Here is a 57671-nt window from a genome sequence, read left to right as displayed (position 1 = left end):
CTCCATCGCGTCCGTCACGAGCGAGGCGTCCGGCCCCTGGTGCCACAAGGCCAACGGCAAGACCCGCATCAGGGAGCCATTGCCATTGTCCATCGTGTCGCTGGGGCCCGCGAGCAGCGCGGGCGTGCCGTCGCGAAGCCGTCGCAGCGCCGCGCTGGTCTGCACGCCCACGTCGAACACTTCGCCCTCCACCGCCAGGTAGCCCCAGTCCTGCCAGTTCACCAGCCGCCGGCCCAGGTCCTCGCAGTCGAGCCGCTTCTGGTACGTCAGCGAATCCAGGAGGCACAGCGCGTGGGCCCCGTCGTCCGACCAGGTGCCAGGAGGAACCCCTCCATGCGCGCGTTGAAAGCCCGGGGGCGGCGTGTATTCGATTGCCTCCAGGGCTGGAATTGTCTCGGGGCGATGAAATTCATAAGGGACGCCCAAGGCATCTCCGATGAGCAGGCCATACATCCCCCCTGCGATGCGCTCTTCACGACTCACCATTTCGCCCTCCGCCAACCCACTGTCGAGGCCCCAGGATAGACTGTGTTCGCAGTTCCCTTCCACCCTGGAGACAAGGTCATGGCATGGCGGACGCTCACGAAGTCGGTTGGAATGGGGGTCGGCGCGGGATTGCTGCTGCTCGCGTGCGGGCCCGAAACAACGGCGCAGGACACGGCGCCAGCGGACTCGAAGACAGACGACCGGGTGCACGCCATGGCGCCGCCCGACAGCTGTGACCCGTGGGAGGACCACGGCTGGTGTCTCGTTTCCGGCAGCAAGGTTACTTGCAACAATGGCATCCAGATGTACGCGTATCACACCCCGGATGGGTGGTGCATCAACGCGGACGTCTGCAAGAACGCCGGTGGTCCCATCATCTGCCCGGAGTGGTGATTCCCATGCGCATCCAGACCTTCATGAAGACTGTCGCTGTTGTGTTTGGCACGGGGATGCTGCTCGCGGGGTGCGGGACGGATGCAACGCCCCTGGAGGAAACGTCGACACCCGACGACACGGTCCACGCCATGGCGCCGCCCACCAGCTGTGACCGGGAAGCCGACGTCGGCTGGTGCCGGATCACGGCCGACAAGGTCCGCTGCGCCAATGGCCGCTACATCTATGCCTATTCCACGCCAGACGGCTGGTGCATCCAGTACGACGCCTGCAAGAACAACGGCGGCCCGTACATCTGCGGTCTGTAGAACAGGCCGGGCCCCCCTGCCCTCGCATGGGCAGGGAGGTCCGGACCCTCAAGTCACTTCACGCCGCGCTGCGCGGCCTCCAGCGTGTTCTTCATCAGCATGGCGATGGTCATCGGCCCCACGCCTCCGGGTACCGGAGTGATGAACGAGGCGCGCTCGGCCGCCGCGGCGAACTCCACGTCGCCCACCAGCTTGCCGTCCGCCTTGCGGTTCATCCCCACGTCAATCACCACCGCGCCGGGCTTGATCCACGCGCCCTTCACCAGCTCCGGCACGCCCACCGCCACCACCAGGATGTCCGCCTGCGCCACCTCCGCGGGCAGGTCGCTCTTGCGGTGGCACACCGTCACCGTCGCGTCCTTCTGGAGCAGCATCAGCGCCTGGGGCTTGCCCACGATGTTGCTGCGGCCCACCACCACCGCGCGCTTGCCCGCCGGATTGCACCCCACCTCTTCCAACAGCCGCATCACGCCGTAGGGCGTGCACGCGCGCGTCGCCGGCCGGCCCAGCAGCAGGTTGCCCGCGTTCATCGGGTGGAAGCCGTCCGCGTCCTTCTCCGGCCTCACCGCGGCGATGATGGCGTCCGCGTCCAGGTGCTTGGGAAGCGGCAACTGCACCAGGATGCCGTGGACCGCCGGGTCCTCGTTCAGTTGGTACACCAGCGCCAGGAGTTCCTCCTGGGTGATGTTCTCGTCCGGGTGGTGCTCCCAGGAGTTGAAGCCCACCTCCCCGGCGGCCTTCTTCTTCCCCGTCACGTAGATTTTCGACGCCGGGTCCTCACCCACGCGCACCACGGCGAGTCCAGGGGTGATGCCGCGCTCCGCCTTCAGGCGCGTCACCTCCTCCTTGATTTCCGCCCGAACGCGCGCCGCCACTTCCCTGCCGTCAATCAACTGGGCCGTCATGCGGCGCACCTTATGCAAAACTGGGCCGGAACAAGGGAGCGAAGCGACGGTATGGGCGCGGGAAAAGTTCTCGGGGCGATGTTGGGACTCATGGCCGGCCTCCTCATCGGTGGGCCCTGGGCCATCGTGCTCGCCCTCATCGCGGGCGTGGCCGTGGGGCATTATTTCGACGAACAGCACGCCGCGCCCCCGGACTTCCCGGAGTTGTTCAGCGACTTCCCCGCCCCCTTCGAGCCGCCCCCGCCCGCCCCCCTCACCCAGGGCCCAGGCGAGTTCCCCATCGTCCAGGCCCCCGAGGACGAACCGCTCGACCGGGACGTCGTCGCCCTCTTCGTGGACGTGGCCCGCGCCGACGGCGACATGCGCCGCGAGGAGGTCCGCGAGGTCCGCCGCTACTTCGAGGAGGTCCTCCACGCCGACGCCCACACCGTCCAGGCCGTCCGCCGCCACCTCAAGGACTTCCTCAGCCGCCCCGCCTCCCTGGACGCGCCCGCCGCCCTCGCCTCCTGCCTGGACACCCTGCCTTCTGGCGAACGGCTCCGCCTGCTGGACGCGCTCTACGAGATGGCGCTCGCGGACGGCCCCCTCCAGCGCTCCGAACGCGAGGCCCTGAAGCGCATGGCCGACGGCCTGGACCTCCCGGACGCCAAGGTCCAGGCCCTCGCCCAACAACACCTGGGCGACGCGACCTCCCACTACGAGGCCCTGGGCCTCACCGCTGAAGCCACCGACGCGGAGGTGAAGACCGCCTACCGCAAGCTCGCCGCCGCCCACCACCCGGACAAGGCCAGCCACCTGGGCCCCAAGGCCGCCGAGCAGGCCGCCCGCCGGTTCCAGGCCGTTCGCGACGCGTACGAGGAAATCCGCCGCCAGCGCGGCCTGTAGCCCGGGTTAGAAGACAGGTACCCCCATGAGCCAGCGTCCCCCGAAGAAGAAGGAAGCGGAGTTCCAGAACAACCCGTTCAAGTCCGCCATCAAGACGCTCCAGGACCACCAGAAGCAGGAGCAGCAGGCCGCCGCCGCCGCGGAGGCCGCGAAGAAGAAGGCCGTCTCCAAGCCGGTGAAGGCCCCCAAGGCCCGCCCCGACGACGACGACGTGGGCCTCTTCTTCTCCGCCATGGACGGCGTGCAGCAGATCACCAACCGAGGGGAAGCCCCCAAGACGAACCCGCGCCTGCCCGAGCTCATCGACGACAACGCGGAGGCGCTGGCGCAGCTGTCCGACCTGGTCGCGGGCGACGGGCCCCTCTCCATGACGGGCTCGGATGAGTCCTTCGAGGGCGCCTCCCCGGGCGTGGACCCGAACCTGCTGCGCTCGCTGCGCCGGGGCGACTTCTCCGTCCAGGACCGGTTGGACCTGCACGGCAAGACGCAGCGGGAGGCCCAGGCCCACGTCGAGCGCTTCCTGTCCGACAGCCGCCGCGCCAAGAAGCGCTGCGTGCTCATCGTCCACGGGCGCGGCCTGAATTCCAAGGATCAGGTCCCGGTGCTCAAGGACGCGGTCCGCGGGTGGCTGTCCCAGAAGCGCCTGGAGCGGATGGTGCTGGCGTTCGCCACCGCACGTCCGCAGGACGGCGGGGCCGGCGCCGTCTACGTGCTGCTGCGTCGATAGCTTTACGCGTGCCCGGGGCTGTGCATACATGCCGCCATGGTTCGCGACCTCATTGACCTCCACATCCACGTGGGTGGCGCGGTGGCCCCGCACATCCTGTGGTCCATTGCCCACCAGCAGGGCTTCAAGCTCCCCGTCAAGAACTACTTCGACTTCGTGGAGCTCATCACCTCCCGTCCGGGCAAGGTGGGCAGCCTCGACGACTACCTGAAGATCCTCCACACCTGGACGGAGAAGATCCAATCCTCTCCCAGCGCCATCGAGCGCTCCGTCTACGAGGTGATTGGCAAGGAGTACCGGGGCAGCCGCGTCACGCAGATCGAGCTGCGCTTCAACCCGATGAAGCGCAACCTCTCCAGCGAGCTGGACCTGGACCACATCATCCACGCCGCGCTCCGGGGCATGGACCGCGCGGTGCTGGAGTACGGCGTGAAGGTGGGCCTCATCTTCTGCCTGGCCCGCGAGTTCGACCACAAGCTCAACAGCATCATCGTGGAGAAGGCCATCAAGTACCGCACGCGCGGCGTGTACGGCATCGACCTGGCCGGCACGGAGCGCGACGCGATGGAGCACAAGCCCGCGCTCGCGCAGTACGAGGACCTCTACGCCCGCGCGCGCAAGGGCGGCCTCAAGTGCACGGTGCACACCGGCGAGACGGCCGGCACGGGCGCCGAGGGCCTGATGGCGGTGGTGGAGAAGCTCAAGCCGAACCGCATCGGCCATGGCATCCGCGCCGCCTACGACGAGTCCGCGATGAAGGTCCTGCGTGAGAACAACATCACGCTGGAGCTGTGCCCCACGTCCAACATCCACACCAAGGCCGTGGCGGACCTGGACGAGCTCAAGCACATCATGCGGACGTTCTGGGACCGCAAGGTGAAGTTCACCATCAACACGGACGGCCCCTACCTGCTGGAGACGGACATGCGGCGGGAGATTGAGATCGTCGAGTCCAACGGCCTGCTCACCACCGAACAGGTGGATCAGGCGCTCGCGTGGGCGCGCGAAGCGTCCTTCATCCCCGCCTGACCAACATGTACGGCCTGACCCGCGCACTGTTGTTCACGCTTCCCCCGGAGCCCGCGCACCGGCTGGGCATGTCCGGCCTCGCGGCCCTGGGGAAGTGGCCCTCCCGCTGCCGGGCCATGCGCGAGCGCACGCTGCGCCAGGCGCCCATGGATTTGTCCGTGGACCTGGCGGGGCTGAAGTTCGCCCACCCGGTGGCGCTCGCCGCCGGGCTGGACAAGGACGCGGAGGCCGTGGACGGCCTGTTCGCGTGCGGATTCTCCGCGGTGGAGATTGGCACCGTCACGCCCCTGGCCCAGCCGGGCAACCCGAAGCCGCGCCTGTTCCGGCTGCCTGAACACCGCGCGGTCATCAACCGCATGGGCTTCAACAACCACGGCGCGTCCACCGCGGCGGAGCGCCTGAAGGCCCGCGCGTGGAAGCCCGGGCCGCTGGGCGTGAACATCGGCAAGAACAAGGACACGCCGCTGGAGCGCGCGGTGGACGACTACGTGGCGTGCGTGGATTCGCTCGCGCCGCTGGGAGACTACGTCGTCGTCAACGCGTCCTCGCCCAACACGCCGGGCCTGCGCAAGCTGCAGGAGCCGGAGCAGCTCTCCGCGCTGCTGCTCGCAGTGCGGGAGCGGATGGAGCGGGTGGCCCCGGGCACGCCGCTGTTCCTGAAGATCGCCCCGGACCTGACGCCAGAGGCCGTGGACGAGGTCGTGGACGTGGCCCTGGCGCGCGGGCTGTCCGGCCTCATCGCCACCAACACCACCCTCACCCGCCCCCTGGAGCACGTGCACGCGAAGGAGGCCGGCGGCCTGTCCGGCGCCCCCGTGCGCGAGCTGTCCAACGCCGTCATCCGCCGTGCGTACCAGCGCAGCCGGGGCGCCCTGCCCCTCATCGGCGTGGGCGGCGTGTTCACCGCCCAGGACGTCTACGAGAAGCTGCGGGCAGGTGCCACCGTGGTGCAGGTGTACACGGGTTTCATCTATGAGGGTCCGGGGATGGTGGGGCGCATCCTCCAGGACCTGGGGGCCCTGCTGGCCCGCGACGGCTTCGCCTCCGTTCGCGACGTGATTGGCGTGGACGCGCGCGAGGGTGGGCCCGCGTCTCCGGCGTAGCGGCGCGCACGCCGCTTCGCTCGGGTCCAGGCGGTCCCCCTGCCCTCCAGGGCAGGACGCGGCGACGGTGCCCTCTGGCACCGGCTCCGTGTCTGTCTTGGAACACTGGAGACTCGGGATGGGCTCCGGGCGATGATGGCCAGTGCGGCTCACCGCCCGCGACGCATCCCCACCGCCGGAGCGCTTCCGCGCCCCGGTGCGGCCCACAACCGTGGAGGCGCCCCGGCCCGCGCTGTCATCCTGGCGCAAGTGGGTGGTCCTCTCCGTGGCGGGGAGCCTGCTCGCCGCGACGGCCTGGTGGTGGCGCTGAAGCGACCGCGCCGCTGGGCCTGCCCATGCCGTCAGCCCCGCGAGCGCTCGATCCCTGCCCTGGCGTCATCCGTCGAGACCCGCGGGCCTGCTCATATTCACCCGCGTCCTTCACACACGCGGGAGACGCGATGGCCAGGAAGATGAAAGCAGTGCAGGTGCGGCAGGCCGGAGGCCCGCTCGAACTCATCGAGCGCGATATCCCCGAGCCCGGTCCAGGGCAGGTACGCCTCGCGGTGGAGGCGTGTGGCGTCTGCCATAGCGACTCCCTCACCAAGGAAGGCGGGATGCCCATCCAATACCCGCGCGTGCCGGGCCATGAGGTGGTGGGTCGCATCGACCGGGTGGGCGCTGGAGTGACCGCCTGGAAGGAAGGGCAGCACGTCGGGGTGGGCTGGCACGGCGGACACTGCGGCCAGTGTGCCGCCTGCCGGGTGGGCGACTTCATCACCTGCGAGTTCGAGCAAGTGTGTGGCATCAGCTACGACGGTGGCTACGCCGAATACATGATCGCCCCCCAGGAAGCGCTCGCCCGAGTCCCTGACGGAATGAACTCGCAGGACGTCGCGCCCCTGCTCTGCGCGGGAGTGACGACGTTCAACTCCTTGCGGAACATGGACGTCCGACCTGGGGATCTGGTGGCGGTGCAAGGGATTGGCGGACTGGGCCATCTGGCGATCCAGTTCTCCCGAAAGCTTGGCTACCGCACCGTCGCCATCTCGCGTGGGGCGGACAAGCGACCTCTCGCGCTCGAACTCGGCGCGCACGAGTACGTCGACACGGAGCAGGGCCCCGTGGCCAAGGCGTTGCAGAAACTGGGTGGGGCGCGCGTCATCATGATGACCGCCTCGAGCAGCCGCCTCGCGGGAGAGCTGATTGGCGGCCTGGGACGCAACGGCACCCTCTTGCTGTTGGGAGCGGGCGCGGAGCCCATTCCCATCCAGAGCCCTCGGCTGATCATGAAGCGCCAGCGCGTCCAGGGCTGGCCCAGCGGCAACCCCCAGGACTCGCAGGACACCCTGGCGTTCAGCGCGCTCTCCGGGGTGCGCTCACGCAACGAGGTGTTTCCGCTCGACCGAGCGGCGGATGCCTATGAGCGGATGATGAGCAACCACGCTCGCTTCCGGGTGGTGCTCAAGATGCGCTGAACACAGCCCCCCTGCGCGCGGAGGGCCGCGCCGCCCTCCGCGCCTCGGCAATGGCACCGGGAGGTCTTCATCCACCCCAGCCTCCCCCGCCCTGGTCATTCCGAACTTGCGCACCTGCAAACCTGCTCAGTGGCGCACAGCCTCCGGATGCCTTTCGAGCGTCCCCGCCCTCCCCCCGGGCGGAAATCCTCGGGCCTGCGATCTCGCGGGAAGACAATCGCAGACACCGGCGCGCCGGGCCGGGCCCTGCGGCGCGGGCCTACACGGACCTGGGACCGTCGATTCGGCGCGTGCGCGGGCCCAGGCGCTTGGGTATAGCGGCGCCCATGCCCACCCTCCTCCTCAGTGCCAAGGACTTGCGCGGCCTCTACACCGTCGAACTCGGACTGGAAGCGGTTGAACGCGCCTTCCGGGCCCACGGTCGCGGCGACGCGCTGATGCCCCCCAAGGTGTACCTGTCCCTGCCCAAATATGACGGCGACTTCCGCGCCATGCCCGCGTTCCTCGACGGGGCGGCGGGCGTGAAGTGGGTCAACGCCCATCCGAACAACCCGCGCAAGCACGGCCTGCCCACGGTGCGCGCCGTCTACGTCCTCAGCGATCCGGACACCGCGTCCCCGCTGGCCATCCTGGACGGCACGCTGCTCACCGCGTGGCGCACCGGCGCCGCGGGCGGCATCGCGTCCAAGTACCTGGCCCGGAAGCAGCCCCGCACGCTGGGGCTGGTGGGCTGCGGCGTGCAGGCCCGTGTCCTCATCGACGCGCACCGCGCCCTCTTCGGCGACCTGGAGCTGCTGCTGGCGGACGTGTCCTCCCAGGCCGCGGAGGCCCTTCAGAAGGAGAAGGGCGGCCGCGTCGTCAGCCTCCAGGAGGCCTCTGGCGCCGACATCGTCTGCTCCGCCACGCCCGCACGCGCTCCGGTGGTCCGCCGCGAGTGGGTCCAGCCCGGCGCCCACCTCAACGCCATGGGCGCGGACGCCCCCGGCAAGCAGGAGCTGGATCCGCGCCTGCTCGTCGAAGGGCGCGTCTTCATCGACGACGCGGAGCAGGCGCTGCACTCCGGAGAGGTCAACGTGCCGCTGCACGACGGCCTGCTCCAGGCCGGGCAGCTCGCCGGCACCCTGGGCGAGGTCGTCGCGGGCCGCAAGCCGGGCCGCACCGGCGACGAAATCACCGTCTTCGACTCCACCGGTCTCGCCGTGCAGGACGTGGCGCTGGCCCGCGCGCTCTACGACGTGGCCCTCGCGAAGGGAGTCGGCCAGAAGTTCGACCTCGTCGAGGACGCCTGAGGCCCGCGGGAGCCCCCCAGGGGAGCCCCCTGGAGCTCCCACCTCGGACGTCCCCCGCCTGGGAGGGACCCGTCAGGACGCCCGGCTGTGTTTCAGTGAGATGAAAAAATAGAGCGCTCGCCGGCACCTTGGAGTTTTACCGGCGAGCGCCCCGGGCCGCGTGCCGACTGGCAGGGCCTCGTAAAGTCGCGGCGGATGCGAAGCGGCCTCTGGCCCACCTCGCGCCACCTTCATGTGTCCACCCTACGCCCCGCGTCCCGTGTTTCCGGGCCCCGCGCTCAGCGTCCGTTTCCTTCAAAACCCTTGCTCATCCGCGGTGATTCCTTCCCCGCCTGATCAGGGCCCCTCAGGGTGCGCACGCCCGCCGTCACCGGCAACACCCGAGGCGCCATTACCACACCCTTCCCATCAATCTCCACGAAAATCGAGCTATTCCCATCTATAACCTGCACACACGGGGTGCCACAGGGCGGAATGCCTCCCCTTTCCTACGAACGCGCCCGCCCCCAATTGCTTGAGGACGGGCGTGGATTTTCCACATCGGTCTGACATTTCCCCGGCCCCCGGGGGCGGGTTTCAGCGGAATTACAGTTCTGCCACCTGACGGTACAGCGCGTCATGCTGGCGCACCATCTTCTCCAGGGTCAGCTCCCGGGCGACGAAGGCGCGGGCGGCCTTGCCCATCTTCCGTGCCTCCTGGGGTTGGGCGAGCAGCCGGCGGAAGGCCTGGGCCAGCTGCGCGGGCCGCTCGGGCTCCACCAGGAGCCCTCGCTCGCCGTGCACGATGAGGTCCGGATTGCCGCCCACCCGCGTCACGACCATGGGCAGCCCCGCCGCCATGCCCTCCATCACCGCGTTGGACATGCCCTCCGCGGTGGAGCACAGGACGCCGAAGGTGGCCCGCCCGTAGAGGGCTGGCACGTCCGTGCGGTGCTTGAGGAAGTGCACGCCATCCGACACTCCCAGGTCGTGCGCCATCTTCTCCAGCCCCGGTCGGCGCGGGCCGTCGCCCACGAACCACGCGTTCAGCCGCGCGCCCTCATGACGCAGCATGGCAAGCGCGAGGAGCAGGTCCTCCTGCCGTTTCACGGGGTGGCTCATGTTGGCCACATGGACCACGGTGGGCAGGCCGCCGGTGTCTGGAAGCGGATCCTTGAGGCCTTCGGCGACGCGCGCGTCGAAGCGCTGCAGGTCCAGGCCGTTGTGGATGACGGAGATGCGCGAGGAGGGCAGCCCCTCCTCGTTCATGAGCAGCGTGCGGATGGCCTCCGCGTTGGCGATGACGTGGTCCGCCATGCGCGTCACCTGCGTATGCAGCAGGCGGCGGGCCTTGCCCTGCCAGTGGGACAGGTCCAGGCGCCCGACGATGACCTTCGAGCCCGCGAGCTTCGCGGCCGGCACGGCGATGATGCTGGAGTAGAAGTCGTGCACGTGCACCAGTTGCACGCGGTTCTTCTTGAGCCAGCGAGACAGGCGGACGACCTGCAGCGCCGTGTTGGGCTGGACGAGCGTTCCCTTGAGGGAGAACACCTCCGGCGCGTGGCCCAGCTTCCACACCGCGCCCATCAGCGGCCCGGCGTCCTCCAGCACCGACACCTGCAAACGGTAGCTGGGGGGCAGGCCCCGCAGCAGCTCCAGCACCTGGACCTCGGTGCCGCCAATGTGGAACGACCGTGTGAATTGCACCAGTCGGAGGGGCTCCCGCCCCATCCGTGCTTCCTCACGCCGCATGCCCAGTCCCCTCCCACGTGGCGACCGGCGTCTGCTTCAAGACCGGCTGCCTCCCCACCGCCAGGGCCCGCTCCCGTGCCTGCGCGATGCGGTGCGCGCTCGCGGCCAGGCCGAAGAGCACGTAGCAATGCGCGGACAGGATGTAGCCCGAGAACAAGTCACAGATGAGGTAGCCGGCCACGGACGCCGATAGCGCGCGCGCCAGCCACCCCATTTCCGAGTCCGCCGACGCGGCCACCGCGCCGCCCACGGCCCCGCCCGAGAACACCAGGAAGCACAGGAGGCCCACCCACCCCAGCTCCCCGATGACGTCGAGGAAGATGTTGTGCGCCACGTAGGCCCGGTGCGCCTCCGGCGGCGCGTACTCGAACCACGCGTAGCGGAAGCCGCCCGCGCCCACGCCCAGGAGCGGCTTGTCCAGGCTGATGCGGCTGGCCACCTGCCACGCATACACGCGGCCCATGGCGGACGCGTCCTCGTGGAAGTCCGCCACCGTCTCGTTGCGCTCCCAGAAGCTCTTGGGCGCGAACACCGCCAGGCCCAGCACGAACACGCTGCCCAGCACGATGGCCTGCAGGCGGCGCTTCTCGCGGATGGCCCACAGCGCCATCGCCACCGACAGGCCAATGAAGCCGCCTCGCGAGTGCGACAGCACGATGGCCACCACCGCCAGCACCGCGGACCCCGCGCACAGCACGCGGAACACCCAAGGGGTGCTCTTGCGCGCCAGGAACGCCACCGCCAGCGGCACCACCAGCACCATGTTCATCGCCATGTGGTTGGGATCCGCGTACACGCCCACCCAGCGCGACCGGAAGCCCTCCACCATGTTCTCGCCGACGAGGTACCAATTGATGACGCCAATGGACGTCACGATGGCGCCCAGCACCATCGCGCCGCACACCACCGCCAGCCGCTTGCCCGTGGTGATGACGTTGACGAGCGTCAGATAGATGGCCGTGAGCTTCAGCAGCTCCACGCCCTGTCCGCGCGTCACCTCCGGGTTCACGCTCCACGCCATCGAGCAGAACGCCAATGAGGAGAACGCCAGCAGCGCGATGCCGCGCGCGCCGTCGAAATAGATCGGCTCCGCCTTGCCCAGCCGCCGCATCACCATCAGCCCGGCCGCAAGGCCCGACGTCAGCAGCGCGAGCCGCAGCGGCTCCAACGCCGGGAGCCACTCACCCGGCACCGCGTACATCACCGCCGCGAACCCCGCGAGCATGAAGAAAGCCAGCACGTCGCGACGCTGCCCCTGCGCGCCCGGTCCCATGTACCCCACCCCTTCGCTGTCGGTCGCTCGTCCCGTCACACGCGTGCCCCTGGCCCTCGTGGATGTCCGGCTGTCGGCTGTTCGCGAACAGCTGGCGAACAGCAGACGGCTGGCGGGCAAGGGGCAAAGCAGCGGACGTGCCAGAGGCCGGGGGCGCTGGATGCCTGGATCTTCAGGGGGTTGCGTGAGGCTCCCGGACCGACGGGCCGGGCAAGGCTGAAAAAGCTACGGGACTGGCGCGCTCTCCATCGGAAGCACCGCGGAGGCGATCAAGTCCAGGCGCCCCTCGCGAAGCCACGGCGACCCCAGCTCCGACAGCAGCCGCACCAGCGTGACGTTCACCACCCGACGCAGCTCCTCGCGCGCGCCTTCCGGCACCGCGGGCGACAGCGTCGCCACCGCGCGCTCCGCCGCGCTCGGGCGCAGGCGAGGCGAATCCGGCGTGCCTTCGAAGAGGCGCTGGCCCAGCTCCACCGTGCGCCCCAGGGGCACGGGCCGCACGTCCACGCGCTCCTCCAGCACGGCCATGGCGACGCCCGCCGCCCACAGCCGCTCCACGCCCAGCACATCCAGCGAGACGCCGAAGCGGGCCAGCACCGTGCGCGCCGCGCCGTCGGAGCCGCCCAGCAGCGCGCCCAGCGCCGCCACCTGGCCCTCGGCGCGCGCGAGCAGCACCTCCGAACCGGCCACCTCCCGGAGCGAGCGGAACGGCACCGCTTCCGCGCCGGGCACGCGCAGCGCGCGGCGGGGCCGCTTGCGCCGCAGGGCCTCCAGCGCGGCGGCCTCCTCGGGGAGCACCAGCGGCACGTCGTCCAGCTTCACGAAGGGCGCCTTGAAGAGGCGGTCCGCGCGGTACTTGAGCTGGAGCGTCAGCGTGAAGCCCACCTGGAAGACGCGGCGCAGGGGCGTGTCGCGCAGCGCCTCCGGCGCCTTGGACGGGTCGCCGCCCGTCAGGTGCTCCAGGCCCAGCGACAGGTAGTCGCGCACCCATTCGCCCACGCGGCGCACGGCGTCCAGGTCGCCCGGGTCGCCCAGCTCCGCGACGAGCACCGCGTTGGCCACTTCGCGCAGCTCATCCTCCGCGTTCATCCGCTCCACGTCGGACAGGTCGCGGAAGGCGGCCTCCAGGTAGTCCAGGTGGCCGCCCGTGGCGGTGAGCGCGGGGGCGGCGTTGCTCGAGGGACGCGGCGGCACGTCCACGCGGCTGAAGAGCGCCAGGGCGTCCTCCAGCGACGGGAAGCCCAGGTCGGACAGGCGCGCGCGGCGGAACTGGAACGCGGTCTCCTCCAGCTCGGAGGGAATCTCCCAGCGCACGGCCTCGAAGAGGCGCACCGCTTCGAAGGGGTTCTCCGCGATGAGGTCGTTGAGGAGCGCGCGCATGGCGGACATCTCCACGCCGTCCACCTTCAGCTCCACCAGGTAGCGCCCCTCCGGGGTCTCCATCGTCACGCCCTGCGGGTTGACGTCCGGGTTCTCCTCCAGGTCGTGGACGACGGTGAACTCCTTGAGGAGCGTCTCCACCACCTCCAGGTCCACCGCGTGCACCTTGCGCAGGAAGTCCTCGGGTTCATCCCCGCGCGCGGCGCGCAGCCAGGTGAGCACCGCGTGCGGCTCCAGCTTGTCCTTCGACCAGCCGCCCAGGTCCACGAAGGTGCGGAACTGCGCGGGCGACGCCAGCTGCACGAGGTCCGTCGTGTCCGCCAGCCCCACCTCCTGGATGGTGACGTACAGGTCCTCCGCTGGCAGCGAGCGCACCAGCGCGGGCGTATCCTCCGCGTCGTAGAGCGCCGCCACCCGCTGGCGCGGGGACAGGCGCATCAACCGCTGACGCTCCTCGCGGGGAGCGAGGGGCGAAACACCACCGTTCGTCTTGCCGTTCTGGGACACGCCGGGGGTGCTACCACAGCGTGCCCGGCCCCGGGAGACTCAGACGCGGGTGGCCTTGCCGAAGGTGTCCAGCAGCGTGCCCCACACCTCCTCCACGCCCAGCTTTTCGGTGGAGGAGAACGGGATCACCGCCTCGCGGGGCAGCTCCAGCTGCGCGGCCACCGCGTGCAGCCGGGGCTTGCGCTGCGCCTTCGTCAGCCGGTCCACCTTGGTGGCCACGACGAGGATGCGGCGGTTGTGCTCCTGCAGATAGTCCAGCGTCTGGAGGTCTTCCGGAGTGGGGCCCACCTCCGCGTCGATGATGCTCACCACCACCTCCAGCCGGTGCCGGTTCTTCAGGTAGGAGGTGATCATCGCCTGCCACTGGGCCTTGTCCGCCTTGCTCGCCTTGGCGAAGCCGTAGCCGGGCAGGTCCGCCAGGCGCACCGTGTGGCGCTGCCCGTCGCGGTCCAGGTCCACGTCGAAGAAGTTGAGGGTGCGGGTGCGCCCGGGCGTGTTGGACACGCGCACCAGCTTCCGCCGGTTCGTCAGGGCGTTGATCATGGACGACTTGCCCACGTTGGAGCGGCCGACGAAGGCCACCTCCGCGGCGTGGTCCGTGGGCAGGCCCTTGAGCTCCACGGCGGTGGTGACGAAGCGGGAGTCGAGGATCTTTATCAAGCGGGGGTCACTTACTTCTTCGCCGTGGCAGGAGCCGGCGTGGAGGGGGCCGCGTCCGCGCGGGTCTGCTTGCGAGCGCGTTCGGCGGACCAGTGGTCGATGGCCTTCAGCGCTTCCTTGAAGTCGAACGGGCGCAGCGAGGGAGACGAGGCGTCATGGCAGGTGCGGCACTGCTTCTCCGACGGGTCCACCAACCCCACCAGCCGCGCCAGCTCCGGGTCCTTCATCACGTAGGACGGCGAGTAGTACTGCCCGCCCCCGTGGCACGTCTCGCAGGTGACGGCCGTGAGCGACTGCTCGGACTGGTCCGGCGCGTGGCAGGACAGGCAGCGCGCGTCCTTCTTCTGCCCCTCCGCCAGCGTCTCCGTGGCCCGGGCGTGCTTGGACTTCATCCACGCGTCGTACGCTTCCGGGTGGCATCCCTTGCAGCTGTCGGGGCCGGTGAAGTCCGCGGCACCGGCAAGACCGCCACAAACGGCGAGCAGGAGGGCGGAAAAGACCCGGAAGGCACGAGAACGCATGCCTTGAGCACGTAGCAGAGGCCCCAGGAGGGGGCAAGGCGTCTCGTTCGTGATTGAATACCGGGTGGACAGGCGCGTGGCTTGAGGTAACGGACCTTGAGGCGTGCCTGCCTGATCCGCTAGGGAGGAGTCGAGATGCGGACCCCCGTGATTGCCGTCTTGTTCGCCGTTGCCGCCGTCGCTGTCTCCCTGCCTGCTTCCGCCAAGCCGTGGCAGGGCATTGAACCCGGGACCTCCAAGAAGGAGGACGTGGTGAAGAAGTTCGGGGAGCCGTCCCGGACCATGACCCAGGACGGCAAGGAGATCCTGGCCTACTTCTCCAAGGAGGCCATCAAGGGCACCACCCAGACGCAGTTCAAGGTGGACCCGGCCACCCAGCTGGTGGAGCGCATCGACGTGTTCCCCGCGCCCGTCATCGAGAAGGACACCATCGAGAACAGCTACGGCGCCGCGTGCCCGGCCGGAGCCATGCCGGCCACCCCCTGCTACCTGCGCAAGCTCACCGACGACTTCCGCACCTACTTCCTCTACGTGAAGCTGGGCGTGGCCATCTTCTTCAACGAGGACGGAAAGACGGTGCAGTCCTTCGTCTTCACCACGCCCAAGGCCGCGAAGTAGCCGTGCACGTCTTCGGCCTGACGGGCGGCATCGCCTCCGGCAAGAGCACGGTGAGCCGGATGTTGCGCGAGCTGGGCGCGCGCGTGCTGGACGCGGACGTGCTCGCCCGTGAGGTGGTGGAGCCCGGCACGCCCGGCCTCCAGCGCATCCGCGAACGCTTCCCTGGGGTGGTGGGTCCCGACGGCCGGCTGGACCGGGTCCGGCTGGGCGCCCACATCTTCGCGGACCCCGCCGAGCGCGCCGCCCTCAACGCCATCGTGCACCCGGAGGTGCGCGCCCTGTTCCTCCAGAAGCTCCAGGCGCTGGAGGCGGAGGGCATCACCCACGCCATCTATGACGTGCCGCTGCTCATCGAGACGGGGCTGCACACGGCGATGGAGGGCGTGGCCGTGGTGTGGGTGCCGCGCGACGTGCAGAAGGCGCGGCTGATGGCGCGCGACGGGCTGGACGCGGAACAAGCGGAGGCGCGACTCCAGGCGCAGCTGTCGCTGGACGACAAGCGCGCGCACGCGACGTGGGTCATCGACAACAGCGGCGCGCCGGAGGCCACCCGTCCACAGGTGGAAGCCGTGTGGCGGGCGATGCTCGCGCGCGGCTGACAGGCGGTTATGCTGCGCCGCGCATGAGTGAGACGTCGACGACGCACAGGCCAGGCACCTACTTCATCACCGGCTATCCGGGGTTCATCGGCAAGCGGCTGGTGGAGCACATCGCGCGGGAGGACCCGGAAGGGCACATCTACGCGCTGGTGCAGCCCAAGGCCTTCAAGGAAGCGCAGGCGCTCGCGGCGAAGGTGAAGGGCGCGCGCGTGGAGCTGCTCACCGGGGACGCGGTGGACATGCACCTGGGCCTGTCCGGCGAGGAGTACCAGCGCCTGTGCGAGCGGGTGACGGACATCTTCCACCTGGCGGCGGTGTCGCAGCTGGGGGTGCCCAAGGAGACCGCGTGGCGGGTGAACGTGGACGGCACGCGCAACCTGCTGGAGCTGGCGCGCGACTGCGAGAACCTGTCGCGCTTCAACCACTTCTCCACCTGCTACGTGTCCGGCGACCGGGTGGGCGTCATCGCCGAGGACGAACTGGACCGGGCCCAGTCCTTCCGCAACGCGTACGAGGAGACGAAGTTCCAGGCGGAGCGGCTGGTGCAGCGGGCCGCGGCCACGCTCCCCGTCACCGTGTTCCGGCCGTCCAGCGTGGTGGGCGACTCGCGCACGGGGGAGATCGACCGGTTCGAGGGCCCCTACTACCTGGGCATCCTGCTCGTCACGTCTCCGCTGGTGGTGCCGCTGCCCCTGCCGGGCAACGGCGTCGCGCCGCTCAACGTCGTCCCGGTGGACTTCGTGGTGGAGGCCGTGTGGCGGCTGTCGCGCGATGCGCGGGCGAAGGGGCGCACCTTCCACCTGGTGGACCCCAACCCCATGAGCGCGCGGCGCGTGTACGAGCTCATCGCGGAGAAGGCGCACAAGCGGCTGCCGCGCTTCAACCTGTCCGCGCGCGCCGCGGACGTGATGCTGCGGCTGCCGGTGCTGGAGAAGCTGGCGCGGCCCCAGCGCGCGGCCATCAGCTACGTGAACCACCTGGCCATCTACAACTGCCACAACACGCTGGAGCTGCTCGACGGCACGGGCGTGCGCTGCCCGCCGCTGTCGTCGTACCTGGATCAGCTCGTCGCCTACGTGCGCGAACAGTACAAGCAGCGCCGGGAGGGCGCGGAGGTGGAGGATCCGCTCGACCACGGGCCCCTGCCCTCCGGTGATGAGGCCTCCGCGCGGCGCTCGCGCCGCTGAGCAGGGATGCCGCCCGGACGCAAGGTGCGGCGCGGTATCCACCGCGCGTGACCGGCCGCCTGCCTGCCCCGGTTTATTCAGGCTCACGGCCCAGCTTATTCCAGACTGCCAATTGTTACTGGATTGCTAACGCAAAGTTGCTGCCCCCCCCTCTTTTCAACGAAACAGTGTCCTGGTTAGCATGCGCTCGCACTGAATCCGGCGCGGTGAACACGACCGTGACCTGAACGTTGTTTGGAGAGCAGCGCTTGCCGGAGACGATTGACAGGCGATTCGAGTTGGCGCCCCGGGGTTCGGGGGTGGCGCCTCGCCTGTCCGGTCTGTCTCAGCGTCCCGCGCGAGGTCCGCGCGCCCCTGCCCTCTCGCCTTTTCACGCTGCCCCCTGCCGCGTCGTCAATGCGACCTCTGGCGTTGGGATGCGTCTCCTATCGGGCTGTTGTCCACCTGCGGTCCACGGTCCGTAAGGGGAGGTCCGCCACCCCCGGCGTGCCTCTCCGTGCAGTCGTCGTCACAAGCAGTCCCCTCGTCCGGCAGTTCATCACCCCCAAGAAGGAAGGCGCATGCGTCTCAGGGAAAAACTGTTGACCAGCCTGCTGCTGGTGCCCGTCGCGGGTACCAGCGCGTGGGCCAAGGAGCGGTCGAATTTCGACGCGTTCCTGGAGCAGCGGGATTCTCGCTCGCTGGCCGTGGATACCAACACGGCCGTGTCCCGTGGGCTTCGCATCGAGCACACCGAGCAGCGGCTCGGCGTGCCCACGTTCGCGTGGGCGACCCAGGACGGAGCGCTGTCCAAGTCCGTCATCCGCGCTGGCATGACGGCGGAGAACGCGGCGCGCGCGCACCTGCAGACCGTGGCGGACAGCTACCGGCTGTCGCGTGACGACGTCTCGGGCGCTTCGCTGCGCGCGATGCACAACACCGGCAAGGGCGCCATCGTCGCGACCTTCAACCAGACGGTGAACGGCATCCCGGTCTTCCGCAACGAGCTGAAGGTCATCATGGGCCAGGACCTGCGCCTGGTGGCCGTCAGCGGCTACCTGGCCCCGTCCGAGCTCACGCTCACCGCCCGCACGAAGTCGCGCGGCGCGTTCCAGCTGAGCGCGGCGGACGCGGTCTCCGGTGCGTTCAAGGACCTGACGGGCTCCGGCACGCAGGCCACCTCGTTCATCAACGCGGGCACGCAGGGCGACTACACCTACTTCGAGCTGTCCCCCGGCGCGAAGTCCACGCTGGCGCAGGACCTGGCCGTCCCGGCCCGTGCCCGGCAGGTGTTCTTCACGATGTCCGGCGCGCTCGAGCCCGCCTGGTACGTGGAGGTCAACGCCGGCCCGAAGGCGGCGCGCTCCAGCCAGTACTTCTCCTACGTGGTGTCGGCGGCCACCGGCGCGGTGCTCTTCCGCAACGACCTGACCGTGGACGCGGCGGGCACGCCCTTCACGTACAAGGTCTGGGCGGACACGACGTCTCCGTTCATCCCGGAGGACGGTCCCCAGGGCAACGACGCGACCCCGCACCCCACGGGCACGCGCGACGGCTTCCAGATCCCGCTGAACCGCCCGGCGCACGACATCACCCTGGCGAACAGCCCCTACAGCCAGAATGACCCCTGGCTGCCGGCCAACGCCACGCAGACCACGGGCAACAACGTGGACGCGTACGCGGACCTGTCCGCGCCGGACGGCTTCCAACCGAACAGCGCCGACATCCGCGCGGAGACGACCAGCGCCAACACGTTCGCGTACGTCTACGACACCACCAAGGCGCCGGGGTCCAGCCCCCAGCAGATCAAGGCCTCGGTGGTGAACCTGTTCTATGTGAACAACTTCCTGCACGACTGGTTCTACGACTCCGGCTTCGACGAGGCCTCGGGCAACGCCCAGTCGTACAACTTCGGCCGCGGTGGCGCGGAGAGCGACCCCATCCAGGCCCAGGCCCAGGACTACGGCGGCCGCAACAACGCGAACATGAGCACGCCGGCGGACGGTGCGTCGCCGCGCATGCAGATGTACGTGTTCGACGGTACGCCCGAGCTGTCCGTGACGGCGCCCGCCACCCTGGCCGGCGTCTACGAGGCCAGCTCCGCGGCCTACGGCAAGCAGGCGTACGACATGACAGGGGAGCTCAAGACTCCTCCGACCACCAACCCGCTAGGCTGCGCCGCGTTCGACGCAGGCTACTTCACCGGTAAGATCGCGCTCATCGACCGCGGCACGTGCAACTTCGTGGTCAAGTCGCTCTTCGCCCAGCAGGCGGGCGCGATCGCCACGGTCATCGTCAACAACGCGCCGGGCAGCCCCATCTCCATGGGTGGCAATGGCACGGATGACGCGAAGGTCACCACACCCTCGCTGATGATCACCCAGGCGGCGGGCGTCGCATGGAAGGCGGCGCTGGGCACCGGTCCGGTGAGCGTGAAGTTCCTGCGCGAACCGAACCAGGACCGCGACGGCACGCTCGACAACGGAATCATCGCCCACGAGTGGGGTCACTACATCAGCAACCGCCTCATCGGAAACGCCGCAGGCCTCAGCAACAACCAGGGCCGCTCGATGGGCGAGGGCTGGGGTGACTTCCACGCGATGCTGATGCAGGTGCGCGCGTCTGACGTGACCAAGCCCGGCAACAACCAGTGGCAAGGCGTCTACAGCACCGCCGGCTACGTTAGCAGCGGAGGCAAGAACCAGGGCTACTACTACGGCATCCGTCGTCTGCCCTACTCGACGGACATGAGCAAGAACGCCTACACGTTCAAGCACATCTCCAACTTCAACGCGCTTCCCGCCGACTCCACCTCGACGGACACGTCCATCAACAGCGAGGTCCACAACAGCGGTGAAGTGTGGGCCACGATGCTGTGGGAGTGCTACGCGAGCCTGCTGAACGCGCACCCGTTCCCGGAGGCGCAGGATCGCATGAAGCGCTACCTCGTCGCCGCCTACAAGGCGACGCCGAACGCGCCCACCTTCACGGAAGCCCGCGACGCGGTGCTGGCGGTGGCGCAGGCCAACGACCCGGCCGACTACAGCCGCTTCGTGGCGGCGTTCGCCAAGCGCGGCATGGGCTTTGGCGCCAAGTCTCCGGATCGCAATACGTTCGACCACCTGAGCGTGGTGGAGAGCTTCTCCACGGGCGGCAACCTGGAAGTCGTCAGCGTCCAGCTGGATGACAGCGTGAGCGGCTGCGACCAGGACGGCATCCTGGACGTGGGCGAGCAGGGTCGGCTCAAGCTCGTCGTGCGCAACACGGGCGGTGGCGGGCTGAGCGCCTTCACCGGCACGATCAGCACCTCCAGTTCCACGGCCACCCTGGCGTTCCCGGCGGGCAACACGGTGTCCGTCCCCGCCCTGTCGCGCGGCGCGCAGACCACCCTCTCCATCCCGGTGAGCCTCACCGCGGTGTCGGGTGCGAACGCTCGCGCGGGCCTGAAGGTCCTCTTCGACTCGACGGAGATTCCGACGGCGGCGAAGACGGTGACGTTCGACCCCCGCGTCAACTACGACAACGTGCCGGCCGTCAGCAACACGGAGAGCTTCGAGTCCGGCCTGTCTGCCTGGACGGTGTCGCAGAACCTCTCGTCCTCCGGTGACTTCACGCTGTCCGGCACGCCGGCCAACCAGTACGCGCACGGCCAGTCTCCGTCCTCCGCGGCGGAGATCACCCTCACCAGCCCCTGGATGACGGTGGACGAGGCGCAGGACTTCACCATCAGCTACAAGTACCGTCACTCCTTTGAGTACGACTTCGGCAGCACCAAGGCCGCCTACGACGGCGCGGTGCTGGAGTTCACGGTCGACGGCATCGACTGGATCGACCCCTGGGATCTGTACCCGGTGGTGGACGCGGATCCGGGCTATGTGGCCGCCATCCAGCTGGGCGGCCAGAACCCCATCGAGGGCCGCGCCGCGATGGCGCGGGTGAGCGCGGGCTTCCCGGCCTTCACGGCGGCGAGCATCGACTTCGGTGACTTCTTCCCCAGCCTGGGCCTGAAGAACGTGCGCTTCCGCTTCCGCGTCGCCTCCGACGTGGCCGTGGGTGGCTACGGTCTGGACGTGGATGACGTGAAGTTCACCGGCGCCACGGCCGTGTTCCCGTCGCAGGCCGACCAGGGCGCCACGCCCGGCGCTTGCAACGTGCGCCCGGTGGCCAACCCGGGCCCGGCGCAGGCCGTGGCCGAGGGTCGCATCGTCGGCGGCGTGTTCACGCGAACGACGGTCACCCTGAACGGCTCCGGCAGCTTCGATCCGGACGCCGCCCCGGGCTCCGTGCTCACCTACAACTGGACGCAGGTGGGCGGCTACACGCCGGTGACGCTGACCGGCGCGAACACCGCGACGCCGAGCTTCGTGGCGAACGTGGACTATGACGACGTGCTCACCTTCCAGCTCGTCGTCACCGACGCGGCTGGCAAGACGAGCTTCCCGAAGACGGTGGACGTCAAGATCACCAACGTGAACCAGGTGCCGGTCGCCGTTGCCTCCGCGCAGGCCTCGGTGGACGAGCGTGACCCCACGCCGGTCGTCCTGGATGCCTCGGGCTCGTCGGATCCGGACCCGCTCGACAACGGCACCCTGACGTACTCCTGGGCGCAGACGGGCGGCACGCCCACCGTGACGCTGACCAACGCCACCAAGGCGAAGGCCTCGTTCCTGGCGCCGGAAGTGACGGCGGACACGCAGCTGACCTTCACGGTCACCGTGACGGACAGCAGCGCCGCGAAGGCGACGAAGTCCGTCGCCGTGACGGTGAAGAACGTGGACCGCGCTCCGGTGGCCAACGCCGGCGCGGACATCGCCGCGGACGCTCGCTCCACGGTGACGCTGTCGGGCTCCGGCTCGGATCCGGATGGCACGGCGGTCACCTACTTCTGGGAGCAGAAGGTCGGCCCCACGGTGACCCTGACGGGTGCGGACACGGCGACGGCGAGCTTCACGGCGCCGGACGTCAGCGCCCCCACCGAGCTGACCTTCCAGCTCACCGTGTCCTCCGGTGGCCTGTCCACCACGGACCTGGTCAACGTCACGGTCCGCAAGGCGAACCGCCACCCGGTGGGCCAGGCTCCGGCCGCCATCGACGCGGACGAGGGCAGCAACGTGGAGCTGGACGCGTCCGGCATCACGGATCCGGATGGTGACGCCCTCACCTACGCCTGGATCCAGGTCGGTGGCCCCGCTGTGACGGCCACGGGCACGGATTCGGCCACGCTGAAGTTCACCGCGCCGGAGGTCCAGGTCGACACGGCCGTGGCCTTCAGCCTGACGGTGAAGGACTCGGACGGCGCCGTCGCCGGCCCGTTCGTCTACACGGTGAACGTGAAGCAGGTGAACCAGGCGCCGGTCGCCAAGGCCCGCATCATCTCGGCCGTGCGTCCCGGTGAGCTGGTGAAGCTCGACGCCTCCACGTCCACGGATCCGGACCACGAGGCGCTGACCTACGCCTGGGCCCAGACGGGTGGCCCGTCCGTGACGCTCTCTGGCGCCGACACCGCCGAGGCCAGCTTCACGGCGAAGAAGTCCACGAACGCGGAGAACTACACCTTCACCGTGACGGTGAAGGACGCGGCCGGGGCCTCCAGCACCGCCGAGGTGAAGGTCGCCGTGGCGAAGTACGAGGAGCCGGTGACGGAGCAGCCGAAGGATGATGGCGGCTGCTCCTCCACGGGCGGCTCCGTGGGCGGCATGGCGCCGCTGATGGCGCTGTTCGCGGCCATGGCGCTCTCGCGCCGTCGCAAGGCGTAGAGCGTCGTCCAGTCCTGAAGCCCTGAAGTAACGGGGGGCGGTCCTCACGATGAGGGCCGCCCCCTTCTTCGTTTCCACCGGGCATCCCCGGTGGCGGACGCGGTAGGCTCCCGCGCCTCATGGCACGCACGTTCCAGGTGGGAGACACCTTCACCCACGTCCGCCAGTGCGACCGGCTGAGGCCGGTGTATTACGCGGGCGCTTCCGGGGACTACAACCCCATCCACCTCGACCCGGAGGTGGGCAGACTCGCCGGCTTCAACGGCGTCATCCTCCAGGGACTCTGCACCCTGGGCTGGGCCGTGGAGGCCGTGGCCGTCTTCGTGGGCGACCCAGGCCTCGTGCGCCGCGTGAAGGTGCGCTTCTCCCGGCCCGTGCTGCCCGAGGACACCGTCACCTTCCAAGGCCGCGTCACCGCCGTCGCGGACGGACGGATGAGCACCGAAGTCACCGCCACCAACCAGCGCGGCGAGCCCGTCCTCCGGGGCGCCGTCGTGGAAACCTCGCTCGGATAGCCATGGCCCTGGACCCGAAATTCGTCGGCCGTGCCTACGGCCCCTTCACCTACGAGATTGGCCGGGAGAAGCTGCGCGAGTTCTCCCTCCTCCTCGGAGGCTCCGTGCCCTCCGCGGGCACCTTCGGCGAGCCCCCCGCCCATGTCAGCCCCCTGCTCTATTCGCGGGAAGCCGCGCAGGCGGGCCCCTACGGCGACATCATCGCCTTCCCCAGCTTCGCGGTGGTCTTCGCCATCCGCCCCTTCAGCGCCGCCATCGCGGACCCGGAGCTGGGCGTGGACCGCGTGCGGCTGGTGCACGGCGAACAGGAGCTGGAATTCCTGGGCGTGATGCGCCCGGGCGACGTGCTCACCACCACGGGCCACATCACCGAGCTGTATCGCAAGGCCGGGATGGACTTCCTCGTCGTCACCACGGAGACCCGCAACGCCAGCGGCGAGCCCGTGGTGCGCGGCGTGTGGACCGCTGTCATCCGCTCCGCGTGATGGCAGGCGCGGCCTACTCGCCGGGGGCGATGATGCCCTCGTCGAGCAGCTGCGCGAGGATGCGCGCGGTGTCCAGGCGCGACATGCCCGACAGCGCGAAGAGGTCGTCGAAGCTCACCGCGCCGTCGATTTGAGCGAGCACGAAGCCCGCGCGGTGGTCCAGGTTGAGCCAGATGATGTCGTCCGGCTGCAACCGCACGCGCGGCATGCGGTTCAGGTCGCCCAGGCGGGCCTCCAGCATGGACACCAGGATGCGCTCGCTGCGGTCGCGCAGCGCCTCCACGCGGGGATTCTCCGGCGCCAGGGACTGCGCCCGGCGCAGCAGCTCCACCGCGCCGGAGTGGTCGTCCAGCGACAGCAGGTCCTCCGCTCCCCGGAGCAGGCTCTCCACCTCCGAGCCCTCGGGCAGGACGCCCACGGGCACGAAGGTCTCCGGGAGGCCGAACTCCTGCGTGCGGTGGGCCTCCGCGATGAGGTCCAACGCGTCGCCTCGCGTCCCCGTCCCCTCCGGCAGGCTCACCGAGTCGCGCAGCGGCTCCACGGGGCTGGGCGACGACGGGCCCACCCATGCCCCCCAGTCCGCTTCCTGGTCGGGGGCCGCGAGGTTCCACCCGGACTCCCCGGGCCCCGGGTTCGCGCCCGCGGTCTCCGGAGCGCCGTCCCGCCCGAGGAGCCGGCGCGCGCGCGCGTTGTCCGGGTCCAGCTCCAGGGCCCGGACGAACAGCTTCTCCGCGCCGGCCATGTCGCCACTCAGTCGCAACAGCAACCCGGCTTCGACCAGCGCCTTGGCCCGGAGGGCGTTCATGGGCTACCTCCCCGGTGTTCCGCGCGGTCCGGCCGAGCGCAGCAGCGGCAGGCTCTGGGCGAGCGCCTCGCAGGCCCGGGTGAGCGCCCCCACGTCCTCGGCGGCGCGCGCCTGGCGCGCGTGGGCCAGGGCGGCCTCCGCTTGGGCGACGACGTCGGGGGACAGCCCTCCGGCCCCGGGCAGGAGCCGGACTCGGGAGAGCGCGTCCACCAGGTCACGGGCCAGGATGTCCAGCTCCACGCGCTTCGACTTCAGCTCTTCCGTGTTGCGCGCCGCCACCAGCCAGTCGCGCTGCTCGTCCATGATGCGGCGCAGCTCGTCCTCGGTGAGGCCGCTGGAGGCGGTGACGGTGATGGACTGGCGCAGGCCCGTGTCGCGGTCCCGCGCGGAGACGGAGACGATGCCCTCCGCGTTGATGTCGAACGTCACCTCGATCTCCACCTGTCCGCGCGGCGCCTCGCGCAGGCCGGTGAGGAGGAACTCCCCCAGGAGCTCGTTGTGGTGCGCCAGCTCGTGCTCGCCCTGGAGCACCATGATCTTCACCGTGCGCTGGAAGTCCTTGGAGGTGGCGAACACCTCCGTGGCGGACGTGGGCACGGTGGTGTTGCGCGGAATCAGGCGGCGCACGTAACCGCCCGCGATCGCCACGCCCATGCTCTGGGGGGTGACGTCCAGCAGCAGCAGCTCTCCCTCCTGGGCCACCAGGGCGTGCGCCTGGATGGCGGCGCCCAGGGCCACCACCTCCTCGGCGTGCACGCCCTTGCAGGGCTCGCGGCGGAAGTACTGGCGCACCTGATCCACGATGCGAGGCATGCGCGACATGCCCCCCACGAGGATGACCTCCTTCAGCTCCGAGGGGCGCACCTTCGCCTCGCCCAGCACCTCCGACGTGATGCCCACCAGGCGCTCGCCCAGGTCCGCCGTCAGGTCCTCCAGCTTCTCTCGGGTGAGCGTGCTCTGCAGGTGCAGCGCGGCGCCTCCGCCCGGCGGGGTGCAGATGAAGGGCAGGTGCAGCTGCGTCTCCTTCACCGACGACAGCTCCACCTTCGCCTTCTCCGCGGCGTCCTTCAGCCGCTGGAGCGCCATCCGGTCCTTGCGCAGGTCGATGCCGTGTTCCTTGGCGAAGCCGAAGACCATCCACTCGATGATGCGGTGGTCCCAGTCCTCGCCGCCCAGGAAGGTGTCCCCGCCGGTGGCCACCACGTCGAAGATGCCGTTGTTGATCTCCAGCACCGACACGTCGAAGGTGCCGCCGCCCAGGTCCAACACGGCGATCTTCCCGTTCACCGTGCGCCCGAAGCCGTACGCCAGCGCCGCCGCGGTGGGCTCGTTGATGATGCGCAGGACCTCCAGCCCCGCGATGCGGCCCGCGTCCTTGGTGGCCTGCCGCTGCCCGTCGTTGAAGTAGGCGGGCACGGTGATGACGGCCTGGGTGACGGGCCGGCCGAAGTGCGCCTCCGCGTCCGCCTTCAGCTCCGCGAGGATCATCGCGCTGACCTCCGGGACGGCCAGGTCGCGGCCCGCCAGCCGGATGCGCACGTCGTCGTGCTGGCCGCACACCACCTGGTACGTCAGCGCGCGCAGCGCGTCCTGCACCGGGTGCGAGGAGAACTTGCGGCCGATGAGCCGCTTCGCCGCGGACACCGTGTCCTGCGGGTTGGTGATGGCCTGGCGCTTGGCGATGCCGCCCACCAGGCGCTTGCCGTTCTTCGACACCGCCACCACGGACGGAGTGAGGGGGGCGCCGGTGCGGTTCTTGATGATGAGGGGCTGACCGTCCTGCACGGTGGCGACGAGGCTGTTCGTCGTCCCCAGGTCGATGCCAATCAGCGGTTCGGGCTCAGCAGCCATGGGGACGCATGCACCTCACGAGAACGTCCAACGCAGCTTCTTGAGGGCCGCGCGGGCCTCGGCGTTGTCCGGATCCAGGCGCACGGCCTCCTCGAAGTGGTGCTTGGCCTGCTTCTTCTGCCCCGCGACCAGGAGCACCTGCGCGAGCAACAGCTGGTAGTCCGCCCGGCCGGGCTTCAGCTCCACCGCGCGCTGCGCGAGCGCCCGCACCTCCTGCGGATCCTGCGCCAGCTCACGCCCCACGCGCGCGGCCTGATAGGAGGCCTCCGGGTGGTCCCCGTTGAGCGACACGGCCAGCTTGTAGGCCGCCTGCGCGCCGCTGAAGTCCCCTCGCATCTCCAGCTCCTGCCCCCGCTCCACCTCGGTCTGGGCGCGGTGCAGGTCGTGCTTGCGGCGCGCGTCCACCAGGAGCGAGGCGACCTCGCGGTTCTTCGGATCCAGGCCCAGGACGTGGTTGAAGTCCTGGTAGGCCCGCTCGAAGTCCCCGCGCGCGGTGGCCGCCTTGCCCCGGGCGATGAGCTCCGTGAGCTTGTGGCTGCGCGCCATGTACGGGTGGCGCGCGAAGCGGGCCTGCCGCTCGGCTCGGCGGGCCTCGGACTCCGGGTCCTCCGGGGCGGGCGGAGGGGGCTCGGCGGGAGGCGGCGGGGTGACGGCCGCGAAGGACTCCGCCGTGGGACGCCGGCCCGGAACCGGGGGCGCGGGAGGGGCCGGGCGCGCGGCCTGCGGCGGAGGGGCGGCCTGCGGCGGGGCCGCGGCGGGCGGGCGCGGCGGCTCCTGGCGACTGAGGGCGTTGTGGGCGTCGGTGAGGCGCTTGAAGATGCGCTCCAGCCGCGCGCGGAAGCTGCCCAGGTTCTTGCCGAAGTAACGGTCCGGGTGGAAGCGGCGGGACGCGTTGTAATAGGCCTGCTTCACCTCCTGCGCGGTGGCGCCCCGGGGCACGCCCAGCACGGCGTGGTGGTCCATCCCGTCCAGCGAGCGCTCCAGGTCGATGATCTCGCGCTTCTGCTCGGGCTCCAGGTCCACTTCCTCGGCCATCGCGGCATCCAGCGAGGGCGCGGCGGGCGTGGCGCGTTGCACCACGCGGGCCGGGACGATGGCGCCCTTGGCGCGCAGGGAGAGCAGCACGGCGATGGTGCGGGCCTCGCCCAACGACGAGCGGGACAGCACCGCGTCGATGCGTTCGACGCGGCCCACCAGCGCCAGCACCGAGCCCTCCTCCGGACTGAGGTGGAGGCGGGCCGGATCCAGGTGGGGCACGGTCGCGATGTGGTCGGTCCTGCCCCCCAGGCCGACGATGGGGTTGGGCGCGCTCAAGGTCACACGTTCCGGAGGCTGGCGAATCCCCAAGTGTAGGTGTCCGGGAAGCAGGGCGTCAATCTTCCCGGGTCCATCATGCCCCTCCCCCTTCTACAGAGAGGCCAATACACGCTGGAGGATGCCCAGCGCTTCGTCCAGTTCGTTCTGGGAGATGATGAGCGCCGGGGCGAAGCGCAGCGTGACTTCGCCCGCCGAGTTCACCAGCAGTCCGGCATCGCGCAGCTTCGCGATGACGGGGGCCACCTCCCGGTCCAGCTCGATGCCCAGGAGCAGGCCGCGGCCTCGCACGGCCTGGATGCGGCCCTGCGGCAGGGCGGCCTGGAGCGCCCGGGCGCCGGCGAGGAAGTGCTCTCCCTTGGCCTGCACCTCCGCCAGCAGGCCGGGCTGCCGCAGCAGCCGCAGCACCACGTTGGCGGCGGCGGCGGAGACCAGGTTGCCGCCGAAGGTGGTGCCGTGGGTGCCGGGCGTCAGGCTCCTGGCCAGTTCCTCGCGGCACAGCATGGCGCCCATGGGCAGGCCGTTGCCCAGGGCCTTGGCGACGCTGATGGCGTCCGGCTGGATGCCGTCGTGCATGAAGCCAAAGGGCAGGCCGGTGCGCCCCATGCCCGTCTGCACCTCGTCCACGAGCAGCAGCAGGCCCTGCTCGTCGCACAGCGCGCGCAGGCCCTGGAGGAAGCCGGGGGGCGCCATGCGCACGCCGCCTTCGCCCTGGATGGGCTCCACCAGGATGGCGGCGGTGGCGGGGCCCACGGCGCGGCGCACCGCCTCCAGGTCGCCGTAGGGCACGTGCTTGAAGCCCTGGGGCAGCGGCTCGAAGCCGACGTGGTACTTCGGCTGGCCGGTGGCGGTGACGGTGGCCAGCGTGCGGCCGTGGAAGCTCTTCTCGAAGGAGAGGACCTCGTAGCGCTCCGGCGTACCCCGGTCCTTCATCACCTTGCGCGCGAGCTTGAGGAGCGCCTCGTTGGCCTCCGCGCCGGAGTTGCAGAAGAACGCGCGCGGCAGGCCCACCCAGTCGGTGAGCTGCGCGGCCAGGTCGATCTGCGGCTGCGAGTAGAAGACGTTGGACACGTGCCAGAGCGTGTCCAGCTGCGCCTTCGCCGCCGCGACCACCTCCGGGTGGCAGTGGCCCAGGGCGCACACCGCGATGCCGCCGATGCAGTCCAGGTACGCCTTGCCATCCGCGTCCCACACCCGGGTGCCCTGCCCACGCACCAGGGCGATGGGCTGCTGCTTGTAGTTCTGCAGCAGGTGCTGCTTGGCCTTCTGGATGAGGGTGTCGTTGCCAGGAGGGGTGGACGCGGGAGACGGCGACGGTTGCGGCAAGGTGGTGTACCTCACGATTCTTGGGTGACGCGGTGGGACAACGCGGCGCACGCTAGCGCGCTAGAGGATGTAGCGCGACAAGTCCTCGTCCTGGACGATGGCGGCCAGGCGGTCGCGCACATAGGCGCCGTCCACCTGGAAGTCGCGCGGGCCCAGTTCGCTGGCGGTGAAGGACACCTCGTCCAGGAGCCGCTCCAGCACGGTGTGCAGCCGGCGAGCGCCAATGTTCTGCGTGCGCTCGTTGGCCTGCTGGGCGATGCGGGCGATCTCCGCCACGGCGTCTTCCGTGAAGGACAGGCGCACCCCTTCCGTGGCGAGCAGCGCGGTGTACTGGCGCATGAGCGAGTTCTTCGGCTCGCGCAGGATGCGCACCAGGTCCTCACCGGAGAGCGCCTCCAGCTCCACGCGGATGGGGAAGCGGCCTTGGAGCTCCGGGATGAGGTCCGCCGGCTTGGAGACGTGGAAGGCGCCCGCGGCGATGAAGAGCATGTGGTCCGTCTTCACCTGGCCGTACTTGGTGTTGACGGCGGAGCCCTCCACGATGGGCAGGATGTCGCGCTGCACGCCCTCGCGCGAGACGTCCGGCCCCCCGCCGCCCTTGCCACCCTCGCGGCTGGCGATCTTGTCGATTTCGTCGATGAAGACGATGCCGCTGGACTCGGCGCGCAGCACGGCCTCGCGCTGGACGCGGTCCGGATCCACCAGCTTCTGGGCCTCCTCCGCGCGCAGCACCTGAAGCGCCTCGGGCACGCGCAGGCGGCGCTTCCGGGTGTTCTTCATGCCCGGCATGTTCTTGAACAGGTCCTGGAGGTTGACGCCGATCTCCTCCATGCCCTGGCCACTGAAGTTGCGCATGAACGTGGGCGAGCTCTCGCTCGTCTCCACCTCCACGGTCTGATCATCCAGCGTGCCGGCGCGCAGCTGGGCGCGCAGCTTCTCCCGCTCGCTGTCTCCCAGTGGCGAGGGCGTAGGCGCCGGCGGCGGGGAGAAGCCGAAGGGCGGCGACGAGGGGGTGCGCGACTGGCCGCCGTTCTTGAGCAGGTCCATCAGCCGGTCCTCGGCCAGCTCCTCCGCGCGCGGCTTGACCTTCTCCGTCTCCTCTTCGCGCACGAGCGCGATGGCGGCCTCCACGAGGTCGCGGATCATCGACTCGACGTCGCGGCCCACGTAGCCCACTTCGGTGAACTTGCTGGCCTCCACCTTGACGAAAGGGGCCTGGGACAGCTTCGCCAGGCGGCGGGCGATCTCCGTCTTCCCCACGCCGGTGGGGCCGATCATGATGATGTTCTTCGGATAGATTTCATCGCGAAGGTCATCGGAAACCTGCTGGCGGCGCCACCGGTTGCGCAGGGCGATGGCCACTGCGCGCTTGGCGTCGTTCTGGCCGACGATGTAACGGTCCAGCTCGCTGACGACCTCGCGAGGCGTGAAGGCGGACAACTTGCGCGATTCGGCCACGGGGCGGTCCTCTCAGAGCTCTTCGTAGGTGACGTTGGAATTGGTGTAGACGCAGATGTCCGCGGCGATGGCCATGGACTGCGAACAGATGTCGCGGGCCGACATCTGGGTGTTCGCCAGCAGGGCGCGCGCGGCGGACAGGGCGTAGTGGCCCCCGCTGCCCACGGCGGCGATGCCGTGGTCGGGTTCGATGACGTCGCCCGCGCCGGAGAGGATGAACGTCTTCTCCCGGTCCGCGACGATGAGCAGCGCTTCCAGGCGGCGGAGGAAGCGGTCGGTGCGCCAGTCCTTGCCCAGCTCCACGCAGGCGCGCGCCAGGTTCTTCTGGTGCTCCTTGAGCTTGGCTTCGAAGCGCTCGAAGAGCGTGAAGGCGTCCGCGGTGCTGCCAGCGAAGCCGGCGAGCACCTGCCCCTCGCCGATGCGGCGCACCTTGCGCGCCGTGTTCTTCATGATGGTCTTGTCGAGACTGACCTGACCGTCGCCCGCGATGACGACCTTCCCTTCGCGGCGGACGCAGAGGATCGTGGTGCCATGGAACATGACCGGGGGTTTAACAAGACCGACCGGCCCCCACCCGTAAAAACGGCCTGGCTGTCCGCTCCCTCACCCTGGGACGGGGGTTCAGGTCGCGGTCGCCTTCATCCATCGTCCCACCAGCTTCACGAGGGCGGCCTTCTTCGCCTTCGCGGTCTTCGCGTCAGGCAGCGTGACGACGCCCCGGTCCGGAGCCAGCCACTCCACGAGGGCCGAGTCGTCCTCGAAGGCGAAGCCCTTCGAGTCCTTCACCTTCGCGCCCCGGTGCAGGATGACCTGGAAGATGCCCTTGGGGGCCAACCGGAACGTCACCCGGTCGTCACCTGAGTGGACGAAGCTGGGGGCCTTCCACTTGATGCGCTCGGTGATGGCCGCGTCGGAGGCCAGGATGGCGGCGCGCACGGCTTCGATCTCCGCCTTCAGCGGGTGTTCGAGTGCCGCCATGTACTCGTCGACATCGTTGCTCGTGGTCGCCATCCCCGGTCCTTTACGATTGGGCCTCCGCGGAGCTTACCAGTCCGACTTTCGCCCCCTGTGCCGATCTTCCAGGGACGAGAACATCACTCACGGACAGGCAAGTCGCGTGCGCGGACTCTTTACAGGACCTCCTCAGGAAGACAGTGCAGGACTACGGTGGCGCGCTTCATCACAGGTCAGACGTTGCGCAGTCCCCGTGTCGCAAGCAGACCTCGACCCTCGGTGCGCAGGGCAGCCTCTCCTGCTCAAGTGGTTCGATGCCGTCGCCATGGGCCACCTGCTGAATCACGTTCGGCATCCCAGTCCGATGGGAGATCGCGGACCTCATTCAGCGTCGGATCATTCTCGAAGAGGTGATTGATCCCAACGACCCGGGGGTGCTCATCCTCAGCGTGGCTACCTCCACAGAGGAACTGCCAGTCACCATCGCCCCGAGACACCAGCAGCACATGGTGAGTCTTTTGAAACACATGCGAACAGACGTAGGCCGGAGTCTCGGACTCGCTCATGACTTCCCCTCCCCAGGCGACCTGGCCCATTCCTGCCTCAAGATCGGCTCTTCACAGTCAACCAACCCGGCAGTCATGGCTCCGGCAACGTACCGCCGCACCTCCCCAAGAGAGACACCCCCTGGGACATTCACCGCCACCACCCCATGTGCAGCGTCAAACTCAGTCGAGCAACCCAACCGCTTCAACTCCCCCACAACCCCCACAAGACTCATGCGATCATAAACAATCAGCCGCAGCAATGAGTTCCCAGATTCACGCCTCGTCGCCCGATACCACAAGCGCCCGTCCTCCTCCTCTACCTCGATCGAATCCCCGAGCGTCGCACCTCTAAAAAAGAATGGGATATTATCGAGCACGAACAGCCCGCCCCCAACAGGAGTGCACCACAGACTCTCCGTTCCAACAGGAGGATATCCGTCCTCATCCTGTTCAAGACGGAAAAACACCTTTCGACGTCCACTCATGACCATTGACAATTGTCATCCCCTACCTGATTACAATCCCCTCACAAGCCTTGCCGTGGAAACTCCACTGCGATTCTTCGCGAGCTGGAGAGGCGCAAGCCACCCACGGGCCTCAAACACATCACCAAGCGAAGAATCATGACTCGAATCGATGAAGCACAAATGCCACTTCGTTCCCGGCTTCTCTGACGATATGGGTCAGTATTCGCGAGGTTCCCGGGGGAATCCGAAGCTCCAGTCCCGGCGCAAGTTCTGCACGCAGAGCACTGTCCACGATGACATATGACTCATCACGGATCGTCATCACCAGCCGCTCCACGACGAAATGAGCATTTGCCTCAAAGGAAAGTGCAGCATCGACCAAACACTCTTCAGCAGGCGAACAGGTCCACCTGACGATTGCCGGACAGTCAATCCGCTCAACAACAGTTGTCCGCAGCGGCTCATCACCCAAGACCAAAACCTCACCCCAGTCTCGTTTGAGCACGCCCGCGTAACCGTCGATGGCGCATGCATCGCGGTAATCATCACAAGCCGTCCCAGTCCAACGTGACCTCATCGAACCGGGCAGCATCACAAGCGGTCCCCCCATCGATTCGACCCAGCTACGCGGCTGCGACTTCATGTCCTGTCCTACCCAGCTTCCCAGCGAATGGTTGGCGACAAAGAGCGGCCGGGAAATCCAACGCAACTCCACGGACTGCTCTTGCAACTCAAATCCGGGACAGAGATCCGAGCATCGGAAAGACTCTCAAGCCCACACAACCTCACGCGCGCGGGTGCGCCGCGTCGTAGACCTCTTGCAACTGCTCGAAGGTCACGTGGGTGTACTTCTGCGTGGTGGACAGGCTCGCGTGGCCCAGCAGTTCCTGGATGCTGCGGATGTCCGCGCCGCCACCCAGCAGGTGCGTGGCGAATGAGTGGCGCATCGCGTGCGGGCTCACCTTGCGCGCCAGCGCCAGCCGCAGCACGTACGCATCCAGGTGCCTCGCGATGCTCCGGGGCGTCAGCCGGCCACCCCGGAAGTTGAGGAACAGCGCGTCCGGGTCCTGCCCCGCATGCACCGTGGCCAACAGCTCGCCGCGCCTCGCGAGGTACGCCTCCAGTGACTGGATGGACTTCGCGTTGAGCGGCACCAGCCGCTCCTTGCTGCCCTTGCCCATCACCCGGACGATGCGACTGCTCCGGTCCACGCCCAACGTCGACAGACCGCACAGCTCGCTGATGCGCAGGCCGCCGCCGTACAGCATCTCCAGGATGGCCTTGTCACGCAGCCCCAACACCGTGTCCAGGTCCGGCATGTCGAGGATGGCGAACACCTCCTCCACCGGCAGCACCTTGGGCAGTGACTTCGGCAGCTTCGGACTCTTCACCAGCTTGGCGGGACTGGCCGGCAGCAGCTTCTGCCGCACGAGGTACTTGTAGAACGACTTGATGCTCGCCAGCCGCCGCGCGCGGCTCGTGGGCGCATGGTCCACGCTCAGCGTTCCCAGGTAGCCACGGATGGCCGCGTGCGTGCCCGCGAGCAGCGACAACTTCATCCGCTCCACCAGGTAGCGCTCATAATCCACCAGGTCGATGAGGTAGTTGCGCACCGTGTGAGGGGACGCGCCCTTCTCGCCTTCCAGGTGGATCTTGAACTGCTCCAGCAGCGGGGACAGAGGGGACATGGTCGGGGAAGCCTAGGGGCCTCCCCGAGCCTCGCAAGATTCGCGTCGCTCCGCGAGCAGGTCCTACTTCGCGGGCGCCGGAGCAGGCACGGCCGCCGGAGCCGCCCCCGAGGGCGCGGGCGCACCCGGCAGCGCGGATGGCACCAGCTTCGGCAACAGCACCCGGCAGGCGTCCTCGGACAGCCAGTGGTACGTGCACAGCCACTCCGTCACGGGCACCCGCACCTGCCAGCCCAGGATGAAGAGGATGGCCAACGTGAGGCCGAGGCGTGCCCCCATCGACATGCCCTCGCTCTCGTCGTCGTCCTGCGTATGGCGCAGCGCACCTCGCACCAGGTCCGCGCGATCCACTCGCGCCCCCTTGGGCAGCTTCGGACGACGGGTGATGAGCGTCGCCACGCCGCGCGTGAGCATCAGCCGATCATTCAGCGCCCAGCCCGACCCCTCCAGGAGCAACGCCAGGTTGCGCCGCCGCAGCTTCAGCCACCCGAGCAGCCCCGCGGGCGCCATCACCACGATGGCCAGGATGGTCGCCGCGGTGATGACGTCCACCAGCGTCAGCGACTTCACCTGCGTGAGGATGAACGCCAGCGACGACCCCAGCGCCGCGAACGCGATGCCGCCCGCCGCGAGCACCCCCGCCAGACCTCCTCCCGCGGGAGCCGCCGCGGGTGCCGCCGCCGCGGGCGCCGCCACGGGTGGGGGCGCGGTCACCGTCTGCTTGTAGCCAGCCTCCAGTGATGAATCGAACTCCTTCTCCCCGGACGCGGCCAGCCCCTCCACCTTGCTGGTGATGAACGCGCCGATGCGCATGAACGGCATCGTCATCGACTCCCAGAGCGACACGGGCTGGCGGATGATCTGCGTGACGATGGCGTCGCTCTCCTTCCCGTCCACGTCGTAGAACACGCCGCGCTTGCCCACGACGAGGTCCGTGCTGCGGCCAGCGGTGACCGGGACCGCCACCTCGTAGCCGTCCGCGCCGTCCCTCGGCATCACCTTCACGTAGAGGATGCAGGTGGTGCCCTGCCCCGTCAGCGCCGAGTGCGCCGCGCGATCCGTCACCAGCACCGACAGCGTGTACTTGCGGCCGCCGAGGATGAGCGTGCCCCGCTCCATCAGCGCCCGCCGCTTCGGCAGGTACAGGCTGGGCATGCTGATGAAGTTGTTGGCGAACAGCAGCAACCAGCGCTGGTACAGCACCAACCGCTCCAGCTCCGCGATGACGTCCAGCGTGGGCTTGAGCGACAGGTCCTCCCGGCTCGCCGCCTCCAGCGCGTCCAGATCCTCGTCCGACACCGCGCCCAGCGTGTCCGCCACCGTGTGCAGCGGGCTCGCGTCCCGCTTCGCCTGCCAGCCGAGGATGGCCTCCGACTTCGACGACAGCTCCCGCCATGCGGTGTCCGTCAGCTTCACGCCATCTCCCAGGAGCGGCGTCGCCACTTCCTGGTGGAAGGCCTCCAGCTTCTCGTAGCCAGCGCCCCGGAACAGCCGCGCCCACACCAACACGCCGGACGCATCCGGCGGCGCGATGGGCAGCTCGCCCGCCGCCTTCCCCAGGGCCCCCAGGTCGCCCAGCGCACCCTCCACCCGGTCCGCGCGCAGGCGCAGGTTGGCGGCGGCCTCTGGCTGCGCGGCCACCAGCCTGCACTGCATGAAGTAGCCATCCAGCAGCGGCGCCACGTCGTGGACCCGCTTCGCCTGCTCCAGGCTCACCGTGCCCCAGGTGAACACCGCGTCCTTGCCGGACAGATGCGTCAGCAGCGCGGCGCGCTCCTCGCGGAAGCGCTTCACCAACCCGACGTCCACTCCCGCGAGGCCCGCGCGGTTCGTCACCTGCGGGAACGCCGCGATGATGGACTGCGCCAGGGGCCGCAGCCGCTCCGGCAGCGACACCGGCGCGACCAGGCCGTCGCCGTTCTTGCCCGCGTCACGCAGCGCCTTGTCGCTGGTGCGCAGCTGCTCCAACGACAGCCGCGTGGCGTCAGGCGCCTGCAACGTGCGCAGCACCAGCTCCGCCGCGCCCCGGAGGTTGTCCGCGGTGTCGGAGAGCGCCGCGAGCTCCAACACGTCGCTGCCCGCGTCCGCCCCCTTGCGGTCCTTCAGCCGCGCCGCCGTCCAGTCCACGGCGCCTCGCAGCTCCTCCACCCGGATGCGGCGGTTGCCATCCGCGTCCATCAGCGCGAGGAAGCGCGGATCACACGCGATGCCCTCCATGGGGCACGCGAGCGCCATCCACTGGGTCGCGGGGATGCGCACCGCTTCGGTGAGGGTGTTGAAGTCAGGGATGTCGACCTGGAGCGAGCCGCCATAGCGGCGATAGACGAGGGGTGCCATTCGGCACGCGAAGACAGCACACCCCGCCCACCGGTGCACGCATCAACCACCGGCCCAGCGCGAAGGACGGAAGACCCGGCGGGCCCTCCGTCCCCGGGGCCCCTACTGCGCCGTCGCGATGGCGCTGTACACGCCGGGGCTCTGCCCCTGGCCGATGATGTAGACAGCCCTCGCGTCGTCCTTGCCGGCGAAGTACGCGGGAACCTGCACGCCCTGGTCGAGCGTCTTCCGCGCCCCCGACTTCACGTCATAGATGGCCACGTCGTACGTGTCCGAGTCCATGCGCGCATACGTCGCGAGCACGCGCGAACCGTCGTCGGAGACCTTGTAGCTGAAGATGCCCTGCAGCCACGTCTTCGCCTCCGCCTGCTTCTCCCCCAGGTCCAGCGCCTTGAAGTCGCACGCGCGGCCGTTGCGGATGCAGTTGGTGCGGAACACCACCGCGCCGTTGTTCGGCGTGAAGCCGTAGCCGAACACGCCCGGCTGCACCTTCTCCGCCTTCTCCTGGCCGAGCGCGTACAGCATCAGGTCCACGGAGAACACCGGCTTGAGGAAGCGCGACAGGAACGCGACGTAGCGGCTGTCCGAACCCCACACGAAGTTGGGCACCCGGTCCCCCACGCGCTTCGGCGCGCCATCCGGCAGCGACGCGACGCCCAGCGAGCCCGCGCGCGACGGCTGATCATACCGCTCCAGGAAGCCCACCGCCTTCGAGTCCGGCGCGAAGGCCATCTCCTCCACAGCCTCGCCCACCTTGCGCCCCGCACCGCCGGACGATGGGCCCACGTACAGGTCGCCCAGCTGCTCCGGCTTGCCGTTCTCCGTGCGCGCCAGCCACTGCCCATCCGGAGAGAAGCCGAACACCTTCGTGCCCACCGCGAGCTTCTGCCCCTTCAGCGCGGGCACCTCCGCGAGGTACAGATCATACATCCCCCGCACGGCCTCGCTGCGCACCTGGTACGCCACGCGCTTGCCGTCCGAGGACACCTGGTAGTCACCCACCTGATCCGCCAGCTTGCGCGGGGGCTCGCTCGCGCCCACCGTCACCGCCGCCAGACCGCCCGCGGCCGACAGCCTTCGCTTGAAGAGCAGCGTCTTGCCGTCCGGGGTGAACTGCGCGGTGCTCACCTCTCCCGCCACCGTCTGGAAGGGGCCGTTCGGCAGGGGGCCCAGCTTGAGCGCGCCCGCGTCGACGAACGCCACGTTCACGCCATCCGGAGACGGCAGCAGGTACGTCACCGCGGAGCCCAACGTCACAGGCTCCGCCGCCGCGTCCGCCATGGCCAGCACGTGCAGCTCTCCGGACTGCGAGGCCGGGTTGTAGCCCGTCACGTAGAGCAGGTGCTTCGAGTCCTGGGAGAACAACAGGCTGCCCGGCACGTTCGTCACGCCATCGCCCAGCTCCCTCGGCTTCCCGCCCGCCACCGGCACCACGTACAGCGTGCCCACCAGCATCTGCGGCGGGATGCCATCCAGCCGGGGCTTCTGCCCGTTGAGCAGGTACGTGGCGAACTGCCCGTCCGGTGAGAGCCGCAGGTCCGCCGCGCGACCCGCCGCGAGCAGCTGACCCTGCCCTCCCACCACCGCGGTGCCCTTCGCCGCGCTGCGGACCGTGTCGCCCTTCGCGGCGCTGCGCTGGGACGGCGCGCTTCCATCCTCGCCCTTCTTGCACCCCGTCACCGCCAGCAGGGCCGCCAGGCCCACCATGCCGATCCGCTTCATGCGCTCGTCTGTCCTTCCGTCTGGGCCGAAACGCCCGCGTGTGGCAGCCAGGCCACCAGGTCCTGCTTCGCCCGCGCCGAATAGGCCGCGCGCTTGTCCGCCTTCTTCATCCGCCCCGTCAGCGGCGGGAACAGCCCGTAGATGACGTTGGTGGGCTGGTGCGGATGGTCCGGCGGGTGCGCCTCTCCCGTCAGGTGCCGGTACAGCGAGCCCAGCGCCGTCGTCGCCGGAGGCGGCACGAACGCGCCTCCCGTCAGTCGCGCGTGGATCGCCAGCGCCACCAGGTAGCCGCATGCCGCGCTCTCCACGTAGCCCTCCACCCCCGTCACCTGCCCCGCGAAGAACACCCGCCGCTCCGTCTTCAACGACAGGTCCTCCGCCAGCAGGCGGGGCGAGTCGATGAACGTGTTGCGGTGGATCTGCCCCATCCGCAGGAACTCCGCATTCTGGAGCCCCGGGATGCACGTGCCGAAGATGCGCTTCTGTTCACCCCACGTCAGACGCGTCTGGAAACCCACCATGTTCCACGCCGTCCCCGCCCGGTCCTCCATGCGCAGCTGCACCACCGCGTACGGATCCATCCCCGTGCGCGGGTCCTTCAGGCCCACGGGCTTCATCGGCCCGAAGGCCAGCGTCTCGTCGCCGCGCTCCGCCATCACTTCGATGGGCAGACATCCTTCGAAGTATTTCGGTTCCTCGAAACTGTGCGGCACGACCTTCTGGCCCGCCTTCACCTCCTGGACGAAGCGGTGGTACTCCTCCTTCGTCATGGGCAGGTTGAGGTAGTCATCCCCGCCGCCCTTGCCGTAGCGGCTCTGGCGGAACGCCACCCCCATGTCGATGGAGTCTCCGGACAGGATGGGCGCGATGGAGTCGTAGAAGTAGAGCTTCGTGCCGACGTGACGCTCCAGGTCCTGGGTGAGCGCCTCCGACGTCAGCGGCCCCGTCGCCACCACCACCACGCCGTCCTGCGGCAGCCGCTCCACCTCCCCCGCCACCATCTCCACCCCCACGCCGGACTGGAGCCGGGTGGTGATCTCCCGCGAGAAGCCCTCGCGCTCCACCGCCAGCGCGTCACCCGCGGGCACGCGGTGGAGATCCGCGCTGCTGAGCACCAACGAGCCCAGCGCACGCAGCTCCGCGTGCAGCAGGCCAATGGCGCTCTCCGGGTTGTCCGACCGCAACGAGTTGCTGCACACCAGCTCCGCGAGCGTGTCCGACTTATGCGCGGGAGAACGCTTGTGCGGCTTCATCTCCCGCAGCACCACCGGCACGCCGCGCCGCGCGAGCTGGTACGCGCACTCGGTGCCCGCCAGGCCCCCGCCAATCACCGTCACCCGCTGCTGCTTCACGTCCGACATGCATGCCTCCGGGCCCCGCGGTCCCCGGGTGCCCCAAGCAGGTCCTGTTAGCAGGAAGGCCGCGCCCTTTCACGCCCGCCCGCCTGCCCTGCGTCCCACCATGCGTGCGGACTGGGAGGTGAGGTTTCCCCACCTGTGTTCGAACCCTAGGTTTCTCGCGGTCTTCGCTCGGGACGGCACCGCGTCCGGGCAAGCACCCTTCAACCGCGAACCTGGGATGGGAGTCACGCAGCCATGAGCCGAACCGACGACTTGTTGAAGATCCGGGGCCTGCTTCAGGAACGCCGCCGTTCGACCGAGGCCGCCCAGGCAGGGGCTCGCCGGGAGCTGGCGGCCCTGAAGGACCAGGAGCGCGATCCCGAGTACGAGGAGCAGGCGCAAGCGGAGCTGGCGGACTACACGCTCTCCACGCTCATCGAGGCGCAGCGCCGGGAGATCATGCTCATCGACGCGGCGCTCAGCCGCATGGACAACGACGTGTTCGGCGAGTGCGTGGACTGCGGCAATGAAATCTCGCTGGACCGCCTGGAGGCCATGCCCTTCGCGATCCGCTGCGAGCAGGACGCCGCCGAGCATGAGCAGGAGACGCGAGAGGCCGCGCGGCACGTCGGCAGCCTGTCCCTCTAGCGAAGCCGTCCAGCGCTCCCCCGTGCCTCCATCCCGCGCGGGGGAGCGGTGTGTCTGGCGCCCGGAAGGGCGCACGCAAGGGGCCTACTCCGCGTCGCGCTGGAGCACGATGAAGCGGTAGTTCCGCAGCTCGTTCTCGCCCGCCGTGTAGAGCACCGTCAGCAGCAGATCGTACGGGACCATCTTGTCCGCGATGACCGACAGCTCATGGCTGAACGGGGCGGCCGGGTTGCGCTCCGCGATGAACTTGAGCTTCTGCACTTCCTTCTTCAGCTGCGCGTCCAGGCCCAGCACCAGGCGCCCCTGGAGCTGGGCCTCCGGGATGCGTCCATCCTTCAGCCGGACCACCTCGCGCTCCCCCACCAGGATGTTCTTGGGGGTGATGGTGATGGCCACCGTGTCCTTCGGCGTGGCGCGCGTGGAGGACACCGGCGGCCGGACGTCCTCGGACGCGGTGATGGCCGCGGAGGACGACGCGAAGGACTTCAGCAGGAACACCAGGATGATGGTCATCATGTCCATCATCGCGGTGATGTTGAGCTCCTTCACCTCGCTGGCGGCCTCGCGCTCCTTGCGCTTCTTGCGCGTGAGGGCCCGGCGGTAGCGCATGCGCGCGAGCTGCTCGGCTTCTTCGGCGGTCAGGGGCGCGGGTTCGGACATGGCTACAGGGCGCTCAGCGTGACGTCGGGGAAGAGCAGCTTGCGCTCGCTGGCGGAGCCCGCCGTCTCACGCAGGGCGTCCATCGTCTGGATGAGCGAGTCGTAGGGGATGTCCGGATCCGCCGCGACGATGACCTTCGTCTCCTGCGGGAAGGCGGCCTTGAGCTTCACCATCCGCGCGTTGAGCGCGGCGAAGTCCTGCGTGCCGTCCGCCTTCAGCGGCACCGTGGGCGCGCCTCCCTCCGCGGGCGCGGCCTCCGGGCTGTTGCCCCGGACATAGAGCCCCTTGTGGGAGATGAGCACCGTCAGCATCAGCTTGGGCGCGTCCGCGTCCCCCTGCCCCAGGCCCGCGGCGCCATAGGTGGGCGCGGACACGTTGAGCGCGCCGAAGGCGGTGAGCCCGGTGATGGACAGCAGCATGAAGATGATGAGGTTCATGAGGATGTCGAGGTACGGGACGATGTTCAGCTCGCCCCCCTCTTCCTCTTCCCTCGGCTTCAGCTTGCGGCGCGAGTGGTGGAACGCCATGGCGAGCCTCCGCAGTCCGGCCCGGGACTACGACGCCGCGCGGACGTCGCTGTCCGAGGGGACGACTTCCAGCGAGCCCCGGCGCGACAGCAGGTTCTCCAGCTTCAGGGCCTGGAGCTCCACCTGCTCCACCATGTTCTTCGCGTAGTTGCTGAAGAACAGGTGCGCCACGATGCAGAGCACCGCGATGGAGAGGCCGAAGCCCGTGTTGTACATGGCCTCCGAGATGCCGTTGGAGAGCAGCGCCTGCTTCTGCTCCGCCGGCACGTTGCCCAGCGCGCGGAAGGTGCCGATGAGGCCCACGATGGTGCCCACCAGGCCCACCAGCGTCGCGATGTTCGCGAGCGACCACAGCCACTGCACGCGGCGCGAGACGTGCGGCGTGTGCTCGGCCAGCGCCTCCTCCACCGCCCGGGCCACCTCCAGCTCCCCGCGGTTCGCGTTGATGAGCCCCGCGCGGATGACGCGCGCCAGCGGCGAGCGCGGCGCCATGCCACAGAACTTCACCGCGCGGTCCAGGTTGCCGCTGCGCACCATCTTGTGGACCTGTTCGATGAACGCGCTCGCGTTGAGGCGGTAGCGGTAGAGCAGCGTCACCGCGCGCTCCCCCACGACGGCCAGCGAGGCGGCCAGCCAGAACAGGTTCACGAACATGAACGGGCCGCCGGCCTTGAACGCGCCGACGATGAAGTCCCCCAGGCCTCCAGAAGAGGCATGGCCCGCCGCGGCGGGTGCGGCCTCGGCCAGCACCACGCGCAGCAACTCGTTCACCGAGGGAATCATCGCGGACCGCTTCCTTTCGCCGCCCCCGCGCGCACCCCTGCCGGAAACAGGCAGGAGGCGATCACGGGCCGGGAGTAATCCGGACTTCTAGGACTTCGCCCGCGAGGGTGTCAAGCCAGGGGGAAACAGCCAGCCCCCTGGAATGACTGGGGTTTCCGCTCAGGCCACGGCAGGGGGCGGAGAAGCGGGCGCGGCCTCGGCGGCCCCCCCGGGAACGCCCTGCTCCACCACCTCGCGGCGGTAGTCGCATTCCTTGTTCGGGCACGCGATGTAGGCGCCGTCCCGCTTGGAGAACTTCTGCAAGAGGTAGGGCGACGCGCACTGCGGGCACTGCTCCGCGAGCGGCCGGTCCCACGCGGCGAACTTGCACTCGGGGTACCGGTTGCAGCCGAAGAAGATCTTCCCGCGTCCGCTGCGGCGCTCGGTGAGGTAGCCCACCTTGCACTCCGGGCAGTTCACGCCGATGGAGATGGGCTTGGACGTCTTGCAGTCCGGGTAGCCCGAGCACGCCATGAAGCGCCCGAAGCGGCCGCGCTTGATGACCATGGGCTTGGTGCACTTCTCGCACTTCTCGTCCGTGGTCTCCTCCTCCACGATGACGATCTTGCCCTCGGCGTCCCGCTTGAAGTCCTTGGTGTTCTTGCAGTCGGGGTAGTTCGAGCAGGCGAGGAAGTGACCCATCTTCCCGAACTTGATGACGAACGGGTTGCCGCACTTCTCGCAGGCGATGTCGGTCTTGATCTCCTCGCGCTTGACGTCGCGCATCTCCGCTTCGGCCTTCTCGAGCGTCTCCTTGAAGGGCCCGTAGAAGTCGTGCAGCACCGTCTTCCAGGACGCGCCGCCGTCCGAAATCTGGTCCAGCTTCTCCTCCATGCTGGCCGTGAACGTCACGTCCATCTCATGGGGGAAGTGCTTGACCAGCATCTCGTTGGTCATCTGGCCCAGGTCGGTGGGGCGGAAGCGGCTCTCCAGCTTCTCCACGTACTTCTTGTCCTGGATGTTGGAGAGGATGGCCGCGTACGTGGACGGACGTCCGATGCCGCGCTCCTCCAGCTCCTTCACCAGCGTGGCCTCGCTGAAGCGCGGGGGCGGCTGGGTGAAGTGCTGCTCGTTGAGGAGCCTGTCCAGCGAGAGGACCTCGCCCTCGTTGAGCGGCGGCAGCTCACCCACGGCGTCCTCGGCGCCCTCTTCTCCAGCGGCCTTGGCCTTCTCCGCCGCGGCCTCTTCCTCCGGGGTGAGGCCCGCGCCGTAGACTCCCAGGTAGCCGGGGAACTTCAGCGTGCTGCCGGACGCGCGGAAGGTGGCGCGGCCCGCGGTGATGTCGGCGCTCGTCTGATCATAGACGGCGGCCTTCATCTGGCAGGCGACGAAGCGGTTCCAGATGAGCTCGTAGAGCCGGAACATGTCCAGCTCGTCCATGGCGTCGAAGAAGGGACGCACGCGCTCGGGCGGATACTCCAGGGACGTGGGCCGGATGGCCTCGTGCGCGTCCTGGGCGCCCTTGCGGCTCTTGTAGACCATGGGCTCCGCGGGCAGGTAGTCCGCGCCGAACTTCTTCCCGATGAAGTCGCGCACCTGCGTCACGGCGTCGTCGGACAGACGCGTGGAGTCCGTACGCATGTACGTGATGAGCGCCGTCTGGCCCTCCTCCCCCAGCGGCACGCCTTCGTACAGCTTCTGCGCCAGCGTCATCGTCTTCTTGGCGGTGAAGTGCAGCCGGTTCGCCGCCTCCTGCTGGAGCTTGGAGGTGATGAAGGGCGCGGGCGCGTTGCGGCGGCGCTCCTTGCGGTCCACCTTCGCCACGGTGAAGGGCGCGTCCTTCAGCTCCGCGACGAGCCCGTCCGTGGTGGCGCGGTCCTTCAGCTCCATCCGCTTGCCGTCCACGCGGGACAGCTTGGCCTTGAAGGGCGGCGGCCCCTGCGGGCCCTGCACCAGCGCGTCCAGCGTCCAGTACTCCTCCGGCTGGAAGGCCTTGATCTCCGCCTCGCGCTCCACGATGAGGCGCACCGCGACGGACTGCACGCGGCCCGCGGACAGGCCCCGGCGGATCTTCTTCCAGAGCAGCGGCGAGATTTGATAGCCGACGAGCCGGTCCAGGATGCGCCGGGTCTGCTGCGAGTCGTAGTTGTCCTGGTTGAGCTGGCGCGGCTGCGCGATGGCGTCCTGCACCGCGCGCTTGGTGATCTCGTTGAAGGTCACCCGCAGGGAGTCCGGGTGGCCCAGCTCCTCCTTGATGTGCCAGGCGATGGCCTCGCCCTCGCGGTCGGGGTCCGTGGCCAGGAACACCCGGTCCACGGTCTTGGCCATCTTCTTCAGCTCGTTGAGCACCTTCTCCTTGCCCTTGATGACCGTGTACTCGGGCTGGAAGTCGTGCTCCACGTCGACGCCAATCTTGCTCTTGGGCAGGTCCTTCACGTGGCCCACGGAGGCCTTCACCGTGTAGCCGGTGCCCAGGTACTTCTTGATGGTCTTGGCCTTGGCGGGCGACTCCACCACGACCAGGTAGTGCGGCCCCTTGCCACGGCGCTCGGGCACTTCCTCCTCGGCGTCGGCGTCCACGGTGGGCAGCTCATCGCCATCCGCGCCCCGGCGACGGGCGGCCGTCTTCTTCTTGGCCGACACCTTCTTCGCCGCCGTCTTCTTCTTGGCCGCCTTCTTGGCCGCCGGCTTCTTCGAGGCCGCCTTCTTGGGCGTCTCCTCCGCCGCCGCCTCCGTCTGCGCCGCCTGTGTCTTCTTCCGCGTGGCCATGGCTCTCCTACCTCGGACTGCCTCTAAACCTTCTCGTACCGTTTACCCGGGTGCTGGACCACCAGCCCCGACAATTCCAACTCCACCAGTGCGCTCGTGAGCGCCGCGGGGGACAGCGGACTGCCGGCGAGCACCTCGTCGAATGAACGAGGAACCCTGTCCAACAGCCCATACGCCCCGCGCGCTTCCGCCGACAGGGCCTGCCACCACCCACCATCCCGTCCCGCGGGCACCGCCCGGACCGGATGAACGCCCACCGCCGCGCAAACCGCTTCCGCCGACGTGCACGCCTGGGCCCGCCCGTCCGCCAGCAGGGCGTTACAGCCCGCCGCCGCCGGCTGCCAGAGCTCCCCCGGCAGGGCGAAGACCGGGCGCCCCTGCGTCCGGGCCGCCTCCGCGGTGTAGAGGCTCCCGGAGTCGTGCGCGGCCCGCATCACCAGCACCGCATCCGACGCGCCAGCGATGAGCCGGTTGCGCCGGGGGAACGTCGTCGTGCTCGCCCGCACGCCGGGGGGCAGCTCGCTGAAGAACACCCCTCCCCGCTCCAGGAAGTGGGGGAGCAGGCGGGCTTGAGCCGGGTCCAGGGCGTCCAGCGCCGACCCCAGGAAGGCCCACGTCTCCCCCCCCACATCCAGCGCGCCCCAGTGGCACGCCCGGTCCACGCCCTCGGCCGCGCCCGACACCACGCCCACGCCAGCCTCCGCCACCTTCCGGGCGAACGTGCGAGCGAACGGCAGGAAGCCCTGGTCCGGATGGCGGCTGCCCACCATGCCCAGACGCCGCCGGGGCGGCCCTGGCTGGCCCCGGTGGAACAGCAGCGGCGGCGCGTCCTCCAGGCCCACGAGCCGGGCCGGATGGGCAGGCGTCCCCGCGAAGGCCACCTGGATGTCCGCGCGGGCGCAGGCCGCTTCCACCCGCGAGGCCACCTCGTCCAGGGATGCGACGGTGGCGAGCCGCTGGCGGACGGGGGCGGGCACCGGCACGTCGGACACCCAGTCCCGCACGGGCGCGGACGCGAGCCGGGACAGCGCCCCACCGGCGAACGCACGCACCCCGTCCAGCGTCCGGGGCCCCAGGCCAGGAATGGCCCAGAGCGCCAGGCAGGCACGCTGTTCGACTGTGGGTGTGTAAGTGTCCGTGTGCGCCATGCCCATCCCCGCCTGTTTCCCACCTATATAGAGGTGGTCCCGGGAGGGGCGTGACACATAACACCGGAACTTCGGGGGTCAAGCGACCCGCCCTTCCCGGGCGGGTCGAATGCATCATTCCTGCCGGTCGTGGCCGTCCTTCCGGCTAGCGGCTGGCGGTGGGGGTCCCGTCCTTGCGCATGACGGCGCGGTCTCCCGCGGAGACCTCCACCAGGGAGCGGGTCAGCAGGCAGTTGGAGGTGCGCTCACGCACCTCGGTGACCATGCACTGGGCCACGGCCTCCCACGGGTAGGCCTTCTGCTCTTTGCCCGCGTCGCCCATCTTGTAGTCGGTGCGGCCGAGCACGTCGCGGCTGGGGTCGCCCCGGCGCTCGATGGTGAAGGTGTTGCCCACCTGCACGCCGTCCGCGGTGCCACGGTCCACGACGACGAAGTGGTGCTCGCCCAGCAGCGTCTGGCCCGGCGTCATCGGCGTCAGCACGTAGCCGGGGATCTCCTTGCTGTTGGGCTTGGGGGCGATCCGCTCCGACAGCCGCTCGCTGGACGGGCCCACCAGGTCGCCACGGGCGATGGGGTCCCAGGTCTCCATGATGCGCGCGGTCACCACGTCGTTGTTGACGGCGACGACCTGCACCGTGCCCAGCAGCTCCGTGAGGAACCCCGTGCGGGCGTTCGTCACCGGGTGCTTCACCTCTTCCACGGTGTGGAAGATGACGTAGCGGTCGCCGACCTTGGCGGCGCCGCGCTTCTTGAAGCGCAGGTAGACCTTGTCCGGGGCGGACAGCATCAGCGCCTCGGAGGCCGAGCCGTCGATGCGGCCCGCCTCGTCCAGCTCCCGCGCCGTCACGAAGCCCTTGGTCGTCACCGGGCGCGTGCTGGATGGGTCGTAGCCGATCTTCCCCACCACCGACACGAGGCTGCCGCCGCTCACGTCCTGGGGCGCCGTCATGTCGTCCGCGGGCAGCTCACCGGCCTCCACGCGCGAGGGCACTTCCTCGCCTCCGGGGAAGAACTTCACGTTGTTGCCCGGGTAGATCCAGTGCGGGTTGGCGATCTGCGGGTTGTAGGACCAGACCTTGGGCCAGTACCAGGGGCTGCCCAGGTAGCGCTGGGACAGGTCCCACAGCGTGTCGCCGGACTCCACGGTGTGCACCTGACCGGGCGCGCTCTCACGGCCCTGACGGGCGCCGGGCGGGAGCGTGACGGAGGTGGGCCGCTGCTCCACGTCGTCGGAGATGTCCTGGCCCTCCGTCTCACTGGCCGGCTGCGGTTCCTCCTCTTGCGCGTCCTGGGCATGGGCCGTCCACGCCGGCGCGACTGCGAGGGGCACGAGCAGGGAGGCAAGGATCCGGGTGCGCATCGGACGACGTCCTTTCACGAAAGGGGCTTACGGCGAGAGCGCGGCGAGCCGCTGCTCCGCCTGCGTGGCGGCGGCCGTCCCCGGGAACTGGGTAACGACGCGAGTATAGAGGGCCCGGGCATCCACGGCTTGATTCAGCCGCACCCGGCACTCCGCGAGCCGGAGCATGCCGTCCTGGACGGCATCCCCAGCGGGATAGGTCTTGATGAGCCGTTCGAACGTCTTCGCCGCACCGGCCGGATCCTTGAGGCCCATCTGGCCCAGCCCGCTGAAGTACAGGGCATTGTCGGCGCGAGGGTGGCGGGGGTTCTCGTCCGCGAAGCGCGTGAGCTTCTCCACGCCCCCCTCCACGTTGCCGGTGCGCAGCATCGCCACGGCGTGCTCGTACTCGGCGTCGAGGATGGCCGGATCCTTCTCCGGCACCTCCACCCGGCCCGGGGACGCGAAGCCCGTCCCCGACGAGCCCTCCACCGGGCTGATGAACATCTCCATCTGATCCGTGTCCGGCTCCACCACGGGCACCACGGTGTTGATGCGCGGCGCCGGTTCCTTCTTCGGCTTGAGCCGCACCACCGCGAGCTGCGCCGGGGGCAGCCCCAGCGCCTCGCCGGTGCCGCCGACCTCGGAGGAGGAGGCCTCGGTCCGGGGGCTCGCCGCGCCCGCGGGGGACGCGGACGGCGTGGCGGCGGGCGAAGCGCTCCGGGCAGCGCGGGCGACGGCGTCGCGGTTCTCCAGCCGCTCCAGGCGCTCCACCAGCGTCGCCTGGGTGGCGCGCAGCGTGCGCACCTCCGCCTCCAGCCGGCCCACTTCCGCCTGGGAGGCGGCGGTGGTGGCGCATGCGGTCGGCGCGCTCAGCGCCACGGCGGCAAACAGGCGGAAGAGAAAGGGACGCACCGACACGAGCCTGGACGGAGGGGATTCCACGTCGAGGATAGGAAGGCCGGTGAGAGACCGTCAAGAAAACGGCCGTATGGGCCCAGCCGCTAGAAGCGGTGGAGCACGAAGTTGAGGTGCCGGCCGGTGCGCCCCGCGTCCCGCCGGTGCGAGAAGAACCGCTCGCGATCACACGCCGTACAGGCCTGTAGCACGTCCACGTGCTCCGGCTTCAGGCCCGCCTTCAGGAGCGACGCCTTCACCGCGTGGGGCAGGTCCAGGTGGGGCTTTTCACCCGCTCGCACGACGTCCGGACCGAAGCGCGCGCGGAAGCGGTCTCCCAGCTCCGCGGAGACCTCGTAGCAGCACGCCTGGATGCAGGGCCCCACCGCCGCCAGCAGGTGCTCCGGCTGGCTTCCCCGCGCCCCCAGCGCCTCCACCGCGCGAGCGCTGATCTCCAGGTCCGTGCCCCGCCACCCTGAATGCACCGCCGCCACGCGCCGGCCCCGAGGATCCACCAGCAGCACCGGCACGCAGTCCGCGGTGCCCACCGCCACCCAGCTCCCCTCCCCTTCCGTCCACAGCGCGTCCGCTTCGCCCAGCGTCGGGCGCAGCGAGTCGTCGTCCGCGCCGTGCGCCGGCAGCACCGTATCGCCATGCACCTGCGACACCCGGCAGAGCGCCCCCACCTTCGCGCCCACCGCCTGGGCCAGCCGCCGGTGGTTCTCCTCCACGCGCGAGCGCTCGTCGCCCACGGAGAAGCCCAGGTTCAGCGACGCGTAGGCCCCCTCCGACACCCCACCCGCCCGCGTGGCGAAACCGTGCGGCACGGGCAGCAACGAGGACGTGAGGAACGTGGGTAGGGCCATGGGGCGTCTCCGATGCTTCGGGCGCGAACTTGGGACAGGCCTTCCCACCGTGCCACGGACGCAGCCCCTGAAAACAGGAACATGCGGAGAACAACAACCCAGGTTCAATATTTCCACACGAGTACGTTTGACAGGTCGTGTCACCCCCCTGACAATTTCTGGACACTCCGGCTCACGCGGACAGGTCGCGCGGGCGCGGAGCACACTGCGCCCCGCACATGGCCCTCGGTTCCGAGACGATTGGCAGGAAGCTCTTGTGGAGCATCGCCCTGCCTGGATTGGTGGTGGCGCTCCTGGGCGTGGGGCACTTCTCGCGCGAGGCGCGGCAGGCGGTGCGCGAGGGCACGCACCTGGAAGCCCTGGCGCTGGCGGAGTTCGTCGCGTCCACCTTCACGCTGCCGCAGGCGCCGGGCGCGGCGCCGCATGCCGCGGTGACGGAGGCGCTGGCGTCGGACACGCGGCTGTTCCGCTCGGTGGAGGACCTGCGGGTGCTGATGCTGAACGGGCGGATCCGCTGGAGCCGGAAGCCCGCCGAGCAGGGGCATCCGCATCCGGAGGCCGCGCGGCTGAAGGACTCGAGCCAGGAGACGGCGCGCTCCAGCGAACACGGCACGGAGGTGGTGCGTCCCCTGGGCGGTCCGGAGTGCTCCGGCTGTCACGCCGGGGCCGCCGCGCAGCGCATGGGGGTCCTCCAGGTGCGCCTGGGCGAGCCCGCGCTGCACCGCCAGTTGCAGACGGTGTTCCAGGACGCGCTGGGCGCGATGGTGCTCTTCGTGGGCATCCTGGCGCTCGTCACCTGGCTGTCGCTGCGCTTCGTGCTCACCGGTCCGCTCAAGCGGCTGAGCGAGGCCATGGGGCGCGCGGCGGACGGCGACCTGCTGGTGCGCGCGGACGCCCGGGGCACGGACGAGATCTCGCGGCTGGGCGCGGCCTTCAACCAGATGCTGGCGCGGCTCACCTCCATGAAGGTGGAGGAGATCGACACGCACCGCGACCTGCAGCTGGTGAAGGAGAAGCTGGCGCTGAAGGACGAGCTGGAGGAGCGCCTGCGGGAGCTGTCGCTGCTGTTCGACGTGGCGCGCTCGCTCAACACCACGCTGGAGCTGGACGAGCTGTTGTCGCGCATCACCCGGATGGTGGTGGAGCGGCTGCACATCCCCGACTTCTCCATCATGCTCCTCAACGAGGAGGGCCTGCTGGAGGTGAAGCACGCGTGGCCGCAGGGCCGGGGCCTCGAGGGCCACACCTTCGCCATGGGCGAGGGCGCGTGTGGCCGGGCTGCCCAGACGCGCAAGGCGGTGTACCTGCCGGACCTCACCGACGGGACCAGCATCTTCGCGCGGCGCGGGCTGCGCGGCGGCTCGGAGCAGGGCTCGCTCCTGGCGGTGCCCATGGTGCACGCGGAGATCCTGCTGGGCGTCATCAACTTCCAGCGTCCGGACACGGCGAGCTTCTCCGCGGAGGAGATCGAGCTCTTCACGGCGGTGGCGGATCAGGCCGCCACGGCGGTGACGAACGCGCGCCTGCACGCGGAGACGGTGAAGCTGACGCTCACGGACGCGCTCACGGGCGTGCCCAACCGCCGCCACCTCTTCCAGCGCCTGGACCTGGAGCTGGCGCGGGCCCAGCGCTTCGGCGTGCCGCTGGCGCTGCTGATGGTGGACGTGGACCACTTCAAGCGGCTGAACGATCTGGCCGGACACCGGGCCGGAGACGAGACGCTGCGTCGGGTCTCCGACGTGCTGAGGACCCGCGCGCGCAAGGTGGACACGCTGGGGCGCTACGGCGGCGAGGAGTTCGTGCTGCTCCTGCCCCAGGTCTCCAAGACGACGGCGGTGGAGGTCGCGGAGACGCTGCGCCGCGCGGTGGCGGAGTCCGTGACGCTGAGTCGGACGGGGCTGCCCGGCGGGCACGTCACGGTGTCCATCGGCGTCGCGCACTTCCCCACGGACGCGAACACCCAGGAGACGCTCGTCGACTGCGCGGATTCGGCGCTCTATTGCAGCAAGCGCACGGGCCGCAACCGCGTGACGCCGTTCGAGCCCGGCATGGAGGTGCACCCCGGCCGCGAGCGCAGCATCAACGCGCCGCCCGCGGACGCGCCGACCACGCCGCCCGCGCCTCCGGGCCTCGCCAAGGCGTGAGGCTCGAGGCCTCGCGCCCACGTGCGCGCGGTTCCTGAAGCCCCCGCTCCTCGCGGGTGAACAGCGTCGCGGTGAAGCGCCCTGCCCCTACCGCTGCACGAGCGTGCGCACCACGGGGAGCATCAGGTCCGCCCACTCGTCGTAGCCCGCCGCGGAGGGGTGGAATCCATCCGAGCAGAAGAAGTCCGGACGCCGGGGGATCATCTCCCGGCTGGCGGTGAAGAGGTCCACGAGGTGCAGTCCGTGCGTGCGGGCCACCGTGGCGATGGACTCGTTGAACGGCCCGATGCGGCCCTCGTACAACGTGCTGGGCACCATCCTGGCCACCGGCGCGAGCGCCATGTCGGCGATGTTCACCACCACCATCGACGCGCCCGTCTGCTTCAGTCGCCGGGCGATGCGGTCCAGGTCGTCCTGGAACTCCGCCACCTCGGTGCCGCGCCAGATGTCGTTGGTGCCCACGCCCAAGGTGATGAGCGTGGGCTGCAACGCGACGACGCGCTTGAGGGCGTTGTTGACGACGTCGCGCACCCGCGCCCCGCTCTGCCCCAGGTTGGTGTGGCCTACGGGAAGGCCCCCCTGCCGGAGGCGGGAGGCAAGGCGGTCGGGGTAGCCCCCGCCCTGCGCTGCCCCCACCCCCACCGCCGTGCTGTCACCCAACGAGACGTAGTTGACGCTCATCGACGTTCGTCCACCCCCGTGCCCTTCGGGTTGACTCAGCGCTTCGACGTCACGGCATCTTCAGCGCGCGCAGCAGGCGTCCGCCGCCAGGCCCCGCCACGCGCAGCAGCAGCGTGCTGCCCCCAGGCGCGGCGCGGATGACCGCGGCCAGCTCCTTCGCGCTGGCGATGGGCTTGCGGTTCGCCTCCACCACCAGCATGCCTGGGATCAGCTGCGCGCGGTCCGCGGGCGAGCCCGGGACGATGTCGGTGATGAGCGCGCCAGAGCGCTCGGTGAAGCCCGCCTGGGAAGCGGTCCGCGCATCCAGGTCCTGGAGGGACACCCCCACGCGCCGCGAGCTGTCCTGCTCGTCCGTGACCTCCGGCTTCTTCTTGGACAGGCCCTCCAGGTCCGGCCGGGTGCCCATCGTCACCTTGACGTCCTGCTTCTTGCCATCGCGGTAGACCGTCAGCGTCGCGACGCTGTTCGGCTTCTTGAGCGCCACCGTGCGCGTGAGCTCGCTGTCGGAGCGCACCGTCTGCCCGTCGACCGCGACCACCACGTCGTCCGCCTTGAGGCCCGCCTTCGACGCCGGGGAGTCGGGGTTGATCTGCGTGAGGATGGCGCCCTCGTTCACCGGCAGCTTCAGCGCCTGCGCCAGGTCGCGGGTCAGGGGCTGGATGCCCACGCCCAGCCAGCCGCGCGTGACGGATCCGCTCTTCTCCAGCTGCGGAAGGAGCGCCTTGATGAGGTTGCTGGGCACGGAGAATCCAATGCCCGTGCCCCCGCCGACGATGGCGGTGTTGATGCCCACCACCTCGCCCTTCATGTTGAAGAGCGGGCCGCCCGAGTTGCCGGGGTTGATGGCCGCGTCCGTCTGGAGGAAATCGTCGTACGCGCTGGCGCCGATTTCACGGGCGCGCGCGGACAGGATGCCCACGCTCACGCTGGAGGCCAGACCGAAGGGGTTGCCAATCGCCAGCACCCAGTCGCCCACGCGCACCGCGTCCGAGTCGCCCAGCTTCACGGCGGGCAGCTGATCCACCTTCTCCTTGATCTTCACCACGGCCACGTCGGTGAGCGGGTCGCGCCCCACCACCTCGCCGGTGAACGAGCGACCGTCGTCCAGGCGGATGGTGATGGTGACCGCGTCCTCGATGACGTGGTTGTTCGTGAGCACCAGCCCCTTGGGGTCGATGATGAAGCCCGATCCGGCTCCCTGGCGGATCTGCTCCCGCTCGCTGCGGCCCCGGCTTCCTCCGCCCCGACCTCGGCTTCCGTTGCCCCCAAAGAAGCGGTCGAAGAGCGGGTTGTCCTCCATGCCCTCCGGCACTTCAGGACGGGCTTGCACGTCCACGTTCACCACGGCTGACTTCACCGACTCCACCAGCGGCGCCAACGACGCCAGCGACTGGGCCTCGCGCGTGGCGGGTTGCAGGTTGCCAGCCGCCCCAGAGGCCGCCTGCTGCGTCTGCGGGGCGGAGGGCTTGGAAGCGGGCGCCTGCGCGAGGGCGAGCGTGGGTGACGCCAGCACCAGCACGGCGGCCACGAGCGTGCGACGGAACGGAGGGAGCGTGAGGGTCATGGGTTCTTTCAAGCTAAAGCGGAAACGAGGCCCCGCAACCGGAACGACGTCGCCCGGTCACGGGATGTGAACTCCCGACCAGCCTGCCTGTTCCCGAAGCACTCAACCGGGCTGGTACACCCGGTAGTCCAGCTCGGGGAACAGGTTGTCCCGCCCCTCCACGTGGGAGAGCCAGGACGCGTCGACCGTGCCCGCGCGCACCTGGTCGTGCAGTCGGAGGAAGCGTTGCAAATGCTCCTTCGTGCGACGCACGGCGTAGTCCACCATGGTGCCGGTCTTCATGATGAAGGCCCAGTCGGAGGACTGCGCGAGGAGCAGCTCGCGCGCGGCCTGATTCAGCGCCCGGCGCGTCAGCGGCGGCGCGTCGGGAAAGTCCCGGGCCAGCTCCACCATCTGTCGCGCGCAGTGGTTCAGGTGGCGGTAGATCCAGTCGTTGGTCCCGTCCAGCCACATGTTCGCATAGCCGCCCGCGCCCCAGGACGACAGGGGCGGCGTGGCCACCTGGTTCTCCGGGTGCTCGCGCAGGTCATCCAGAGGGCTGATCAACTGGAGGCGGCTGGGGTTGCGCGCGGCCTGACGGATGAGGGCGTCGATGAAGTGCGGGCCTTCGAACCACCAGTGGCCGAAGAGCTCGGCGTCGTAGGGCGCGACGACCACCGGCTTGCGGCCGTTCATGCGGGACGCGAGGTGTTCGAACTGGCGCTCGCGATTGAACAGGAAGTTGCTCGCGTGCACCCAGGCGCGCTCGCGGGCCGCGGCCGGGTCGTAGGGCTGCTTGTCGTTCGTCTTGCCGGTGATGCGGAAGTACTTGAAGCCGGTGTTCTTGCGGTCGCCGGTGGGCTGGACGAAGGGCCGGATGTAGTCCTGGTCCAGGTCCCAGCCGATGTCCCGATAGAACTCGCGGTAGACGGGGTCGCCGGGGTAGCCGTGCTCGGTGCTCCACACCTGCTGGCTGCTCTCCGGATCGCGGGCGAAGGCGGCGACGCCCGGCTCGGTGAAGATGGGCGCGTAGGGGCCATGGAGCGGACGGGGCGAGGCGTCCGTGAGCGCGTGCGTGTCGACGAAGAAGTAGCGGATGCGCTCGGCTGCGAGGATGCGCTCCAGGCCCGGGTAGTAGCCGCACTCCGCCAGCCAGATGCCCGAGGGATCGCGGCCGAAGTTCTGGCGGTAGTGGTTCGCCGCCACCGTCACCTGGGCGCGCACGGCCTCGGGCGTCTGCTGCATCAGCGGCAGGAAGCCATGGGTCGCGTTGCAGGTGAGGATGTCCAGGTGGCCGGAGTCCTGGAGCCTGCGGAACGCGGCCACCAGATCGCGCCGGTACTGGTTGTGGTACGCGAGGCGCAGCGATTCGAAGTGGTCGCGGTGGAAGACGGCCAGCGGGTGGAAGGTGGCGTCATCCCGGGTGCGGTGCACCTCGCGGGCGCCGAGCTCGCAAAGCAGCTCCAACCGCCGGGCGTAGCGCTCCCGCAGCAGCTCGTCGTTGAGCATGGAGACGAGCGTGGGCGACAGCGTCATCGTCACGCGGAACGGGACGCGGTCCTCGACCAGCGCGTCGAACACGCGCAGCAGCGGCAGGTACGTCTCGGAGATGGCTTCGTAGAGCCAGTCCTCCTCGAGGAAGTCCTCGTACTCGGGGTGGCGGACGAACGGGAGGTGCGCGTGAAGGACCAGCGCGAGGGAGCCCAGGCTCATAGGTCGGTCGAGTGGCCGTGCGGGTTCACTTACGTCCACGGCGCGAAGACCGGGACCGGGAGGAGGACTTGGAGCCCGGGGACGAAGGCTCCGGCGGATTCTTCGGCGGCTCGGGAGGCGCGGACGACTTCGCGGTCGTGGGAGCCGCCTCCTTCACAGGCGCGGCACTCGGAGCCACGGGCGCTTCGCTTCGCGCGGGCGCGGCGCTCGAACTCCCTGGCGCCGGAGGAGCCCTTCGCGCCGCCTCGGCGGCCTCGCGCGCCTTGTCCAGGGCGCGCTGCTCGGACGCGGTGGGGCCTCGCGCGATGCTCAAGGCCCACGGGTCCCGAGGCGCCTCCGGCTCCGGGGCTGACGCGGGCCCCGGCGAGCGTGCCTCGGCCCCGCTGACGGGGACAGGGCGCGCCAGCGGGAGGTCCCTCGCCTCGAGTGCCTCGCCCTGTGAAGAGGATGCGGACTCGGGTGCGCGTGGCGCGCTCGGAGTCCCGCTTGCCCCCGTCGCCCGCTCCACGGACAGGGACTGCTGATCCGAAGCGCCCGTCACCAGGGGCACGGCCTGGTATTGCTGATCCAACGCCCCCACCGCTCGATCCACGGACGGGTAGCGCTGCTCCGACGCCCCCACCGCGCGGGGAACGGTCAGATACCTTTGGTCCGAAGCCCCCGGTGCGCGCGGCACCTCCAGATACTGCCGGTCCGAAGCCCCGGGCACGGCAGACACCGTGAGATAGCGCTGGTCCGAAGCACCCGGCGCCCGCGGGACATCGAGATACGCCTGGGCTCCCCGCCCCTCCACGTACCGCTGCTCGGAAGCCCCCGCGGCGCGAGGCACCTCCAGATAGCGGTACGCCGACACGCCTCCAGGAAGCAGCGTCTGCCCGTACCGCTGTTCCGAGGCACCGGTCGCACGAGCCACCTCCAGATACGGGTGGCGGGCCGGTGCTCCAGCGAGCTGGTCCGAAGCACCCGGCACTCGCTCCACGGACAGGTAGCGCTGATCCGACGCCCCTGGCGCACGCGACGGCGCCAGCACCTCGCCCCCGCCGAGCTTCGTCTCTCCCATCCGCGCCACGGCCTCGTACCGTTGATCCGAAGCCCCCGGTGCACGCGGCACGTCGAGATGATCCGCTTCCGCGTAGCGCTGATCCGACGCGCCCGGGACTCGCGGCGCATCGACATAAGCTTCCGTGCGCTCGCGGTGGACCTCCGGCACGTCCATCACGCCCCCGCTCCCCGGCAGCGACACCCGGCGCCAGGTCACGTATTCGCGCTCCTGGACACCTGGTACTCGCGTGGACGCCGCCTCCGGACCCGCCTCCGCGTGCTGTCGCTCCTCGACTGGCGGAGGCATGCGCAGGAACCGGATGGACGTATCCTCTGACGGCCCCGCGGGCGGCAGCGTGGCCCGGTTCGAGGACTGCCCGATGCGGCGCGACCGGCCATCGGCGCCGACGAAGTGCGCCTCCACCCGGTACGTGCGCCCGGGCGACAGGCCCTGAAGGTAGAAGCTGCGCGACTCCAGCGCGAAGTCCACCTCGCGCGACACGCCTTCACCGTCGAACACCTTCAATACGGCGCGAGGCGACGGCAAGCCGTCGAGCGCCCGACCCCGGGTCGCGTCGCTGAAGTCCCAGAAGGCGAACAGCGTGTGAGGATCTCGCGCGAGCAGCACCATCGCGTCGTCCTGGTAGTCCAGGGGCAACACGCCCAGGTGCTCTTCCCGCTCGGGCGACGCGTCAGCCGGCGGCAAGCGCGGCGACTGCTCCTCCAGGAGGTGGTGGCGGCGCGCCTCATCTGGCCCCGCCATCCTCGTCACGAAGAAGCCCTCCACCAGCGGCTCGGCCGCATGGGGCGGCTCGCTCGCGGGCGAAGCGGGCGCATCCGGAGCGACGCCATCGCGAGCGCTCGACGGGCGCGGAGTCGCGACCTCGGGGCCGAGCGACAGCGTGTCCTCGTCATCCGGGTCCCGGCGAGCCTTCTCCCGGGCCGGGAACGTCACCACCCGCGCGGGCTGCGTCCTGGGCCCGCCACTGGGCTGCGTGATGGGCTCCTCGGAAAGTTCTCGTGCATGTGATCCCGAGGCCTCGGCCGGAGGCAGCGGCACGGACTCGGCAGGCGCGGCGTGCACGGGGCCGGAATCCTCCCGTCTGGAATCCAGCGTCCTCGCTTCACCCTTCACGTCCCCCGAGCCACGCTGGGACGTGCCCAGCCCCGCCATGCGCGCGAGCCGCCCCAGGGCGGGAATGCGCTCGGCCAGCGAGGCGACGAACTCCCGGCCCCGGGACGTGCCGGACCCTTGCCGGAGGTATTTCCGGGCCAGTTCCCGCAGGTAGCTCACGGTGACGCCCTTCCGCTCATCCATGGACACCTCGCC

Annotated in this window: 49 protein-coding genes (1 of these 49 running past the window's edge); 17 read left to right on the top strand and 32 right to left on the bottom strand. The window is 69.7% G+C overall.

From position 1 onward, the window contains the following. Nucleotides 1–486, bottom strand: partial view of an ADP-ribosylglycohydrolase family protein gene (locus GTY96_RS18635; RefSeq protein ID WP_161665398.1) — the 5' portion only. It extends 447 nt beyond the left edge of the window; 486 of the gene's 933 nt are visible here — the first part of the coding sequence; its start codon is at nt 484–486; its stop codon lies beyond the left edge, outside the window. A 78-nt stretch (nt 487–564) separates the two neighbouring features. Here GTY96_RS18635 and GTY96_RS18630 point away from each other — a divergent pair, with 78 nt between their 5' ends. Together GTY96_RS18630 and GTY96_RS18625 are read left to right on the top strand one after the other, a co-directional pair. Beyond that, complete coding sequence (locus GTY96_RS18630; protein WP_161665397.1) at nt 565–879, top strand: hypothetical protein; 315 nt, start codon at nt 565–567, stop codon at nt 877–879. 5 nt (nt 880–884) lie between these two features. Then, complete coding sequence (locus GTY96_RS18625; protein ID WP_143901388.1) at nt 885–1187, top strand: hypothetical protein; 303 nt, start codon at nt 885–887, stop codon at nt 1185–1187. Nucleotides 1188–1240: 53 nt separating this feature from the next. Here GTY96_RS18625 and folD read toward each other — a convergent pair whose 3' ends face one another. Then, nucleotides 1241–2092, bottom strand: a complete 852-nt coding sequence (folD, locus tag GTY96_RS18620) for a bifunctional methylenetetrahydrofolate dehydrogenase/methenyltetrahydrofolate cyclohydrolase FolD (RefSeq protein ID WP_143901390.1) — start codon at nt 2090–2092, stop codon at nt 1241–1243. A gap of 90 nt (nt 2093–2182) precedes the next feature. Between folD and GTY96_RS18615 the strand changes: the two genes are divergently transcribed. The 7 genes from GTY96_RS18615 (at nt 2183) to GTY96_RS18585 (ending at nt 8582) form a co-directional block, all read left to right on the top strand. Further along, complete coding sequence (locus tag GTY96_RS18615) at nt 2183–2977, top strand: TerB family tellurite resistance protein (RefSeq protein ID WP_328700934.1); 795 nt, start codon at nt 2183–2185, stop codon at nt 2975–2977. Between the two features lie 25 nt (nt 2978–3002). After that, the gene (locus tag GTY96_RS18610) at nt 3003–3704 is read left to right on the top strand and encodes a Smr/MutS family protein (protein ID WP_143901394.1); all 702 of its coding nucleotides are present in this window, start codon (nt 3003–3005) and stop codon (nt 3702–3704) included. A gap of 36 nt (nt 3705–3740) precedes the next feature. Beyond that, nucleotides 3741–4733 carry an adenosine deaminase gene (add, locus tag GTY96_RS18605; RefSeq protein ID WP_143901397.1) on the top strand — a complete coding sequence of 331 codons (993 nt, stop codon included), beginning with the start codon at nt 3741–3743 and terminating at the stop codon, nt 4731–4733. A gap of 5 nt (nt 4734–4738) precedes the next feature. Further along, on the top strand, nt 4739–5836 hold the full coding sequence (locus GTY96_RS18600; protein ID WP_143902149.1) for a quinone-dependent dihydroorotate dehydrogenase: 1098 nt from the start codon (nt 4739–4741) through the stop codon (nt 5834–5836). A gap of 142 nt (nt 5837–5978) precedes the next feature. After that, complete coding sequence (locus GTY96_RS18595) at nt 5979–6146, top strand: hypothetical protein (protein WP_161665395.1); 168 nt, start codon at nt 5979–5981, stop codon at nt 6144–6146. Nucleotides 6147–6276: 130 nt separating this feature from the next. Continuing rightward, on the top strand, nt 6277–7293 hold the full coding sequence (locus GTY96_RS18590) for an alcohol dehydrogenase (RefSeq protein ID WP_161665394.1): 1017 nt from the start codon (nt 6277–6279) through the stop codon (nt 7291–7293). 326 nt (nt 7294–7619) lie between these two features. Then, nucleotides 7620–8582: an ornithine cyclodeaminase family protein gene (locus tag GTY96_RS18585; protein WP_161665393.1), complete on the top strand. Its 963-nt coding sequence runs from the start codon at nt 7620–7622 to the stop codon at nt 8580–8582. Nucleotides 8583–9167: 585 nt separating this feature from the next. Here the strand turns inward: GTY96_RS18585 and GTY96_RS18580 are convergent. The 5 genes from GTY96_RS18580 to GTY96_RS18560 all read right to left on the bottom strand — a co-directional run bounded on the left by GTY96_RS18580 (nt 9168) and on the right by GTY96_RS18560 (nt 14525). Beyond that, nucleotides 9168–10313, bottom strand: a complete 1146-nt coding sequence (locus tag GTY96_RS18580) for a glycosyltransferase (protein ID WP_143901403.1) — start codon at nt 10311–10313, stop codon at nt 9168–9170. Beyond that, nucleotides 10303–11586: an O-antigen ligase family protein gene (locus tag GTY96_RS18575; RefSeq protein ID WP_143901406.1), complete on the bottom strand. Its 1284-nt coding sequence runs from the start codon at nt 11584–11586 to the stop codon at nt 10303–10305. The genes GTY96_RS18580 and GTY96_RS18575 overlap by 11 nt, the downstream gene beginning before the upstream one ends. A 225-nt stretch (nt 11587–11811) precedes the next feature. Beyond that, on the bottom strand, nt 11812–13473 hold the full coding sequence (locus tag GTY96_RS18570; RefSeq protein ID WP_161665392.1) for a DUF6178 family protein: 1662 nt from the start codon (nt 13471–13473) through the stop codon (nt 11812–11814). 39 nt (nt 13474–13512) lie between these two features. Next, a complete protein-coding gene (yihA, locus tag GTY96_RS18565; RefSeq protein ID WP_143901410.1) occupies nt 13513–14133 on the bottom strand; it encodes a ribosome biogenesis GTP-binding protein YihA/YsxC in 621 nt (206 codons plus the stop codon). A gap of 11 nt (nt 14134–14144) precedes the next feature. Beyond that, the gene (locus tag GTY96_RS18560; RefSeq protein ID WP_235685685.1) at nt 14145–14525 is read right to left on the bottom strand and encodes a cytochrome c family protein; all 381 of its coding nucleotides are present in this window, start codon (nt 14523–14525) and stop codon (nt 14145–14147) included. Nucleotides 14526–14789: 264 nt separating this feature from the next. Between GTY96_RS18560 and GTY96_RS18555 the strand changes: the two genes are divergently transcribed. The 6 genes from GTY96_RS18555 to GTY96_RS18530 all read left to right on the top strand — a co-directional run bounded on the left by GTY96_RS18555 (nt 14790) and on the right by GTY96_RS18530 (nt 23793). Then, nucleotides 14790–15272: a hypothetical protein gene (locus GTY96_RS18555; protein ID WP_143901414.1), complete on the top strand. Its 483-nt coding sequence runs from the start codon at nt 14790–14792 to the stop codon at nt 15270–15272. 2 nt (nt 15273–15274) lie between these two features. Further along, nucleotides 15275–15871: a dephospho-CoA kinase gene (gene coaE, locus GTY96_RS18550; RefSeq protein ID WP_143901416.1), complete on the top strand. Its 597-nt coding sequence runs from the start codon at nt 15275–15277 to the stop codon at nt 15869–15871. A 23-nt stretch (nt 15872–15894) separates the two neighbouring features. Continuing rightward, nucleotides 15895–17058: an SDR family oxidoreductase gene (locus GTY96_RS18545; RefSeq protein ID WP_201756162.1), complete on the top strand. Its 1164-nt coding sequence runs from the start codon at nt 15895–15897 to the stop codon at nt 17056–17058. Nucleotides 17059–17618: 560 nt separating this feature from the next. Beyond that, nucleotides 17619–22793, top strand: a complete 5175-nt coding sequence (locus tag GTY96_RS18540; protein ID WP_161665390.1) for a myxosortase-dependent M36 family metallopeptidase — start codon at nt 17619–17621, stop codon at nt 22791–22793. 119 nt (nt 22794–22912) lie between these two features. Continuing rightward, nucleotides 22913–23308, top strand: a complete 396-nt coding sequence (locus tag GTY96_RS18535) for a MaoC family dehydratase (RefSeq protein WP_161665389.1) — start codon at nt 22913–22915, stop codon at nt 23306–23308. Between the two features lie 2 nt (nt 23309–23310). Then, on the top strand, nt 23311–23793 hold the full coding sequence (locus GTY96_RS18530) for an FAS1-like dehydratase domain-containing protein (protein WP_143901424.1): 483 nt from the start codon (nt 23311–23313) through the stop codon (nt 23791–23793). A gap of 13 nt (nt 23794–23806) precedes the next feature. Here the strand turns inward: GTY96_RS18530 and GTY96_RS18525 are convergent, their stop codons facing one another. The 13 genes from GTY96_RS18525 to trmFO form a co-directional block, all read right to left on the bottom strand. Then, the gene (locus tag GTY96_RS18525) at nt 23807–24598 is read right to left on the bottom strand and encodes a tetratricopeptide repeat protein (protein ID WP_143901426.1); all 792 of its coding nucleotides are present in this window, start codon (nt 24596–24598) and stop codon (nt 23807–23809) included. A gap of 3 nt (nt 24599–24601) precedes the next feature. Then, entirely contained in the window at nt 24602–26449 is a 1848-nt protein-coding gene (gene dnaK / locus GTY96_RS18520; protein ID WP_143901428.1) for a molecular chaperone DnaK, read from the bottom strand. Between the two features lie 15 nt (nt 26450–26464). Further along, a complete protein-coding gene (locus GTY96_RS18515) occupies nt 26465–27769 on the bottom strand; it encodes a tetratricopeptide repeat protein (RefSeq protein WP_328700932.1) in 1305 nt (434 codons plus the stop codon). Nucleotides 27770–27856: 87 nt separating this feature from the next. Then, nucleotides 27857–29104: an aspartate aminotransferase family protein gene (locus GTY96_RS18510; RefSeq protein ID WP_328700931.1), complete on the bottom strand. Its 1248-nt coding sequence runs from the start codon at nt 29102–29104 to the stop codon at nt 27857–27859. 45 nt (nt 29105–29149) lie between these two features. After that, nucleotides 29150–30547: an ATP-dependent protease ATPase subunit HslU gene (hslU, locus tag GTY96_RS18505; RefSeq protein WP_143901432.1), complete on the bottom strand. Its 1398-nt coding sequence runs from the start codon at nt 30545–30547 to the stop codon at nt 29150–29152. Between the two features lie 12 nt (nt 30548–30559). Beyond that, on the bottom strand, nt 30560–31087 hold the full coding sequence (gene hslV / locus GTY96_RS18500) for an ATP-dependent protease subunit HslV (protein ID WP_143901434.1): 528 nt from the start codon (nt 31085–31087) through the stop codon (nt 30560–30562). 81 nt (nt 31088–31168) lie between these two features. Further along, the gene (locus GTY96_RS18495) at nt 31169–31558 is read right to left on the bottom strand and encodes a DUF1801 domain-containing protein (protein ID WP_235685684.1); all 390 of its coding nucleotides are present in this window, start codon (nt 31556–31558) and stop codon (nt 31169–31171) included. A gap of 505 nt (nt 31559–32063) precedes the next feature. Beyond that, nucleotides 32064–32534 carry a DUF4265 domain-containing protein gene (locus GTY96_RS38725; protein WP_161665388.1) on the bottom strand — a complete coding sequence of 157 codons (471 nt, stop codon included), beginning with the start codon at nt 32532–32534 and terminating at the stop codon, nt 32064–32066. Between the two features lie 136 nt (nt 32535–32670). Beyond that, nucleotides 32671–33231 carry an Imm21 family immunity protein gene (locus tag GTY96_RS18485; protein WP_161665387.1) on the bottom strand — a complete coding sequence of 187 codons (561 nt, stop codon included), beginning with the start codon at nt 33229–33231 and terminating at the stop codon, nt 32671–32673. A 70-nt stretch (nt 33232–33301) separates the two neighbouring features. Beyond that, on the bottom strand, nt 33302–34204 hold the full coding sequence (locus GTY96_RS18480; protein ID WP_161665386.1) for a tyrosine recombinase XerC: 903 nt from the start codon (nt 34202–34204) through the stop codon (nt 33302–33304). A 63-nt stretch (nt 34205–34267) separates the two neighbouring features. Beyond that, the gene (locus tag GTY96_RS18475) at nt 34268–36541 is read right to left on the bottom strand and encodes a kinesin (RefSeq protein ID WP_161665385.1); all 2274 of its coding nucleotides are present in this window, start codon (nt 36539–36541) and stop codon (nt 34268–34270) included. Between the two features lie 102 nt (nt 36542–36643). Beyond that, nucleotides 36644–38263 carry a gliding motility protein gene (locus GTY96_RS18470; RefSeq protein WP_143901447.1) on the bottom strand — a complete coding sequence of 540 codons (1620 nt, stop codon included), beginning with the start codon at nt 38261–38263 and terminating at the stop codon, nt 36644–36646. Further along, a complete protein-coding gene (gene trmFO / locus GTY96_RS18465) occupies nt 38260–39624 on the bottom strand; it encodes a methylenetetrahydrofolate--tRNA-(uracil(54)-C(5))-methyltransferase (FADH(2)-oxidizing) TrmFO (protein ID WP_161665384.1) in 1365 nt (454 codons plus the stop codon). The genes GTY96_RS18470 and trmFO overlap by 4 nt, the downstream gene beginning before the upstream one ends. Nucleotides 39625–39858: 234 nt before the next feature. Here trmFO and GTY96_RS18460 point away from each other — a divergent pair, with 234 nt between their 5' ends. Next, the gene (locus GTY96_RS18460; protein WP_143901450.1) at nt 39859–40251 is read left to right on the top strand and encodes a TraR/DksA family transcriptional regulator; all 393 of its coding nucleotides are present in this window, start codon (nt 39859–39861) and stop codon (nt 40249–40251) included. An 84-nt stretch (nt 40252–40335) separates the two neighbouring features. Here GTY96_RS18460 and GTY96_RS18455 read toward each other — a convergent pair whose 3' ends face one another. The 8 genes from GTY96_RS18455 to pgeF form a co-directional block, all read right to left on the bottom strand. Continuing rightward, nucleotides 40336–40911 (bottom strand): ExbD/TolR family protein, encoded by a 576-nt coding sequence (locus GTY96_RS18455; RefSeq protein ID WP_143901452.1) that lies wholly within the window; start codon nt 40909–40911, stop codon nt 40336–40338. A gap of 2 nt (nt 40912–40913) precedes the next feature. Beyond that, on the bottom strand, nt 40914–41438 hold the full coding sequence (locus GTY96_RS18450; RefSeq protein WP_161665383.1) for an ExbD/TolR family protein: 525 nt from the start codon (nt 41436–41438) through the stop codon (nt 40914–40916). A gap of 27 nt (nt 41439–41465) precedes the next feature. Continuing rightward, nucleotides 41466–42221, bottom strand: coding sequence for a MotA/TolQ/ExbB proton channel family protein (locus GTY96_RS18445; RefSeq protein WP_143901456.1), 756 nt, complete (start codon nt 42219–42221; stop codon nt 41466–41468). A gap of 159 nt (nt 42222–42380) precedes the next feature. Further along, a complete protein-coding gene (gene topA / locus GTY96_RS18440; protein ID WP_161665382.1) occupies nt 42381–44969 on the bottom strand; it encodes a type I DNA topoisomerase in 2589 nt (862 codons plus the stop codon). Between the two features lie 23 nt (nt 44970–44992). Then, complete coding sequence (locus GTY96_RS18435; RefSeq protein WP_143901460.1) at nt 44993–46117, bottom strand: DNA-processing protein DprA; 1125 nt, start codon at nt 46115–46117, stop codon at nt 44993–44995. Nucleotides 46118–46262: 145 nt separating this feature from the next. After that, nucleotides 46263–47477, bottom strand: a complete 1215-nt coding sequence (locus GTY96_RS18430; protein ID WP_143901462.1) for a LysM peptidoglycan-binding domain-containing protein — start codon at nt 47475–47477, stop codon at nt 46263–46265. 27 nt (nt 47478–47504) lie between these two features. Beyond that, nucleotides 47505–48377, bottom strand: a complete 873-nt coding sequence (locus GTY96_RS18425) for a tetratricopeptide repeat protein (RefSeq protein WP_370456573.1) — start codon at nt 48375–48377, stop codon at nt 47505–47507. Nucleotides 48378–48460: 83 nt separating this feature from the next. Then, nucleotides 48461–49219 (bottom strand): peptidoglycan editing factor PgeF, encoded by a 759-nt coding sequence (pgeF, locus tag GTY96_RS18420; RefSeq protein WP_161665381.1) that lies wholly within the window; start codon nt 49217–49219, stop codon nt 48461–48463. Nucleotides 49220–49437: 218 nt separating this feature from the next. Between pgeF and GTY96_RS18415 the strand changes: the two genes are divergently transcribed. After that, nucleotides 49438–51363: a GGDEF domain-containing protein gene (locus GTY96_RS18415; protein WP_143901466.1), complete on the top strand. Its 1926-nt coding sequence runs from the start codon at nt 49438–49440 to the stop codon at nt 51361–51363. 87 nt (nt 51364–51450) lie between these two features. Here GTY96_RS18415 and GTY96_RS18410 read toward each other — a convergent pair whose 3' ends face one another. From GTY96_RS18410 to GTY96_RS18395, 4 genes are all read right to left on the bottom strand, one after another. Beyond that, nucleotides 51451–52044, bottom strand: a complete 594-nt coding sequence (locus tag GTY96_RS18410; protein WP_143901468.1) for an SGNH/GDSL hydrolase family protein — start codon at nt 52042–52044, stop codon at nt 51451–51453. Between the two features lie 49 nt (nt 52045–52093). Then, nucleotides 52094–53608, bottom strand: coding sequence for a trypsin-like peptidase domain-containing protein (locus tag GTY96_RS18405; RefSeq protein WP_143901470.1), 1515 nt, complete (start codon nt 53606–53608; stop codon nt 52094–52096). 102 nt (nt 53609–53710) lie between these two features. After that, nucleotides 53711–55300, bottom strand: coding sequence for a glycoside hydrolase family 57 protein (locus tag GTY96_RS18400; protein WP_161665380.1), 1590 nt, complete (start codon nt 55298–55300; stop codon nt 53711–53713). Between the two features lie 25 nt (nt 55301–55325). Then, the gene (locus GTY96_RS18395; protein ID WP_161665379.1) at nt 55326–57659 is read right to left on the bottom strand and encodes a DUF4912 domain-containing protein; all 2334 of its coding nucleotides are present in this window, start codon (nt 57657–57659) and stop codon (nt 55326–55328) included. Between the last annotated feature and the right edge of the window lie 12 nt (nt 57660–57671).

It is taken from the genome of Corallococcus silvisoli (assembly GCF_009909145.1).
Classification (GTDB): domain Bacteria; phylum Myxococcota; class Myxococcia; order Myxococcales; family Myxococcaceae; genus Corallococcus; species Corallococcus silvisoli.
This window is presented reverse-complemented; position numbering and strand designations above follow the sequence as displayed.

Coding starts and splice junctions, on each gene's coding strand:
- topA (WP_161665382.1), bottom strand. CDS start 44,969: ATGGCCACGCGGAAGAAGACACAGGCGGCGCAGACGGAGGCGGCGGCG.
- pgeF (WP_161665381.1), bottom strand. CDS start 49,219: ATGGCCCTACCCACGTTCCTCACGTCCTCGTTGCTGCCCGTGCCGCAC.
- GTY96_RS18475 (WP_161665385.1), bottom strand. CDS start 36,541: ATGGCACCCCTCGTCTATCGCCGCTATGGCGGCTCGCTCCAGGTCGAC.
- GTY96_RS38725 (WP_161665388.1), bottom strand. CDS start 32,534: ATGAGTGGACGTCGAAAGGTGTTTTTCCGTCTTGAACAGGATGAGGAC.
- GTY96_RS18415 (WP_143901466.1), top strand. CDS start 49,438: ATGGCCCTCGGTTCCGAGACGATTGGCAGGAAGCTCTTGTGGAGCATC.
- GTY96_RS18400 (WP_161665380.1), bottom strand. CDS start 55,300: ATGAGCCTGGGCTCCCTCGCGCTGGTCCTTCACGCGCACCTCCCGTTC.
- folD (WP_143901390.1), bottom strand. CDS start 2,092: ATGACGGCCCAGTTGATTGACGGCAGGGAAGTGGCGGCGCGCGTTCGG.
- GTY96_RS18575 (WP_143901406.1), bottom strand. CDS start 11,586: ATGGGACCGGGCGCGCAGGGGCAGCGTCGCGACGTGCTGGCTTTCTTC.
- GTY96_RS18535 (WP_161665389.1), top strand. CDS start 22,913: ATGGCACGCACGTTCCAGGTGGGAGACACCTTCACCCACGTCCGCCAG.
- GTY96_RS18590 (WP_161665394.1), top strand. CDS start 6,277: ATGGCCAGGAAGATGAAAGCAGTGCAGGTGCGGCAGGCCGGAGGCCCG.
- GTY96_RS18410 (WP_143901468.1), bottom strand. CDS start 52,044: ATGAGCGTCAACTACGTCTCGTTGGGTGACAGCACGGCGGTGGGGGTG.
- hslV (WP_143901434.1), bottom strand. CDS start 31,087: ATGTTCCATGGCACCACGATCCTCTGCGTCCGCCGCGAAGGGAAGGTC.
- GTY96_RS18405 (WP_143901470.1), bottom strand. CDS start 53,608: ATGACCCTCACGCTCCCTCCGTTCCGTCGCACGCTCGTGGCCGCCGTG.
- dnaK (WP_143901428.1), bottom strand. CDS start 26,449: ATGGCTGCTGAGCCCGAACCGCTGATTGGCATCGACCTGGGGACGACG.
- GTY96_RS18625 (WP_143901388.1), top strand. CDS start 885: ATGCGCATCCAGACCTTCATGAAGACTGTCGCTGTTGTGTTTGGCACG.
- GTY96_RS18610 (WP_143901394.1), top strand. CDS start 3,003: ATGAGCCAGCGTCCCCCGAAGAAGAAGGAAGCGGAGTTCCAGAACAAC.
- GTY96_RS18615 (WP_328700934.1), top strand. CDS start 2,183: ATGGCCGGCCTCCTCATCGGTGGGCCCTGGGCCATCGTGCTCGCCCTC.
- GTY96_RS18445 (WP_143901456.1), bottom strand. CDS start 42,221: ATGATTCCCTCGGTGAACGAGTTGCTGCGCGTGGTGCTGGCCGAGGCC.
- GTY96_RS18530 (WP_143901424.1), top strand. CDS start 23,311: ATGGCCCTGGACCCGAAATTCGTCGGCCGTGCCTACGGCCCCTTCACC.
- GTY96_RS18480 (WP_161665386.1), bottom strand. CDS start 34,204: ATGTCCCCTCTGTCCCCGCTGCTGGAGCAGTTCAAGATCCACCTGGAA.
- GTY96_RS18455 (WP_143901452.1), bottom strand. CDS start 40,911: ATGTCCGAACCCGCGCCCCTGACCGCCGAAGAAGCCGAGCAGCTCGCG.
- GTY96_RS18495 (WP_235685684.1), bottom strand. CDS start 31,558: ATGGCGACCACGAGCAACGATGTCGACGAGTACATGGCGGCACTCGAA.
- GTY96_RS18395 (WP_161665379.1), bottom strand. CDS start 57,659: ATGGATGAGCGGAAGGGCGTCACCGTGAGCTACCTGCGGGAACTGGCC.
- GTY96_RS18430 (WP_143901462.1), bottom strand. CDS start 47,477: ATGCGCACCCGGATCCTTGCCTCCCTGCTCGTGCCCCTCGCAGTCGCG.
- trmFO (WP_161665384.1), bottom strand. CDS start 39,624: ATGTCGGACGTGAAGCAGCAGCGGGTGACGGTGATTGGCGGGGGCCTG.
- GTY96_RS18630 (WP_161665397.1), top strand. CDS start 565: ATGGCATGGCGGACGCTCACGAAGTCGGTTGGAATGGGGGTCGGCGCG.
- add (WP_143901397.1), top strand. CDS start 3,741: ATGGTTCGCGACCTCATTGACCTCCACATCCACGTGGGTGGCGCGGTG.
- GTY96_RS18555 (WP_143901414.1), top strand. CDS start 14,790: ATGCGGACCCCCGTGATTGCCGTCTTGTTCGCCGTTGCCGCCGTCGCT.
- GTY96_RS18435 (WP_143901460.1), bottom strand. CDS start 46,117: ATGGCGCACACGGACACTTACACACCCACAGTCGAACAGCGTGCCTGC.
- GTY96_RS18545 (WP_201756162.1), top strand. CDS start 15,895: ATGAGTGAGACGTCGACGACGCACAGGCCAGGCACCTACTTCATCACC.
- GTY96_RS18470 (WP_143901447.1), bottom strand. CDS start 38,263: ATGAAGCGGATCGGCATGGTGGGCCTGGCGGCCCTGCTGGCGGTGACG.
- GTY96_RS18585 (WP_161665393.1), top strand. CDS start 7,620: ATGCCCACCCTCCTCCTCAGTGCCAAGGACTTGCGCGGCCTCTACACC.
- GTY96_RS18560 (WP_235685685.1), bottom strand. CDS start 14,525: ATGAAGTCCAAGCACGCCCGGGCCACGGAGACGCTGGCGGAGGGGCAG.
- GTY96_RS18525 (WP_143901426.1), bottom strand. CDS start 24,598: ATGAACGCCCTCCGGGCCAAGGCGCTGGTCGAAGCCGGGTTGCTGTTG.
- GTY96_RS18460 (WP_143901450.1), top strand. CDS start 39,859: ATGAGCCGAACCGACGACTTGTTGAAGATCCGGGGCCTGCTTCAGGAA.
- GTY96_RS18580 (WP_143901403.1), bottom strand. CDS start 10,313: ATGCGGCGTGAGGAAGCACGGATGGGGCGGGAGCCCCTCCGACTGGTG.
- GTY96_RS18450 (WP_161665383.1), bottom strand. CDS start 41,438: ATGGCGTTCCACCACTCGCGCCGCAAGCTGAAGCCGAGGGAAGAGGAA.
- GTY96_RS18600 (WP_143902149.1), top strand. CDS start 4,739: ATGTACGGCCTGACCCGCGCACTGTTGTTCACGCTTCCCCCGGAGCCC.
- GTY96_RS18540 (WP_161665390.1), top strand. CDS start 17,619: ATGCGTCTCAGGGAAAAACTGTTGACCAGCCTGCTGCTGGTGCCCGTC.